The 49,518-nt window shown below is 70.6% G+C and carries 50 protein-coding genes and 3 pseudogenes; 29 read left to right on the forward strand and 24 right to left on the reverse strand.

Annotated features, from left to right (window positions below; translation table 11 throughout):
* Window positions 1–260: 260 nt before the first annotated feature.
* Window positions 261–395, reverse strand: a pseudogene (locus tag AB0G04_RS11765) (hypothetical protein); the annotation flags it as partial.
* 914 nt (window positions 396–1,309) lie between these two features.
* On the opposite strand from AB0G04_RS11765, the gene AB0G04_RS11770 reads away from it, so the two are divergent.
* The 3 genes from AB0G04_RS11770 (at window position 1,310) to AB0G04_RS11780 (ending at window position 2,366) form a co-directional block, all read left to right on the forward strand.
* The gene (locus tag AB0G04_RS11770) at window positions 1,310–1,639 is read left to right on the forward strand and encodes a hypothetical protein (RefSeq protein WP_360980602.1); all 330 of its coding nucleotides are present in this window, start codon (window positions 1,310–1,312) and stop codon (window positions 1,637–1,639) included.
* The gene (locus tag AB0G04_RS11775; RefSeq protein WP_360980605.1) at window positions 1,629–1,787 is read left to right on the forward strand and encodes a VOC family protein; all 159 of its coding nucleotides are present in this window, start codon (window positions 1,629–1,631) and stop codon (window positions 1,785–1,787) included. The genes AB0G04_RS11770 and AB0G04_RS11775 overlap by 11 nt, the downstream gene beginning before the upstream one ends.
* 447 nt (window positions 1,788–2,234) lie before the next feature.
* Complete coding sequence (locus AB0G04_RS11780; RefSeq protein ID WP_360980608.1) at window positions 2,235–2,366, forward strand: hypothetical protein; 132 nt, start codon at window positions 2,235–2,237, stop codon at window positions 2,364–2,366.
* Between the two features lie 556 nt (window positions 2,367–2,922).
* On the opposite strand, the gene AB0G04_RS11785 is transcribed toward AB0G04_RS11780, so the two are convergent.
* The gene (locus tag AB0G04_RS11785) at window positions 2,923–3,780 is read right to left on the reverse strand and encodes an alpha/beta hydrolase (protein WP_360980611.1); all 858 of its coding nucleotides are present in this window, start codon (window positions 3,778–3,780) and stop codon (window positions 2,923–2,925) included.
* 71 nt (window positions 3,781–3,851) lie between these two features.
* Between AB0G04_RS11785 and AB0G04_RS11790 the strand changes: the two genes are divergently transcribed.
* Entirely contained in the window at window positions 3,852–4,190 is a 339-nt protein-coding gene (locus AB0G04_RS11790; protein ID WP_360980614.1) for a helix-turn-helix domain-containing protein, read from the forward strand.
* On the opposite strand, the gene AB0G04_RS11795 is transcribed toward AB0G04_RS11790, so the two are convergent.
* Both AB0G04_RS11795 and AB0G04_RS11800 read right to left on the reverse strand, forming a co-directional pair.
* Complete coding sequence (locus tag AB0G04_RS11795; RefSeq protein ID WP_360980617.1) at window positions 4,173–4,616, reverse strand: PRC-barrel domain-containing protein; 444 nt, start codon at window positions 4,614–4,616, stop codon at window positions 4,173–4,175. The genes AB0G04_RS11790 and AB0G04_RS11795 overlap by 18 nt on opposite strands.
* Window positions 4,617–4,660: 44 nt before the next feature.
* Window positions 4,661–5,092, reverse strand: a complete 432-nt coding sequence (locus tag AB0G04_RS11800; protein ID WP_360980620.1) for a hypothetical protein — start codon at window positions 5,090–5,092, stop codon at window positions 4,661–4,663.
* Between the two features lie 152 nt (window positions 5,093–5,244).
* Between AB0G04_RS11800 and AB0G04_RS11805 the strand changes: the two genes are divergently transcribed.
* Window positions 5,245–5,739, forward strand: coding sequence for a CAP domain-containing protein (locus tag AB0G04_RS11805; RefSeq protein ID WP_360980623.1), 495 nt, complete (start codon window positions 5,245–5,247; stop codon window positions 5,737–5,739).
* Between the two features lie 38 nt (window positions 5,740–5,777).
* On the opposite strand, the gene pntB is transcribed toward AB0G04_RS11805, so the two are convergent.
* The gene (gene pntB / locus AB0G04_RS11810) at window positions 5,778–7,217 is read right to left on the reverse strand and encodes a Re/Si-specific NAD(P)(+) transhydrogenase subunit beta (RefSeq protein WP_360980627.1); all 1,440 of its coding nucleotides are present in this window, start codon (window positions 7,215–7,217) and stop codon (window positions 5,778–5,780) included.
* 2 nt (window positions 7,218–7,219) lie between these two features.
* Entirely contained in the window at window positions 7,220–8,740 is a 1,521-nt protein-coding gene (locus AB0G04_RS11815) for a Re/Si-specific NAD(P)(+) transhydrogenase subunit alpha (protein WP_360980630.1), read from the reverse strand.
* A gap of 235 nt (window positions 8,741–8,975) precedes the next feature.
* Between AB0G04_RS11815 and AB0G04_RS11820 the strand changes: the two genes are divergently transcribed.
* Entirely contained in the window at window positions 8,976–9,470 is a 495-nt protein-coding gene (locus AB0G04_RS11820) for a CAP domain-containing protein (RefSeq protein ID WP_360980633.1), read from the forward strand.
* Here AB0G04_RS11820 and AB0G04_RS11825 read toward each other — a convergent pair.
* Entirely contained in the window at window positions 9,446–10,258 is an 813-nt protein-coding gene (locus AB0G04_RS11825) for a hypothetical protein (RefSeq protein ID WP_360980636.1), read from the reverse strand. The genes AB0G04_RS11820 and AB0G04_RS11825 overlap by 25 nt on opposite strands.
* Before the next feature lie 187 nt (window positions 10,259–10,445).
* Here AB0G04_RS11825 and AB0G04_RS11830 point away from each other — a divergent pair, with 187 nt between their 5' ends.
* Window positions 10,446–12,011 (forward strand): polysaccharide lyase family 1 protein, encoded by a 1,566-nt coding sequence (locus AB0G04_RS11830; RefSeq protein ID WP_360980639.1) that lies wholly within the window; start codon window positions 10,446–10,448, stop codon window positions 12,009–12,011.
* A 108-nt stretch (window positions 12,012–12,119) separates the two neighbouring features.
* Here the strand turns inward: AB0G04_RS11830 and AB0G04_RS11835 are convergent, their stop codons facing one another.
* Entirely contained in the window at window positions 12,120–12,452 is a 333-nt protein-coding gene (locus AB0G04_RS11835; RefSeq protein WP_360980642.1) for an aldo/keto reductase, read from the reverse strand.
* A 493-nt stretch (window positions 12,453–12,945) separates the two neighbouring features.
* Here AB0G04_RS11835 and AB0G04_RS11840 point away from each other — a divergent pair, with 493 nt between their 5' ends.
* From AB0G04_RS11840 to AB0G04_RS11850, 3 genes and pseudogenes are all read left to right on the forward strand, one after another.
* The gene (locus AB0G04_RS11840) at window positions 12,946–13,659 is read left to right on the forward strand and encodes a GAF and ANTAR domain-containing protein (RefSeq protein WP_360980645.1); all 714 of its coding nucleotides are present in this window, start codon (window positions 12,946–12,948) and stop codon (window positions 13,657–13,659) included.
* 103 nt (window positions 13,660–13,762) lie between these two features.
* Window positions 13,763–14,359, forward strand: a pseudogene (locus AB0G04_RS11845) (GAF and ANTAR domain-containing protein); the annotation flags it as partial.
* A gap of 9 nt (window positions 14,360–14,368) precedes the next feature.
* Window positions 14,369–14,815 carry an ATP-binding protein gene (locus tag AB0G04_RS11850; protein ID WP_360980775.1) on the forward strand — a complete coding sequence of 149 codons (447 nt, stop codon included), beginning with the start codon at window positions 14,369–14,371 and terminating at the stop codon, window positions 14,813–14,815.
* On the opposite strand, the gene AB0G04_RS11855 is transcribed toward AB0G04_RS11850, so the two are convergent.
* Entirely contained in the window at window positions 14,788–15,147 is a 360-nt protein-coding gene (locus tag AB0G04_RS11855) for an STAS domain-containing protein (protein WP_360980648.1), read from the reverse strand. The two genes, AB0G04_RS11850 and AB0G04_RS11855, sit on opposite strands and share 28 nt — an antisense overlap.
* Window positions 15,148–15,423: 276 nt before the next feature.
* On the opposite strand from AB0G04_RS11855, the gene AB0G04_RS11860 reads away from it, so the two are divergent.
* Window positions 15,424–15,861 (forward strand): MarR family transcriptional regulator, encoded by a 438-nt coding sequence (locus tag AB0G04_RS11860; RefSeq protein WP_360980651.1) that lies wholly within the window; start codon window positions 15,424–15,426, stop codon window positions 15,859–15,861.
* The gene (locus AB0G04_RS11865) at window positions 15,848–16,342 is read left to right on the forward strand and encodes a hypothetical protein (RefSeq protein WP_360980654.1); all 495 of its coding nucleotides are present in this window, start codon (window positions 15,848–15,850) and stop codon (window positions 16,340–16,342) included. The genes AB0G04_RS11860 and AB0G04_RS11865 overlap by 14 nt, the downstream gene beginning before the upstream one ends.
* A gap of 138 nt (window positions 16,343–16,480) precedes the next feature.
* Here the strand turns inward: AB0G04_RS11865 and AB0G04_RS11870 are convergent, their stop codons facing one another.
* Window positions 16,481–16,843: a YciI family protein gene (locus AB0G04_RS11870; RefSeq protein WP_360980657.1), complete on the reverse strand. Its 363-nt coding sequence runs from the start codon at window positions 16,841–16,843 to the stop codon at window positions 16,481–16,483.
* 104 nt (window positions 16,844–16,947) lie between these two features.
* Between AB0G04_RS11870 and AB0G04_RS11875 the strand changes: the two genes are divergently transcribed.
* Both AB0G04_RS11875 and AB0G04_RS11880 read left to right on the forward strand, forming a co-directional pair.
* A complete protein-coding gene (locus AB0G04_RS11875) occupies window positions 16,948–17,934 on the forward strand; it encodes a DUF5937 family protein (RefSeq protein ID WP_360980660.1) in 987 nt (328 codons plus the stop codon).
* Between the two features lie 35 nt (window positions 17,935–17,969).
* Complete coding sequence (locus AB0G04_RS11880; RefSeq protein WP_360980663.1) at window positions 17,970–18,557, forward strand: GIY-YIG nuclease family protein; 588 nt, start codon at window positions 17,970–17,972, stop codon at window positions 18,555–18,557.
* 40 nt (window positions 18,558–18,597) lie between these two features.
* Here the strand turns inward: AB0G04_RS11880 and AB0G04_RS11885 are convergent, their stop codons facing one another.
* Window positions 18,598–18,858 (reverse strand): YciI family protein, encoded by a 261-nt coding sequence (locus AB0G04_RS11885; RefSeq protein WP_360980666.1) that lies wholly within the window; start codon window positions 18,856–18,858, stop codon window positions 18,598–18,600.
* Between the two features lie 49 nt (window positions 18,859–18,907).
* On the opposite strand from AB0G04_RS11885, the gene AB0G04_RS11890 reads away from it, so the two are divergent.
* A complete protein-coding gene (locus tag AB0G04_RS11890) occupies window positions 18,908–19,576 on the forward strand; it encodes a Crp/Fnr family transcriptional regulator (protein ID WP_360980669.1) in 669 nt (222 codons plus the stop codon).
* A 168-nt stretch (window positions 19,577–19,744) separates the two neighbouring features.
* Here AB0G04_RS11890 and AB0G04_RS11895 read toward each other — a convergent pair whose 3' ends face one another.
* Complete coding sequence (locus AB0G04_RS11895; RefSeq protein WP_360980672.1) at window positions 19,745–20,119, reverse strand: DUF1330 domain-containing protein; 375 nt, start codon at window positions 20,117–20,119, stop codon at window positions 19,745–19,747.
* Window positions 20,120–20,318: 199 nt separating this feature from the next.
* On the opposite strand from AB0G04_RS11895, the gene AB0G04_RS11900 reads away from it, so the two are divergent.
* From AB0G04_RS11900 to AB0G04_RS11910, 3 genes are all read left to right on the forward strand, one after another.
* Window positions 20,319–20,909: a DUF6328 family protein gene (locus AB0G04_RS11900; RefSeq protein WP_360980675.1), complete on the forward strand. Its 591-nt coding sequence runs from the start codon at window positions 20,319–20,321 to the stop codon at window positions 20,907–20,909.
* Between the two features lie 188 nt (window positions 20,910–21,097).
* On the forward strand, window positions 21,098–22,678 hold the full coding sequence (locus AB0G04_RS11905; protein ID WP_360980678.1) for a cellulase family glycosylhydrolase: 1,581 nt from the start codon (window positions 21,098–21,100) through the stop codon (window positions 22,676–22,678).
* 58 nt (window positions 22,679–22,736) lie between these two features.
* Window positions 22,737–23,693 carry a hypothetical protein gene (locus AB0G04_RS11910; protein ID WP_360980681.1) on the forward strand — a complete coding sequence of 319 codons (957 nt, stop codon included), beginning with the start codon at window positions 22,737–22,739 and terminating at the stop codon, window positions 23,691–23,693.
* Between the two features lie 127 nt (window positions 23,694–23,820).
* Here the strand turns inward: AB0G04_RS11910 and AB0G04_RS11915 are convergent, their stop codons facing one another.
* Both AB0G04_RS11915 and AB0G04_RS11920 read right to left on the reverse strand, forming a co-directional pair.
* Complete coding sequence (locus tag AB0G04_RS11915) at window positions 23,821–25,911, reverse strand: M14 family zinc carboxypeptidase (protein ID WP_360980684.1); 2,091 nt, start codon at window positions 25,909–25,911, stop codon at window positions 23,821–23,823.
* Between the two features lie 78 nt (window positions 25,912–25,989).
* Window positions 25,990–27,630, reverse strand: a complete 1,641-nt coding sequence (locus AB0G04_RS11920) for a diguanylate cyclase (protein ID WP_360980778.1) — start codon at window positions 27,628–27,630, stop codon at window positions 25,990–25,992.
* 260 nt (window positions 27,631–27,890) lie between these two features.
* Here AB0G04_RS11920 and AB0G04_RS11925 point away from each other — a divergent pair.
* Window positions 27,891–28,549, forward strand: a pseudogene (locus AB0G04_RS11925) (class I SAM-dependent methyltransferase).
* Window positions 28,550–28,668: 119 nt separating this feature from the next.
* On the opposite strand, the gene AB0G04_RS11930 reads toward AB0G04_RS11925, so the two are convergent.
* The 3 genes from AB0G04_RS11930 to AB0G04_RS11940 form a co-directional block, all read right to left on the reverse strand.
* The gene (locus AB0G04_RS11930) at window positions 28,669–29,424 is read right to left on the reverse strand and encodes a hypothetical protein (RefSeq protein ID WP_360980687.1); all 756 of its coding nucleotides are present in this window, start codon (window positions 29,422–29,424) and stop codon (window positions 28,669–28,671) included.
* 66 nt (window positions 29,425–29,490) lie between these two features.
* Window positions 29,491–29,808, reverse strand: coding sequence for an antibiotic biosynthesis monooxygenase (locus tag AB0G04_RS11935; protein WP_360980690.1), 318 nt, complete (start codon window positions 29,806–29,808; stop codon window positions 29,491–29,493).
* Between the two features lie 42 nt (window positions 29,809–29,850).
* A complete protein-coding gene (locus AB0G04_RS11940; RefSeq protein ID WP_360980693.1) occupies window positions 29,851–30,480 on the reverse strand; it encodes a hypothetical protein in 630 nt (209 codons plus the stop codon).
* A gap of 217 nt (window positions 30,481–30,697) precedes the next feature.
* Here AB0G04_RS11940 and AB0G04_RS11945 point away from each other — a divergent pair, with 217 nt between their 5' ends.
* Window positions 30,698–32,161, forward strand: coding sequence for a benzaldehyde dehydrogenase (locus AB0G04_RS11945; protein WP_360980696.1), 1,464 nt, complete (start codon window positions 30,698–30,700; stop codon window positions 32,159–32,161).
* Here the strand turns inward: AB0G04_RS11945 and AB0G04_RS11950 are convergent.
* Window positions 32,149–32,460: a putative quinol monooxygenase gene (locus tag AB0G04_RS11950; protein ID WP_360980699.1), complete on the reverse strand. Its 312-nt coding sequence runs from the start codon at window positions 32,458–32,460 to the stop codon at window positions 32,149–32,151. The genes AB0G04_RS11945 and AB0G04_RS11950 overlap by 13 nt on opposite strands.
* Window positions 32,461–32,556: 96 nt before the next feature.
* On the opposite strand from AB0G04_RS11950, the gene AB0G04_RS11955 reads away from it, so the two are divergent.
* Window positions 32,557–34,008, forward strand: coding sequence for a PLP-dependent aminotransferase family protein (locus AB0G04_RS11955; protein WP_360980702.1), 1,452 nt, complete (start codon window positions 32,557–32,559; stop codon window positions 34,006–34,008).
* 112 nt (window positions 34,009–34,120) lie between these two features.
* Entirely contained in the window at window positions 34,121–37,327 is a 3,207-nt protein-coding gene (locus AB0G04_RS11960) for a TIR domain-containing protein (RefSeq protein WP_360980705.1), read from the forward strand.
* A 10-nt stretch (window positions 37,328–37,337) separates the two neighbouring features.
* Here the strand turns inward: AB0G04_RS11960 and AB0G04_RS11965 are convergent, their stop codons facing one another.
* The 3 genes from AB0G04_RS11965 to AB0G04_RS11975 all read right to left on the reverse strand — a co-directional run bounded on the left by AB0G04_RS11965 (window position 37,338) and on the right by AB0G04_RS11975 (window position 39,995).
* Window positions 37,338–39,146 carry a BTAD domain-containing putative transcriptional regulator gene (locus AB0G04_RS11965; protein ID WP_360980708.1) on the reverse strand — a complete coding sequence of 603 codons (1,809 nt, stop codon included), beginning with the start codon at window positions 39,144–39,146 and terminating at the stop codon, window positions 37,338–37,340.
* Window positions 39,147–39,165: 19 nt separating this feature from the next.
* Window positions 39,166–39,318 carry a hypothetical protein gene (locus tag AB0G04_RS11970; RefSeq protein ID WP_360980711.1) on the reverse strand — a complete coding sequence of 51 codons (153 nt, stop codon included), beginning with the start codon at window positions 39,316–39,318 and terminating at the stop codon, window positions 39,166–39,168.
* 113 nt (window positions 39,319–39,431) lie between these two features.
* Complete coding sequence (locus tag AB0G04_RS11975) at window positions 39,432–39,995, reverse strand: methyltransferase domain-containing protein (RefSeq protein ID WP_360980714.1); 564 nt, start codon at window positions 39,993–39,995, stop codon at window positions 39,432–39,434.
* A 166-nt stretch (window positions 39,996–40,161) separates the two neighbouring features.
* Between AB0G04_RS11975 and AB0G04_RS11980 the strand changes: the two genes are divergently transcribed.
* Complete coding sequence (locus tag AB0G04_RS11980; RefSeq protein ID WP_360980717.1) at window positions 40,162–40,971, forward strand: CPBP family intramembrane glutamic endopeptidase; 810 nt, start codon at window positions 40,162–40,164, stop codon at window positions 40,969–40,971.
* Window positions 40,972–41,097: 126 nt separating this feature from the next.
* Here AB0G04_RS11980 and AB0G04_RS11985 read toward each other — a convergent pair whose 3' ends face one another.
* Window positions 41,098–42,099 carry an LLM class flavin-dependent oxidoreductase gene (locus AB0G04_RS11985; RefSeq protein WP_360980720.1) on the reverse strand — a complete coding sequence of 334 codons (1,002 nt, stop codon included), beginning with the start codon at window positions 42,097–42,099 and terminating at the stop codon, window positions 41,098–41,100.
* A gap of 20 nt (window positions 42,100–42,119) precedes the next feature.
* Window positions 42,120–42,404 carry a metalloregulator ArsR/SmtB family transcription factor gene (locus AB0G04_RS11990; RefSeq protein ID WP_360980723.1) on the reverse strand — a complete coding sequence of 95 codons (285 nt, stop codon included), beginning with the start codon at window positions 42,402–42,404 and terminating at the stop codon, window positions 42,120–42,122.
* Between the two features lie 156 nt (window positions 42,405–42,560).
* Between AB0G04_RS11990 and AB0G04_RS11995 the strand changes: the two genes are divergently transcribed.
* From AB0G04_RS11995 to AB0G04_RS12015, 5 genes are all read left to right on the forward strand, one after another.
* The gene (locus AB0G04_RS11995) at window positions 42,561–42,893 is read left to right on the forward strand and encodes an STAS domain-containing protein (protein ID WP_360980726.1); all 333 of its coding nucleotides are present in this window, start codon (window positions 42,561–42,563) and stop codon (window positions 42,891–42,893) included.
* 54 nt (window positions 42,894–42,947) lie between these two features.
* Entirely contained in the window at window positions 42,948–45,698 is a 2,751-nt protein-coding gene (locus tag AB0G04_RS12000; protein WP_360980729.1) for a poly(A) polymerase, read from the forward strand.
* Window positions 45,699–45,738: 40 nt separating this feature from the next.
* A complete protein-coding gene (locus AB0G04_RS12005) occupies window positions 45,739–45,945 on the forward strand; it encodes a hypothetical protein (protein ID WP_360980732.1) in 207 nt (68 codons plus the stop codon).
* A gap of 369 nt (window positions 45,946–46,314) precedes the next feature.
* Window positions 46,315–46,641: a hypothetical protein gene (locus AB0G04_RS12010; RefSeq protein WP_360980735.1), complete on the forward strand. Its 327-nt coding sequence runs from the start codon at window positions 46,315–46,317 to the stop codon at window positions 46,639–46,641.
* Between the two features lie 307 nt (window positions 46,642–46,948).
* Entirely contained in the window at window positions 46,949–47,704 is a 756-nt protein-coding gene (locus AB0G04_RS12015) for a hypothetical protein (protein ID WP_360980738.1), read from the forward strand.
* 369 nt (window positions 47,705–48,073) lie between these two features.
* Here the strand turns inward: AB0G04_RS12015 and AB0G04_RS12020 are convergent, their stop codons facing one another.
* Complete coding sequence (locus AB0G04_RS12020) at window positions 48,074–48,664, reverse strand: DUF4262 domain-containing protein (protein ID WP_360980741.1); 591 nt, start codon at window positions 48,662–48,664, stop codon at window positions 48,074–48,076.
* 203 nt (window positions 48,665–48,867) lie between these two features.
* Here AB0G04_RS12020 and AB0G04_RS12025 point away from each other — a divergent pair, with 203 nt between their 5' ends.
* Complete coding sequence (locus AB0G04_RS12025; protein WP_360980744.1) at window positions 48,868–49,386, forward strand: N-acetyltransferase family protein; 519 nt, start codon at window positions 48,868–48,870, stop codon at window positions 49,384–49,386.
* The last annotated feature ends 132 nt before the right edge of the window (window positions 49,387–49,518 follow it).

Below are 49,518 nucleotides of genomic sequence, written 5' to 3' on the forward strand. Positions count from 1 at the left end.
GGGCCGGTCGCTGGGGAGGCTGGCCGGTGACCAGGATCAGCCTCACGTCGTGACGGGCAGCGAGCTGCCGGTTGCGGGAGCCTGGCGGGCGTCCGGGGCCGGGCCGACTGGGTAGAGGCGCACGCGCCGGCGAGCTGCTGGTCGCGCGGCGAGGGTCTGTCGACCAGACGGAAGGTGTGCCCGATGTCGAAGCGGCGCAGGAACGCCCGCCAGCACCGCTGTCGGCGCAGCGGCTCGATGTCGATACGGCCGCGGTTCAGGGCGTCGTACATGGCAGCGTGGCCACGCCGGTGCTCCGGCGCCAGCGACAACCCGACCAGCGTCTTGACCGGCCCGTCGGTGCACAACTGGGCGTCCGTCAGCTCGAACAAGGCGTCGGCCCCCTGGTCAGGCATCGGTAGAGCTGCTCACGGAACCCTGCCGACACATCGATCGCCACCCTGTCCGCCACGACCGCCACAACGAGCGTCGATAGGTGCCGGATGCGCCGCATCCCCATCGGACGACGCTGCGTCACCGCCAGCCAGACCGGAGGTGGCTCTGCGAACGCACGGATCTGCCGAAGAGCGGACATCGTGGGGACACGTCACGGACGTCACTGGATCCGAGACGACGCGGTACGGCATCGGAGTCCTAGATTGGGCGCATGGCCTCCCTTTCCGTGGTTTCTCGGTGCTCACCCCTGCGGAGGATCAGGGACACGTCGTCGCGCGTTTGGCTAGCCGCGCATCTGTTGCTCTACTTCATGCTCGACCTCTCGACGCTTGCGGTCCTTCACGCAACTGAGGTGAGCAGCGAGCTTCCCCACGCCTCGAAGGTCCTCGTCGTCGCCCTTCATGTGATCATCGCCGTGTGTTGGGCAGCGCCCTTGCACGGCGCCGCGCTACTGCTGGCCGCAGGTACGTTAGTACTTCTGCGATCCTGGGCCGGTCTGCAGCGCCACTGGTTCCGGATGGCAGCCCTCGCCGTGTTCGCAATGCCGGCGTTGCTGCTGGCCCTCTTGCCGGCCGCTGGTGATCCAGCCACCTCTCTCGCAGTGATCCTGATGCACGTTCTCATGGGGCTGTCAGTGGTACAGCCTCGCTGGCCGAGCGCCGTTCCTTCCATGGACCAGCACCGCCGGCGACGTCGCCCGAGCACCCGGATCTGCCACTGTCCGCGCTCGGCCGAAACTCCCTCACGGCCGGTATCCGACGGCCTCGGGGCAGCGTCTTGTCGTGCCGAGACCAGTGCAGGTCAGATGCGGTCAACTTCCGGGTGATATCGGAGCGAACGCCAAGATTCCAGAGCCCAGGCAAGGTCGGGCTGGATGAAAGTCATGGAGAATCTCGGTCAGGATGTTCTCGGGAGACTCCTCGATTGGCGGTTCCCAAACAGCCAGCCAGATCGTCGTCGCGACACGCAACCCTCCTCGCATGCCGCAGTGGTCGATATCTTGGCCTGCATGGCCATCGACTGTCCCGATCCTGGCGTGCTCGCCAGGTTTTGCGGCGCGATGCCGGATCGGAAGATCGACGTCTCCGCCGACCGGGCTTCGGCCTGCTCTGAGGACGGCCAGTGCATCGCATTCCATCGGGTGGCTGACTACATGCCGCCGACGTGGCCGGCCCAAGCAGATGCACCTCGGCATGCTCGTTGACGACCTCGACGCCGCCGAAACAGTGATCGATCTCGGCGCAACCAGACATCCGGGCCAGCCCGGTACGTCCTACCGGGTCTTCCTGGATCCCGCAGGTCACTCCTTCTGTCTTTGTCTGGACTTATCCAGGCGGGAGCCCTCGACGTAGTTACCCGGAAGCCCGGTGGCGGGTCCGCTCGGCAGCCTCCATCGAGTTCCGCGACTTCGGAAAGCGACGCTTGCACCGCGCGATCGAAATCGTCCCACGCCGCGCACCCCTCCGCGGCGGTACAACGTACCCTCACCTCGCACCAGAAACGAGCGACGCGCTCAGGCTCCGTGCAGTCGAAGGTGAACTCCGGTCCGCTTGACTGATGTCCCCGGTCCACCGTGGAGACCGACTCTTTCGCCGTCTCCGCGGGTCTACCGCCGGACCGGGTGTGGCGCCTGCGACCGTCACGTCGTCCCCCCACACGTGGAGAAAACATTTATGCTGGGCGCTGCGTCTCGATACGATCGAGAGCGTCGCCGACCGGTGTGGCCGAGGCGCACCGCGAGGCATCAACGCGAGCAACCGAGGAGCCCCATAGTGCGTAGGCATGCTTCCAGAGTCGTGGTGACCGTCCTGCTGGGGCTGGGTTTCCTGGCCGGCCCGTTCGCCGCTCCGTCGGTCGCGGCGCCGTGCCCGCCCGGCACGGAGTGGGATCCGATTCAGGCCAAGTGCATCCTGATCGGTCCGCTCCGGTAATCCGACGCCGGGTCCCGGCGTCGCACGCCACCGGTTCATCCGGGAGGCTTGTTCCCGCGCTCGACCTCGTCGCCGAACGCATCGGTCGTCGTTCGGCGACGAGGTCGAGTGGTGTCCTCATCGCTCCGGCCTCGACCGGGGTCAACGCAGGACGCTGCCTTCGCCGCCGGCCGCGAGATAGATCTGCCGCTGCGAACCCGGCGAACTGCCGCGACGTGCCGGGCATGCCTTGGGCCAACAGACGCGATGGACGACACCGGTCCGGGCCAGGCCGTCGCCGTTGACGTTCAGCTACGCCGGGCGCAGGTACACGCATGGAATCCACCGCATCGAGAAGCAGCACTGCGGGCGTTGATCGCCCCCTGCTTACCTGCCGTGCTGCCGGAAGACCACGGCAGCCGAGACGGGCTGCAGGAAGCCGCCGCCGAGGGGCACATCTGCTCACACCGCCCAGCTGAAGAGCATTGGGCCGGGGCCGGAGCAACCGGCATCCGCTTCCAGCCGCGATCCGCGTCTTCGGATGTTTCTCTTGGAGTCGCGAGACAGGCACTGAGACTCAGCGCAGGTGCTCGTGCAGGAACGCCGCGGTCTCGTCGGCGGCCCGGGTGACGTGCGGTTCGACGTCGTACAGGTCGATGTGCTGCCCGGCGTCGAGCCAGATGATCCGCTTGGGCCCGGCCGCCTGATCGTGCAGCTCCCGGGCCAGCTCCGGTGAGCAGTAGTCGTCCTTGCGCCCGTGCACCACGAGCAGCGGCGTCGCACCGAGAAGCGGTGCCGCCTGAAGCGCGTCGAAGGTCATCAGCGCGTGCAGCGAACCGTAGGTGACCCGGTTCTCCCAGGTCGCGGCCCGCGAGCGCCCGGTGCCGTAGTAGGCGTACGGCTCATCGCCGCCCATCGCCGCGGGCGCCCCACCGGCCGCGACCGCCGGGAGTTCCTCGTCCCAGCGTTCGATGAACGAGACGAGCGCGCCGCGGTAGCCGTCCGGGTCCCCGGCGGCGAACCGCACCGTGCTGTTGTAGGCACCGGCGATCCCGGCGACCGCCCGGATCCGCGGGTCGGCGGCCGCGGCCCGCACGGCGTAGCCGCCGCCGAGACAGATCCCGACGGCGCCGATCCGCTTCGCGTCGGCCGCCGGATGCGCCGCCAGTACACTCACCGCGGCCCGCAGGTCGGCGAGTTTGCCCTGGCTGTCCTCGTGCGCCCGGCGCCCACCGCTGGCACCGAACCCGCGGTGGTCGAACGCCAGGGTGCTGATGCCGCGTTGCTGCAGGCGCTCCGCGTACCCGCCGGTGACCTGTTCCTTGACTCCGGTGAAGGGCCCGGTGAGCACGACCGCGGGTGCTCCGTCCCCGGCGATCCGGAGGTCGCCGGCCAGGGTGATCCCGTCCACGGCGAAGGTGATGTGTGTCAGCATGCCGCCGACGCTAGGCTGAACCCCCGCTGACCGGACAGAAGGCACTTCCAGGTGCCCTTCGGGAGGACACCGTGGCACTGATCGTTCCGGACGTGCTGGAGGAGAGCTGCGCCACCCGGCAGGCACTCGAACGGCTCGCGTCGAAGTGGCGGGTTCTGATCATCTACGCGTTGCTGGCCGGGCCGCAGCGGCACGCCGAGCTGCGCCGCCGGGTCGCCGGGATCAGCCAGAAGGTCCTCACCGGGACGCTGCGCGACATGGAGAGCGACGGACTCGTACAACGGCGGGTCCTCAAGGAGGACCCGCCGCAGCATGTCGAGTACTCGCTCACGGCCCTGGGGAAGACCCTGCAGGAGCCGCTCGCCGCGATCTGTGACTGGGCGCTCGCCCGGTCAGCGGACCGGCGGTAGTCCGGGTCCGCCGGTCAGTCCGGTCAGGCCCGGGTACATCGATCCCGCCGCGTACGGCGGATTCTGCCCGTAGTGGCCGTAGATCTGCTCGTAGTAGGCCCGTTCGCCGATCAGGTCCGGGTCGTACGCCGGTCCGCCGGCGACATGGCCCTTCGACGAGCCGACGTGCACCTCGTCCTCGGTGATCCGCACGATCGCCTCCACCGGGACGAACGAGGACTGTGCCCCGAACCCGAGGATGCCGCCGTGCTCGACCCGCAGGAACCGCACATGGTTGGTCTCGGTCTCGACCATCAGATCCGCGACGGTACCGATCTTCTCGCCGCCGCTGTCGACGACCGACCGGCCGCGGATGTCCTCGGCCGGGTTCGCGACCAGCTGTTTGGTGTCATTCAACGCCGCGAGCGTGCCGAAAGATTCTGCCATCAACGCCACCTCCTCCTTATCCGCTTACCCGGCCGTGGAGGCTTTCACTCCGCCGTGGCGCGCAACGCCTCCTCGTAGGCGGTCCGGTCGAAGACGAAATCGCGCACCTCGCGGTAGTCCCAGTTCTCGCGGTGCCCGTGGCGGAAGCCGGACCAGGTGACGGTCCAGTCATCAACGGTGACGGTGGCGGTGAGAGGCCAGCAGCCCCACTCGCCGCAGACGCAGCCGAGCAGTACGGTGTCGCCGTCGCCGAACCAGCTGAGCGCCGGTTCGCCGAGGTAGTGCCGACGGGGCCAGGCGACCTCGGACGGGAACAGACCGGCATATCCGCCGGCCGGCGAAGAGCCGGCGAACCGCTGCTCGACCTTGCGCACCCGGTCGATCAGGCTCATTCCACCGATGTACGGGACGATCACCGACCGCAGGCCGGCGTCGCCGATCTCCTGCCGGTCCGTCCTGAACTCGATCCGTTCCACGCTCGCCAGGGTAGGTGCCGGCAGGTCCCGACGGTGAGCAACCGGATGGCGACCGTGACGCACCGTGCCGGTGATCACCGCGCCCGGAGAGCGGCCGAATCAACCGGTGAGCCCACGAGAACGCGGGTCACGTACTCCGAAAGGGTCTGCTCTTGCGCCAGCTTCTTCGCCGCCTCGCCGTCGCCGCCCTCCTCGCTCCCGCGGCCGCCGCCGGCGCCGCCACGATGATCGCGTCCCCGGCCGGAGCAGCCCCGGCGAAGGCAACCGAGCAGACCCTGCAGGCGGAGATCAACCGCCTGGTGAACGTCGAGCGGGTCAAGGGCGGCTGTGCGGCCCTGAAGGTGAACGCCGCGCTCACCACCGCCGCCCGCGGTCACAGCGCCTGGATGGCGCAGACCGGCAAGTTCTCGCACACCGGCCGGAGCGGCTCGACGTTCGTGGCCCGCAGCAAGGCCGCCGGTTACGCCAAGCCGTCGGCGGAGAACATCGCCTGGGGCTACCAGAGCGCGTCGGCCGTGGTCGGCGGCTGGATGAAGAGCCCCGGCCACCGCGCCAACATCCTCAGCTGCAAGTCCAGGACGGTCGGCGTCGGCGTCGTCCACGCCGCGAGCGGCACCCCGTACTACACCCAGAATTTCGGCTTCTGACGTCGAAGGCCCCGGCTCCGGCCGGGGCCTTCGGTGTGTCAGCGGGCGGGCTGCAGAGCGGACACCGCCCGCAGGATGTCCTCGACGCGGTCCTTGGCGTCGCCGAAGAGCATCGCGGTGTTCTCCCGGAAGAACAACGGATTCTGTACGCCCGCGTAGCCGGACGCCATCGACCGCTTGAAGACGATCACATGGTCGGCCTCCCACACCTTCAGCACCGGCATCCCGGCGATCGGGCTGGACGGGTCGTCCATCGCGGCCGGGTTGACCGTGTCGTTCGCGCCGATCACCAGAACCACCGAGGTGCCGGCGAAGTCGTCGTTCACCTCGTCCATCTCGAGGACGATGTCGTACGGGACACGCGCCTCGGCGAGCAGCACGTTCATGTGCCCGGGCAGCCGGCCGGCGACCGGATGGATGCCGAACCGCACGTTCACCCCGCGCTCGCGCAGCGTGCGGGTGAGCTCGGCCACGCCGTACTGCGCCTGGGCGACGGCCATCCCGTACCCGGGCGTGATGATGACCGTGCCGGCCGCGGTGAGCAGCTCGGCCGCGCCCTCGGCGTTGATCTCGCGGTGCTCGCCGTACTCCTTGTCGTCGGCCGGGCCCGCCTCGATGCCGAACCCACCGGCGATGACCGAGATGAACGACCGGTTCATGGCCTTGCACATGATGTACGACAGGTAGGCGCCGGACGAGCCGACGAGGGCCCCGGTGACGATGAGCAGGTCGTTCTCCAGCAGGAACCCGGCCGCCGCGGCGGCCCAGCCGGAGTAGCTGTTGAGCATCGACACGACCACCGGCATGTCGCCGCCGCCGATCGACGCGACCAGGTGCCAGCCGAGCGCCAGGGCGACGACCGTGACCACGATCAGCAGCCACAGTTGCGGGGCGATCACGAACCAGGCGGTGAGTCCCGCGAACACGACGAGCGCGCCCACGTTGAGGAAATTCTTGCCGGGCAGCATGAGCGGGCTGGATTTGATCTTCGCGGAGAGCTTGAGGTACGCCACGATCGAGCCGGTGAACGTGACCGCGCCGATGAAGACGCCGATGAACACCTCGGCGCTGTGGATGCCGAGCATGTCCAGGCTGTTCAGAGCCGCTGCCTCGGGGCCGCCGGGGTCCGCCTCGACGTGCAGGTAACCGTTCCAGCCGACCAGGACGGCGGCCAGTCCGACGAAGCTGTGCAGCAGGGCGATCAGCTCCGGCATGCCGGTCATCTCGACCTTCGCGGCCCGTTGCAACCCGATCGCGGCGCCGATCACGACGGCCACCACTAGCAGTGCCAGGTTCACCGCGCCGATCTCGCCGTCGACGGCCAGCCCGATGGTCGCCAGCAGGGCCAGTGCCATACCGGCGATGCCGAACGTGTTGCCGGACCTCGCGGTCTCGTGCCTGGACAGCCCGGCCAGCGCCAGGATGAAGAGCAGGGCCGCCACGATGTACGCGGCGCTCGCCGCCGTTGCGATGGTCATGCTCAGCTCCTCGAGAACATGGCGAGCATGCGGCGGGTCACCGCGAAGCCACCGAAGACGTTGATGCTGGCCAGCAGGATCGCGGCGACGCTGAGCCCGGTGACGACCGGGCCGCCGTGGCCGAGCTGGAGCAGGGCGCCGACGACGATGATCCCGGAGATCGCGTTGGTGACCGACATGAGCGGTGTGTGCAGGGCGTGGTGCACGTGCCCGATCACGTAGTAGCCGATCACGATGGCCAGCGCGAAGACCGTGAGGTGCCCGCGCAGCGCGGCCGGCGCCGCCGCGGTGAGCAGGAACAGCGCGGCGGCCGCGACACCGGTCACCACCAGCGGGTTCATCGGCTTGCGGGCCGGCTTGACGGCAGCGTCCACCGGTGCGGCGGCCACGGCTGCCGGCGCCGCCGACACCGAGACGGGCGGCGGGGGCCAGGTCAGCTCGCCGTCGCGGACCACGGTCATCGACCGCTGGACCACGTCGTCGAAGTCGAGGACCAGCTCGCCGTCCTTGCCCGGGGTCAGCAGCTTCATGAGGTTCACCAGGTTGGTGCCGTAGAGTTGGCTGGCCTGGGCGGGCAGGCGGCCCGGCAGGTCGGTGTAGCCGATCAGGGTCACCCCGTTGGCGGTGACGACCACCTCGCCGGCGACCGTGCCCTCGACGTTGCCGCCGTTGGCCGCGGCCATGTCGACGATCACGCTGCCCGCCTTCATGGTCGCGACCATCTCGGCGGTGATCAGCCGCGGTGCGGGGCGGCCCGGGATCAGCGCCGTGGTGATCACGATGTCGACGTCGCGGGCCTGGTCGGCGTAGAGCCGGGCGGCCCGCTCGTTGTAGTCGTCGGACATCTCCTTGGCGTAGCCGGTGGACGAGACCTCCACGTCGGCGGCCTTGACCTCGAGGTACTCGCCACCGAGGGAGCGGACCTGGTCGGCAACCTCGGGGCGGGGGTCGGTGGCCCGTACGATCGCACCGAGGCTTCCGGCGGCGCCGATCGCGGCGAGCCCGGCGACACCGGCTCCCGCGACGAGGACCTTGGCGGGCGGGACCTTGCCGGCGGCGGTGACCTGACCGGTGAAGAACCGGCCGAAGGCGTGCGCGGCCTCGACCACGGCGCGGTACCCGGCGATGTTGGCCATCGAGGACAGCACGTCCAGTGACTGGGCCCGGGAGATACGCGGGACCGCGTCCATCGACAGTGCCGTGATCGGCCGGCGGGCCAGGTCATCGACCAGATCGGGGTCGAGTCGCGGGTTGAGCATGCCGACGAGGGTGGTCCCCTCGGCGAGTTTGTCGAGCTGCTGGGCGGGTGGCGGGTTGATCGTGAACACGACGTCGGCGGCCAGCGGGTCACCGATCGAGGCTCCCGCGTCGGCGTAGGCCTCGTCGGAGAACGATGCCGCGGCACCGGCGCCGGGCTCCACCACTACCTGATATCCCAGTTTGGCCAACTGCTCCACGGTGGCGGGAGTGGCCGCCACCCGTCGCTCACCCGGATCCGGGTCCCTCAGTACACCGATGATCACCGTCGACTCCTCGGTAGATGTTGACCATGGAAACGGCAGGCCGAGGCCGCCGGTTCAATACGCCGGGTGATTGTTACTCACCAGTACGCCGATATCCAGAGGCGTCTCACCACCGTCTCACGGCAACCTCACGGCCACCATCGCGCACCGTATCGGTGATCGTGACTGACGGGAACGGTCCGAAGGTAACGATGAGCCCGCGGAACTGCGGGGCCGCACTTCGGAAGGACCGCTCTTGCGCCAGATTCTTCGCCGCCTCGCCGTTGCCGCCCTCCTCGCTCCCGCGGCCGCCGCAGCCGCCGCCACGATGATCGCGTCCCCGGCCGGAGCAGCCCCGGCGAAGGTCTCCGAGCAGGTCCTGCAGGACGAGGTCAACCGCCTCACCAACGTGGAGCGGGTCAAGGGCGGATGCGCGGCGCTGACCGTGGACGCGCGGCTCACCGCGGCCGCCCGCGGCCACAGCGCCTGGATGGCGCGGACCGGCACGTTCTCGCACACCGGCAGCGGCGGCTCCGACTTCGTCAGCCGGGTCAAGACCGCCGGCCACGCCGCGCCGGCCAGCGAGAACATCGCCTGGAGTTACCGGACGGCGGCCCAGGTGACCGACGCCTGGATGAAGAGCCCGGGCCACCGCGCCAACATCCTGAACTGCGCCGCCAAGAGCGTCGGCACCGGCGTCGCGTACGCCGCGAACGGAAAGCCGTACTACACCCAGAACTTCGGCTCCTGAGCCGATGACCGCGATGCCCCAGCCGATCCCCCTGCGGCTGGGGCATCGCCATGCGCCCGGACCAGGGCAGCCATCAGCAGGAGTCCACCGGCCAGGGTGAGCGGCCGGGTCAGCTCCCCCATGTACGGCTCCCAGACCGGGTCGTTGCCCGGTGCCGCGGTGGTGAGGGTGACGACCGCGGTCGCCGGCAGCGTCAGCGACATCCCGGTCCACCACAGTGCTCCGGACCTGGCCGGAACGAACCAGCCGGCCAGCAACCCGGTCAGCCAGCCGGCCACGCTCAGCGGCAGGGCAGGGGCCGGGCGGTCGCGTTCGAACTGGACGGCCAGTCCGCCGAACCGGCCGCCGGACAGCTGCGAGCCACATGCCTCGCGGTCCTCCGGCAGGCAGGCCACCGCCCCGTACGCCGTGAGAAGAAGCCCGTCGCGCCGGGCCACGAAGCCGCCGTCGCCGTACGGGCTGCCGGTCGTGGACCAGCCGGTGCGCTCGAATCCGTCCCGCGCCCGGCCGCTCAGCGCCTCGAACCCGTCCGCGCCGACGTTCACCGTGACCACGGCGAACCCGGGCAGGTACTCGCCGCCGAGGAACCAACCGGCCCCGTACGGATAGCCGAAGACCGCGTCGGACCGCTCGACGAACTCCGCCGGCACATCCGGTACCGCGGCCGCGACCAGCGCACGGGCCTCCTGATCGGTGAGCAGTGCGACCGGCGAGCGCCAGCCCAGCCAGGCCCCCGCCGCGGCACCGAGCGCCGCCACCGTGAGCGCCGAAAGGATTCTGCGGATCATGGGCAGGGATCCTAACCGCGGCCCGGACAACGCTTGCCTCATTCGCCACCGTCGCTCTATTCTCCATCAACAGGCAGGAGGAAAGCGCTTTCCTGCATCTAGTGGCGGTCATCCCCTTTATCGGCCGCCGCGCCATCCCCTATGCGCGCGCATCCCGACTGCGCGACAAGAAAACAGGTGAAGCGAGATGAGACGATCAGTCGCAGTGCGACTCTCCGCTGTGGCCGGAGTCGCCGGCGTGGCCGGGGCGATCGCCCTGGGCCTCCCCCAGCTCGAGGCGTCGGCGGCCACCGGTGGCGTCACCGGCTACGCCACGCAGAACGGCGGCACCACCGGCGGTGCGGGCGGCGCCACGGTCAAGGCCAGCACCGGCACCCAGATCCACGCCGCACTGTGCGGCCGGGCCGCCAGCAACACGCCGATCACCATCCAGGTCGAGGGCACGATCAATCACGGCAACACCGCCAAGGTCTCCGGCAGCAGCTGCAACACCGCGGCCGGCGTGATCGAGCTCAAGGACATCAGCAACGTCACCATCGTCGGTGTCGGCAGCGGCGCCACGTTCGACCAGCTGGGCATCCACATCCGGAACTCCAGCAACATCATCATCCAGAACGTGACCGTCAAGAACGTCAAGAAGAGCGGCAGCCCGACCTCCAACGGCGGCGACGCCATCGGCATGGAGAGCACGGTCCGCAACGTCTGGGTCGACCACGTGACCCTCGAGGCGTCCGGCGGCGAATCGGAGGGCTTCGACGGCCTGTTCGACATGAAGGACGACGTCGAGTACGTGACGCTGTCCTACGCCATCCTGCGCAACTCGGGCCGCGGCGGCCTGATCGGCTCCAGCGAGAGCGACACCGGGAACAACTTCATCACGTTCCACCACAACAAGTACGAGAACATCGACTCGCGTACGCCGCTGCTGCGTGGTGGCACCGCGCACATCTACAACAACCACTACTTCTCGCTGAACGAGTCCGGCATCAACTCGCGGGCCGGCGCCAAGGCGAAGGTGGACAACAACTACTTCCAGAACTCCAAGGACGTGCTCGGCACCTTCTACACCGACCAGCTCGGGTCCTGGCAGGTGTCCGGCAACATCTTCGACAACGTGACCTGGTCCGCCCCCGGCACCGACAACCGGCCGGCCGGCCCGAACGTCACCTCGAACACGACGGTGAGCATCCCCTACTCGTTCACCCTCGACGGCGCGTCGTGCGTGCCGTCCATCGTGGCCGCGACCGCCGGCGCCAACAAGGGCCTGGCCGTCTCCAACGGCAACTGCTCGGTCACCACCAGCCCGTCGACGCCGACCTCGCCGTCGGGCAGCCCGTCGACCAGCCCCTCGACCAGCCCGTCGCCGTCGACCAGCCCGACCGGTCAGCCGTCCGGCACCAACCTGAGCATCGGCGCCGGCGCTGACGGCTCCAGCAAGGCCAGCGGCACCAGCTTCGGCAACGTCCGCGACGGCAACCTGAGCACCATCTGGTCCCCGAGCGGCGCCACCGGCGACATCTCGATCAAGTGGGGCTCGGCGACCACGGTCTCGAAGATCAACATCCGCGAGGCCTCCGGTTCCTCGATCGGCAACTACCAGGTCCTCAACGGCGCGACCGGCGCGGTCCTGAAGTCCGGCACGGGCGGTGGCGTGATCACCTTCCCGGCCACCTCCACCACCAAGATCACCTTCAAGATCACCAGCTCCTCGGGTACGCCCAAGATCGCCGAGTTCGAGACCTACGCCTCCTGATCTCGACGCTCGCACCACAGTCGCCCGGGCCGGTTCTCCGGCCCGGGCGCCTCCGCGCCGTACCGCTCCCGGCTCCCAGGGCGAGGCCCGTGCCCGGAAGCCGGCGACCTACCCGAGACCCCAGCTCTCCTCCGCGGCGATCATCTGCGCGGTCTTGGCCGGGTGCCGGTCCACCAGGTCCAGCTGGGCCATGGACAGTCCCGCCTCGTCGGCGAGCGGACGCAGCTGCTGAACGCTTTCGAGAAGCTGCTCGCCGGGCACCCGGCGGATGAACCGCGGCGCCCGGCCGCCGCTGGACGCCCGCGAACCCTCCGGCGGTGGCCGGCCGGGCAGATACTTGCCGGTCAGCACCCCTTGAGCGAGCGGCTGGAACACGATCCGGCCGATACCCTCACCGCGGCAGAGCGGCAGGATCTCCGGTTCGATGACCCGCCGGAGCATGTTCTACTGCGGCCGGCTGGCGACGATACGGCTGCGCAGTCCCATGTCCGCGGCCAGATCGAGAGCGGCCCCGGATCTGCGGCGCTTGCAGCCCCATGCGGTCCCGGCGCTGCAGAGTCACCTCGACCGGAGTCCGGGCGTGGTGAACGGCGCCGGCCATCAGTTCGGATATGATCATCCGGGCGGAAAACCGCCGCACCGCCCGGCGGTGAGGCCGCGAAGAACACCGGCATGACTACCGCGCCGTCCGGTCCGCTCCACCGTTCGAGGACAACCTGCCCGCAGCCCCGGCATGGGGCGTACTCGGTGAGGTCGGGAGCGTACGGTAAGAATGCGTAGTCGCTGTGCCGATCGTTCGGGCCGGTGTGATGCCGATGCTGTCGATGCCGGACCCGAATCCGTCGGGCGCGCGGACCAGGGCCGGAGGTCGCCGTCATGCAGGGCACACACCGAAACCACAGCCTCGGGTGCACCGTCGATGACGGTCCGCGCCATGCCTGACGCGGGACACCGCGCCCGGGTGGCGCTCCTGGTCACCACACACGGCCCCGACGTCGGCCGGCTCTGCGACGCCTGCGTGGCGGAGCTGCCCGGCGTGAGCGGCGCGGGCCTGGCGGTGATGTCGTCGCTGCCGGCACAGCAGGTTCGCTACACCAGCGATCCGGTCAGTGCCCGGGTCGAGGAACTGCAGATGCTGCTCGGCGAAGGCCCCTGTGTCGAGGCGTTCGCCCAGGGCCAGCCGGTGATCGCCACGGATCTGGGCGACACGTTCTGGTTGCGCCGGTGGCCCGCGTTCACCCCGGCCGCGGTCGACGCCGGCGCACAGGCGGTGTTCGCGCTGCCGCTGCAGGTAGGCGCTGTCCGGCTCGGCGTGATCGACCTGTACCGGACCAGTCCCGGACCGCTGATGGGAAACGACCTGGCCGAGGCCCTCGCGTTCGCCGACGCGGCCACCGAACTGCTGCTGGCCGAGCATCTGCCCGGCGGGCAACTGCCCAGCAGCGGGCAGCTGTTCGCGCATCGCGCGGGGGTGCATCAGGCCACCGGCATGGTCAGTGCACAACTGAGCGCACCGATGACTGAAGCATTCCTGCGGTTGCGGGCCCACGCCTATGCCGCCGAACGCAGTCTCGACGAGGTCGCCGCTGACGTCGTGGCCCGCCGGCTGCGGTTCACCGGGACGAACAGCGACGAGGCAGATTTATGACGACGACCGTGACCGGGAGGCGGCCGTGACAACGCCCCATGATCAAACCTTGACCGAAGCGTTCGTCGAGCTCACCGACACCCTGGTGGACGACTTCGATGTGATGGAGTTCCTGCACCTGCTGACCCGCCGCTGCGTCGACCTGCTCGGCGTCCGGGCGGCCGGCATCATGGTCGCCGACCAGCGCGGCGCCCTGCGTGTCATGGCATCCTCCTCCGAGGAGGCTCACCTGCTGGAACTCTTCGAGGTGGAAACCGATGAAGGTCCCTGCGTCGACTGTTTCCACACCGGCCGAGCCGTCGCGGACGTGGATCTGGCCGTCCCGGAGCCACGCTGGCAGCGGTTCGCCGCCCGCGCCCACGAGGCCGGGTTCCGGGCGGTTCACACCGTTCCGGTACGACTGCGGGACGAGGTCATCGGTGTACTCAACCTTTTCGCTGCGGTCCCCGGTCCGCTCGACAGCGCCACCGCGACCGCGGCCCGGGGCCTGGCCAACGTCACCACCATCGGGCTGCTGCAACACCGGGCCGTCGAATACCGGCAGCTCCTCGCCGAACAGCTCCAGCACTCCATGAACACCCGCGTGGTCATCGAGCAGGCCAAAGGCGTCCTCGCCGAACAACTCGGTCTGAACATGGCCGACGCCTTCGACGAACTCCGCCGGTACGCCACCCGTACCGGCCGCCGCCTCAGCGATGTCGCCGCCGCCGTGGCGGCCCGCGACTACGGCCCGCTGCCTGCCGATCGGGGCGGGCAGCCCCGGATCCTGCTGATCCGCCGCTTCGACTGGGACGACCTCGCCCCGCTACGTTCTGCCGTCGGCGCCGCGGCGGCCCGGCACGGCGTGCCCGAGGTGCACCGCGGGCCCCTCGTCCTCGCCGTGCACGAAGCCGCGGCCAACGCCGTGCGGCACGGTGGTGGCAGCGGACAGTTGCTGCTCTGGCTCCAGGCCGGCAACCTGTACGCCGAGATCAGCGACCACGGTCCGGGCATCCCGGAGGGGCCTCGTCTCCTCGCCGCCACGCCCGGAAACGGCATCCACGAGCGCCGCGGACTCTGGATGATCAACCAGATCAGCGCGGACCTGAACATCGACACCGGCGCCACCGGCACCCGCCTGCTGCTGCGTTACCCGATCGACTCGCCCGGCGGATAGCCGAACGACTCGCCCAGACCGGTCAGATCCAACAGCCACACCACCACCTCGGAGGGCGCCGAGATCACCACGCGACAGCCGATCCGTGAGCCCTCCGCTTGCGCGGCAAGCAGCGCGCGCAGACCGGCGACATCACAGAAGTCCACCACGGCCATGTCCAGCATCAGGATTCCCGGGCCGGTCCCGCGCACTCCCAGTCTCAGCTGAGCGCCGACCTCGTCCGCGACCGTCCCGTCGAGGTCGCCGGACAGGACCGCGGTCACCCGGTCCCGCACCCGGTCCCGCACCCGCTCGCCGACCACCACACGCCCCGTCGCGCTCCCGGAAGACACCCACCACCACCGCCGTCCTGGTCGGGCCGGCAGCAATCCGCGGAACCGTCGCCGCAGCCCGGAACATCGGCCGGCCGGAGGCGACCGGGCGTCTCGCGGTAGACGCCTACCCGAAACGGTTACCCGCCGCCCCGCCCCCTCCGGCCTGACCTGACCGGATGCCCTCTGGTGGTGCGCGTCCAGTTCGCCGCACGGTCATGGACGCCCATCGCCCGTACGCCGTCGACGCCCTTCAGATGGTTGCATCGTCGAACCATTTGGTTGTACGGTCGAACCATGGAATCCGGTGAGGTCGACGCGGCGCAGGAAGCCCTCATGCGGTTCGTCCGGAACTTCGGGCTGCACCAGCCCGACCGCACCCCGTGCGGGCAGCCGCTGCCCGTCTCCGAAGCGCACGCCATGGTGGAGATCGCCCGTGAGGGACGGCTGCGTCAGGTCGATCTCGCTCGCCGGCTCCGCCTGGAGAAGAGCACCGTCAGCCGCCTGGTCACCAACCTCGTCAGCCGCGGCTGGATCCAGCGGGAAGCCAGCGGCGACGACGGCCGCGGAGTCCTGCTCGTGATCACCGAAGCCGGGGCCACCGCGGCCACCCGGCAGGCCGACGCGCGCCGCAATCGGCTCACCGCCGTCCTCGACCGCATTCCCGACGACCAGCGCGGCGACATCGTGCGCGCGCTGCAGACCCTCGCGGAGGCCTCTGTTGAACCCCCGTAACCGCCGCCCGCACCTGCTGCTGGCGGCCGCCACGAGCGCGATCGCCCTGCTCACCGGCTGCACCGGCGACAGGCCGGCCGATCGGCAGGCCGAGATCGCCGCACGAGGCTCCTCGGTCATGCCGTTCGACCTGGAACGCACCACCCATCGGTTCGCCAAGGCCGACACCGGCGGAACCCAGACCGTTGTCGCCGACGATCCCCGGAGCACCGATCAGATCGCGCTCATCAGGCAGCACCTGACGGCGGAGGTGGAACGCTTCCGGGCCGGCGACTTCGCCGATCCCGCCCGCATCCACGGCACCGAGATGCCCGGCCTGGCGGAACTGAGGGCCCACGGCGGGCGCATCGCCATCACCTACGAGAACACCCCCGACGGCGCACGCGTCACCTACACCACTGACGACGACAAGCTCCGGGACGCGCTGCATCACTGGTTCGACGCCCAGGTCAGCGACCACGGCGAACACGCGACGGGCTGAGGGACCGGCTACATCGATCGGCACGGACCCGCCTTCGTCGATGGCGAACAGCGGAGCTCATATGCCGGGGGCCGGCCTCCCCCACTGTGGCGGGAGCCGGCCCTCGGCATGTCGCACCCGGGTGCATTCACCCGGCGCTCACTGCAGGGCGCGCACCTCGATGCGCGACCGGGCGGCGGCCGAGCACCGCTCCGCCCACACCAGGGCTGATTCCTCGTCCGGAGCGTCGATGATCCAGAATCCGCCGACGTACGCGGGTGCCTCCACGAAGGGGCCGGGGATCCGCTTCGTCTCGCCGTGGGTGGCGTCGACGGTGGTCGCGGTCGACGGCGGGTGCAGCCCTCCGGCGTGCACGAAGGCACCGGCCTCCTGCAGTGCCGAGTTCAAGCTGCCGACGGCGGCGATCATGGACTCCATCTCGGCCGGGTCCATCGCCTGCATGGACTCCATCGTCGGGGACTCGGCCGTGTCGTGCGGAACGGTCAGGAAGTACTGCGCCATGGGAAGGGTTCCTGTTCTGTAGCGGTAATGGTTGGGCGACCGGGCCCGGGGCGGTTCGGTCCTCACCCTCCATCGTGGAGCGCCGTCCCGACTACGCTTTCGATGTGGATCGAAAGGTAGTGGAGTTCCGGCTGGGGACGACCGACATCTCGGCGATCCGGTTCGGGATCTCCCCGGGGTACGAATTGGTCCACGCGGTCCGCGCCGTGCTGCGTCCACAGGTGGTGCCGCTGCACTGGGGCTGGTTCCGCAGCTTGCGGGACGAGGCGGGCAGCGAGGGATTCCGCCTGATGGCGGTGATCGCAGGCGTCGACGGGTACATGCCGGACTTCCTCACCACCGACCCGTCCGGCGACATGACTCCCGAGGAGGAGCTGGAGCGGTTGCGTCGTGTGCCGGACGACCGGCTGCGGTCCGATCTGGAGAAGATGGTGCTCCGGTCGAGCGGTGCCCGGCAGCAGGAGATCCGTGAGCTGATCGCGGACCCCACGCGTGCCCGGACGGCGATCGTCGCGGCCTGGCAGCAGGTGTGGGACGCGTTGCTGGCGCCGGTGTGGCCGCAGATGTTGCGGCTGCTGCGCGCCGACATCGCGGTACGGGCCCGGCGCAGCAGCGACGCCGGACTCGCCGAGATGGTCGCCACCCTGCACTCGACCGTCACCTGGCACAACGATGTGGTCCGGGTCCAGCTTCCGCACTACGAGGCATCCGTCGACTGCGGTGGTACGGGACTGCTGCTGGCGCCCTCGGTGATGGCGACCCGTCGCTGCGCCGTTCTCGACGAACCTCCCACCCATCCGACGATCTTCTATCCGGCGCACGGGATCTCCGAGACGTGGCATCGTCCCACCTCGGACGTGCTCGAAGCACTGAGCGCACTGCTGGGCTCGGCCCGCGCCCGTCTCGTGCTGGAACTGCAGCAGCCGTTGTCGACGTCGGAGTGCGCCAGGCTGACCGGGCTGGCCGCCTCGACCGCCTCCCACCACCTGACCGTGCTGCGTAACGCCGGCCTGGTGGACAGCCGGCGCGCCGGAGGCCGTGTCCTGCACACCCGTACGCCCCTGAGCGAAGCGCTCGCCGGCGGGCACTGACGCCACCCGCCGGCCGGGCGCCTAGCATGGCCTCGATGACTGATCCCGGATCACGACCCGCCGACCTTCCCGCAGCCCGGGCACGGGCGGAGGAGGCCCTGCGCCTGCTGTCCGCCGAGCCGGTCGGGCTCGATGTCGCCGTCAAGAGGCTGGGCCGGGCAAGCGGTGTCTATGCGTGGTGGGCTGCTCCGTCGGTCCTTCCCGGCCTGCCCGGCATGCCGAATCCGCATGTCCCGTCGCTACGGATGCTGTATCTGGGCCGGGCGACGACCCTGCGTGGCCGGATCCTGCGCAACCATCTGAGACGTTCCGGCAGTTCGACGCTGCGCCGTACGCTGGCCGGTCTCCTCGTGTCCGAGGGCTACCGCACGACGTGGACGGATCGGGTCGTGCTGATCCCCGAGGACGAGGCGCGGCTGACCGCATGGATGTACGCGAACCTGCGGCTGACCTGGGCCCAGGACGCGGAGCCGGCCTCGGTCGAGGCGACTCTTGTCCGGCGCCTGCACCCTCCGCTGAACGTGAGCGGCGTCGACCCCGAACACGTTCAGGCAGCCGTGGTCGACGCCAAGAAGGCGTACAACGACTCGAGTCGTCCGGCCGGGACCTCGCCCGCGCCGTGACCGGATGTCCGGACCGCGGGCCTGCTCCTGTTGGTCGCCGTCATCGCAGGAACGGGTGCCACTCCCGGATGTGAACGACGGTGACCCCGGTCGTCGAGAAGTAGGGATCGGCGGTGAGGATCGCGTCGACCGCCCCGCGGTCCTGCGCGTCCACGATGATCACCGCCCCGGAGTCGTCGGCGAAGGGCCCGGCCATGCGGACCACGCCGCGGCTGTGCAGGCCGGACAGTACCTCGCGGTGGGCGGGGCGTGCCGCCAGTCGTTCCGGGGCCGGGGTGAAACCGAGTTCGATCATCCACATGCCGGCAGGATAGGAACGATCGGCCGCCCGGCGCTGTATCAGTTGATACATGGGTTCTCTGGCGTCCGTCCCGGCACTGCGAGCTCTGGCGCCCGGAGCGCTGGTGGCGTTGGCGGCCCGGGCGCGGCCGGCCCGCTTCACCGCGGGCACCGTGCTGCGGCCGGCCGGTGAGGTGGCTCGCTCAGTGGTGTTCCTGCTGTCCGGTACGGTCGTCGCCACCCATGTCGGGCCGGCGGGGACCGAGATCTGGCCCGAGCAGTGGACCGGTCCGGCCGTCGTGGACAAGGCCGCGGTGCTGGACGGCGGCCCGCCCGCAACGGGGTTGACGGCATTCACCGCGATCTCCGTGCGGTTGCTTGATCGCGCCGGCTTCCTGGATCTGCTGGAACGCGAACCGTCGGTACGTACCCACGTGCTCGCCCAGCTCGCCCGGGACGCCATGGCCGGCCGCCGGAGACTGATCCACGCCGTCACTCTGCCCGCCGTCGCGCAAGTGGCCCTCTGGCTGGCCCGGCCGGGCGCGGATCCGGACGTGGTATGGCGCGGGACCCAGGAGCAACTGGCTCACCTGCTCGGTCTCAGCCGGGTCACCGTGAACCGGGCCCTGGCACGTCTGGTCCGGGCCGGAGCGATCGAGCTGACCGTACGCGGAGTCGTCGTCACCGACCGGTCACGTCTGGTCGTGTTCGCGGGCGACGCGGAGACTCCCGGCCGGTGAGTGGCCGGGAGTCTCCGCCCGCGGATGCCGGCGGTGCGTGGCCAGCCGGGGTATGACGCCCGGCGGGCGGACGAGGCGAAGCCGGGGACGACCTGGTCGGGCCGGGTCGTGTCCTCCGCCGGCCGTCACGGCCGGGCAGATCGACGTCGAGCATGCGCACCGGGGTTGTCAGGCTCCGCGCCGCCACGGGCTCGTGGGTTGCAGCACCGCCTCAGCCAGTGCCCGCGAACGCAGCGAGCTGATCTGCCGGTATTCCGGATCGGCCACCATGCGGGCGAACGTATGCCGGGATGGATAACGCACCAGCAGGACCGCGTCCCATTGCTGGCCGGGTTCGGCGATCAGAGCTTGCGCGCCGTCGCCGGCGTAGACGACCTCGACGCCGAAGCGCGGCGCCACCCGTTCTCCGAACGCCTTCGTGTACTGACCGTAGAGCCGTCGGCCGCCGTCGGCGAACCGCAGCAGGTTCAGCATCACCACCGGCTGGTCCGGGTCTTCGGCGAGGAATGCCGTCATGAAGTCATCGTCGGGATCCACAGCCATCGCCGCCTCCTGTTCCACGGGCCGCGCTGGGCCCCGGGCCCATTCGGATGCGCCGGCCCCCTCGCGAACATACTGCATTTCTAGTGCAAATACATCGGGCCGCGCGAGGGGCGACGACGCACACCCCGCCTCAACCTGCAGTTTCAGCCCGGGATCGCCGGGAATCCGTCGCCGACGGGAGCCGCGAAGGACGGGCTGAATGGTTCACGAGACGGAGAAGCAACGCTGGGAGCGCAACTTCGAGGATCTCCTGCGCGAGTTGCGGGTGGCGCAGACCGGGGTGCAGATCCTGTTCACGTTCCTGCTGGCGCTGCCGTTCACCAGCCGGTTCGACGCAATGACCGGCCCGCAGCGCATCGTCCACCTCGTGGCCCTGCTGGCCACCGCCTGCGGGACCGCAGCCGTCATCGCGCCGGTCGCGATGCACCGGGCGCTGTTCCGGCGCGGCCGTAAACCCGCGCTGGTGCGTTTCACCCATCGCGCCTCCATCATCGCCCTGGGCTGCATGCTGACGGCGATGGTCGCGTCGGTGCTGCTGGTCGCCGGCTTCGTCCTGTCGCCGCCGGCGGCCTCGATCCTGACAGTCGTCACCACGGGCTGGCCCCTCTTCCTCTGGGCGCTGTTACCGCTCAGCCGGCGCGGCACCGCACCGGACAGGGAGCTGTCCGCCCATGAGGTCGCGGTGCGGATCAACCAGTCCTGCAAGGAGCCGATCCCGCTGTCGCGACGGCGCCACTCCGGCCTCCGGCCAAGGAACCGGAAGGTCTCGCGGGGACTCAGGCGCGTGTGAGCGTGACCGGCGAACCCGGCCCATTCCGTCAAGCGGCGCCGGCGGATAACGAGCCGCCCGATCCTTGACGACGGGGATGGATGCCCCGCGCCGCCGGTCCGGCATAGTATGCGTCAATCCCCTCCCTCACCGGAGCCGCACCCATCCCCCATGTGGGAGCGCTCCCGACCCTCGAAGGATCCATCCCCATGTCTCGAACGCGAAAAGTGCTGACCTCGGCCGCGGTGGCCGCGGTCGCCGTCGCCGGTTCGGTCGCCGTCGCCCTGCAGGCGAGCGCCGCGGCCGGCTGCCAGGTCGACTACAAGGTGACCAGCCAGTGGCAGGGCGGTTTCGGCGCCGACGTCAAGATCACGAACCTCGGTGATCCGATCAACCAGTGGAACCTGGCCTTCTCCTTCAGCCCCGGCCAGAGCATCAACCAGCTGTGGAACGGCTCCTTCACCCAGTCCGGCGCCGCGGTGACGGTGCGCAACGCCTCGTACAACGCATCCATCGCCACCAACGGCTCGGCGTCGTTCGGCTTCAACGGCGCGTTCACCTCAGCCAATCCCGTACCCGCCGCCTTCACCCTCAACGGCACGGCGTGCACCGGGGGCGTGACCACTCCGAGCAGCTGGCCGGTCACGTCGCCGTCCACCTCGCCCTCGTCCTCCCCCTCGACCTCGCCGTCCACCGGACCCGTCACCGGCAGCGCGGCACAGCTGGTCGCCGACATGGGCAAGGGCTGGAATCTGGGCAATCAGCTGGAAGCCAACATCAACGGGGTGCCCAGCGAGACGGCCTGGGGCAACCCGGTCGTGACCGGCGCTCTCATCGACCGGGTGAAAGCGGCCGGGTTCAAGACGATCCGCATCCCCGTCTCCTACCTGGGCAAGATCGGGGCTGCACCGAACTACACCGTCGACCCCGCCTGGCTGAACCGGATCCAGGAGGTCGTCGACCTGGCCCACGACCGGGGGCTGTACGTGCTGATCAACATGCACGGTGACGGCTACAAGAGCGTCGGCGGGGCCTGGCTCATCTGCGACTCCTCCTCGCAGACGACGATCAAGGAGAAGTACCAGAAGGTCTGGCAGCAGGTGGCGTCGAAGTTCCAGAGCTACAGCGGGCGCCTGATCTTCGAGTCCATGAACGAGAACTTCGACGGGCAGTACGGCAACCCGACCCAGCCGTGCTACTCCAACATCAACGCGTACAACCAGATCTTCGTCGACACCGTCCGCCGGACCGGCGGCACCAACACGTCGCGGTGGCTGCTGGTGCCGGGCTGGAACACCAACATCGATCACACCGTGGGCAGCGGCTTCGTGCTGCCGACCGATCAGTACCGGTCGGCCGGCATCCCGGCCACCGAGCAGCGCATCATGATCTCGGTGCACTACTACGACCCGTGGGACTTCGCCGGTACGGAGGACGGCACCATCACGCAGTGGGGCCCGGCCGCCACCAACCCGTCGAAGAAGTCCACCTGGGGCCAGCAGGACTTCATGGACGCCCAGCTCAAAAAGGTGCACGACGCCTTCGTCGTGAAGGGGTACCCGGTCTTCGTCGGTGAGTACGGCTCGATCGACAAGACCTCGTACGACTCCACGAACAACAGGTACCGGGCGGACTATGCGCGCACGCTGGTGGCCACCGCGAAGAAGTACGGTGCGGCAACCGCCTACTGGGACAACGGCCACAACGGCCAGCACGGGTTCGCCCTGTTCGACCGCAACACCGCGACCGTGACCCAGCAGGGCATCATCGACGCCATCATGGCCGGCTGATCGCTGATCGGCGGGTGTCCATGCGACCGGTGGACACCCGCCGACTAGGGTCGATCCCATGATCACCCCGCCGTGGCCGGATCCGGTACTCCAGCATGCCGCCGAGAGTCTCGCGGCCGGTCATCCCGAACCCGCGTACGCCTGCCTCGGGGACGGCGTGACAGACCCGGACCGTCGTGAGTTCTACGCCGATGTGCTCGGCAAGATCGGTGAACGACATGTCCGGATGCTGGAGGCGAACGCGAACGCCGCGCCCGGCGACCCGGCCCGATGGCTGCTGGCGGGCGCCGCCCTGTGCTTCGCGGCCTGGTCGGCGCGCGGCACGAACACCATGGCGTACACGTCGGACGAGCAGGTCCGGGGCCTTTTCGAACTGTCCCGGACGGCACGTGCCCGGCTGCACCGCGCGGCCGAACTGGCTCCGGCCGACCCGGTGCCCTGGACCATCCTCCAAAGCATCGCCAAGGCCGCTCCGGCCGGCCGCACCGAACCGGCCGAGGTGTGGGACCGCTTGGACGCCCTCGCCCCGGAATCGTTCGCCGGCAACTATCAGCGGCTGACCGTGCTGTGCCGCAAGTGGTACGGCAGCACCGACGAGATGCTGCGGTTCGCACAGCAGCGCAGCGGCCGCCAGCCGGACGGGCATCCGCTGTGGTCGCTGGTCCCCAAGGCCTGGATCGAGGTCTGGTGCGACAGCTGGATGTTCGGCAACATGCTCAAGCGTGCCTACTGCCTGATCCGCAAGCCCGCCCTCCGATCCCGGGCCGCGCGGGCCCAGGTGGACGCCGCGTCCGAACGCATCCTCGCAACCGACGCCTACGCCGGCCACCCGTGGTACCAGGCCGCTCATCAGATGTTCGGGGCGTACTACGTCAACGCCGGACAGACCGGCCGCGCCCGGCCACATCTGGAACGCGGCGGCACGCGGGCGGCCAGGTGGGCGTGGGACCTCTTCGGGACCGACGACGACGAGCAGGCCGAGCTGATGAAGGCGCGGCAGGCAGCGGGCATCTGACCGCGGCCGCGACGACGAGGCAATGGCGCCGCTGATCTCCGGGGTGTGGGAGGCCTTCGGCCCGATCTGTGAACGGCGAGCCGCCGGGTGGCCCCGCCCGGTACGGACGGGGCCACCCGGCGGGCTGTCAGGGCTGTACGGACTGGTCGCGGGCGATGCGGACCAGTTCGACCAGGCCGCCCGCGTACTCCTGGGCCTCGGCGTGTGCCTCGTCGAACGGAGGCTGGAAGCCGACGCCCTCCCACTGCTGGGTGGCCTCGTTCCAGCGGTCGTTGCCCACCTCGAAGTTCCACGCCGTGATGCCGAGGTCGTAGTAGAGGTGGTCGGCGGAGTTACCGGCCGCGGAGTACAGCACGTCGGCGACCGGGCCGGTGTAGGCCGGCCACGTCACCGTGCCGCGTTCGGCGGAGATGGCGCCGACGATGCGTTTCGCGCTGTCCAGGAAGAACTTGGACTCGTCGATCGACGGCCGGGGCAGCGTCACGCGTCCCGGGATCTTGTAGGCGCCCGGCGACCACATGAAGTATCCGCCGTAGCTGTGCACGTTCAGCGAGAACTTGATGTTGCTGTACCGGGTGGCCAGCGCGACCACGTTGCGGCTCTCCGCCTCGGAGAGTTCACCGGTTCCGGCGAACGTGCCGGACAGGCAGTTCGGGCTGCCACCGACGTACCCGTCGAAGTAGGAGCCGACCGCGTAGTTGCGGTTGACGTCGACACCCCAGGAGTCGCGGTACCGCGGATCCCGGGACGCTCCGGTGCAGTGGTTGACCAGGTTCTTGCGCTGGAAGTTGAAGTCGTTGAACGAGTAGTTCGCCCCGTCCGGGTTCACCATCGGGATGACGAAGACGTCCACCGAGTCGACCAGGGCCCGGCTGGCCGGGTCGGTCGCGTAGTTCGCCAGCAGCCGCTCCGCGAACTCGAGGGTGACCAGCGGCGTCGCCCACTCCCGGGCGTGCTCCTGCGAATAGGCGAGCACGCCGGGTTTCGAACCGTCACGGACCTTGCCGATCCGCAGCGCCTGGACGGTCTGCGGGCCGCGCGGCACCTCGGTGCCCTTCAGGCCGTCGTCCAGCCGCGCCGGCCCGGCGACCGGCATCGGCAGCCCGGCCGAGCCGTCCTCCACGAACGCGCGGAACCGCTGCGGGAAGCGGGCCGTGATGAACGCGGCGACCTCGTCGGTCGTGCTGATCACCTTGCCGCCGGCATCCGTGGCGAGGGTGACGGTCAGGACCCGGTCGCGGTACGTGGCCGCGAGCGCCCGGTTGGGCCGGCCGGGATCGGTCGTGCGCACCTGGACACCGTTCATGCCCTGATCGCCGAAACGGACCGAGTCCACCACGATCGCGGCGACCGCTGGATCACCGAGGTACGCGCTCGCCGTACGCCGATAGCCCTGGGTCTTGTTCGGCAGGTCGATCACGTCGACCAGTGCCGGGTACTGCCGGTCGAGCCGCCGGATCCGGGCCCTGATGTCGGTGGGCGTCATGTAGGCGTCGATGAAGTCCTTCTGGTATCCGCTGGGCAGTGCCGGCGGGGTGGCACCGGGCCAGGCCTGCGGCGTAATCGCGCGGGACCGGCCGCCCAGGCTGGAGGTCGCGCTGACCGTCACCGGCTGTGCGGGAAGCGGCTGGGGCAGTGCGTAGTGGTACTGGTACTCCGCCGCGTCCTCGAAGCGGACCAGCGGGTACGACCCGGTGTCACCGCTCGCGGTCCGCCAGGTCACCGTGATCTCCACGTCAGGGTCGTCGGAGGCGGTCGTGGCGACCTGGGTCTGCAGGAAGGTGCGCCCGTTGCTGGTCCACCAGTAGGCCTGCAGGAACTGCAGGGTGTCAGCGGCGGCCGGGGCGGCGCTCCGGCTCCGGGCGAGCCGGCGGGCGCCGTCGGACTCCCGCTGGATCAGTTGGACGGCGGTGGCGCCCTCGCCGGTGAGGGTGGCGAGCTCACGGTCGTCGACGACGACGTCGAGCAGGATCGCGCCGGGGATGACCCGTGGACGCGCGGCGACGTCGGCGCCCCTGGCGAGCAGGCGGTCGACGGCGGCCTCGTCGGGCAGCTGGAATCGGATCAGGGCCCGCTCGCCGGCGGTGAGGGTGATCGGCGCGGGGGTGGGCGCCTCGGCCTTGACGGTGACGGGTCCGGCGGCGGCCGGCTGGGTCGTGAGCAGTGCGGCGGTCAGGACGGTGGCGGCGGTGGCCAGCCAGCGATGTCCGGACGACATGGAACCTCCTGCGTCTGTGAAGGATGTCGCCCCTCACCGCAATCCAAAGATTCCAATATGTCAATGCCCTGCGGTCGATCAGTCGGCGTGCACCCGGTTGCGGCCGCTGCGTTTCGCGTCGTAGAGACGCTGGTCGGCGCGGCTCATCGCCTCCGTCAGCGAGGCCGGTCCGGCCACCTCGGCGAGGCCGACACTGATGGTGACGGTCAGACCCGGTTCGATCGAGTCCCAGGGGTACGCCGCCACGCCGGCCCGCAGCAGCTCGCACCGCGCCCGCGCATCCTCGATCCCGCACCCGTGCAAGGCGATCAGGAACTCCTCCCCGCCGAACCGGGCCACCAGGTCGGTCTCACCGGCCTGGTCCAGGAAGATGCCGGCGATCCGCCGCAGCACCTCGTCACCGACGAGATGCCCGTACCGGTCGTTGACCCGCTTGAAGAAGTCGACGTCGGCAACCGCCACAGTGACCCGGCCACCGGCCGCCACCAGCTTCGGCAGCCGGTCGTCGACCGAACGCCGGTTCGGCAGGCCGGTCAGCGCGTCCTCGGTCGCCTGACGCTGCCACACCACGTTGTCGGCGGCCAGTTCGGCACTGCGCGCCCGGTGCAGTTCCGCCTCCAGGCGCGCGTTCTCCGCCTCCAGCCGGACGTTGTCCAGCTCGAAGTGGTGCGCCGCCATCCGGGCCCGGGCCGCGGCGACCTGGTTGTGCAGCTCGCGTTCCAGATCGTGGAAGTCCCGGTAGAACGCCAGCGCCGCGACGAAGTCACCGATCCTCTCGTGTGCCTCGGACAGCTCCCGCGAGATCTCCATGGCCATCGGCTTCTCGCCCGCCTCGTGCGCCCGGTCCAGCGCCAGCCGCAGACCCGCGATGGCCTCGGTGTGCTCGCCGCGCATCAACCGCACCCGGGCCTGATGCTGCAGGGCCGCGGATTCCAGGGTGCGGTAACCGGCCCGGACCGCGATCAGCCGGGCCTCCTCGATCAGCCGGGCCGCGGTGTCGAGGTCGCCGGCCAGTGCCAGCAGCATCCCGTAGTTGTCGAGGCTGATCGCCTCCCGGAACGGGTGCCGGGCCTCCCGGGCCAGCCGCAGCGCGTCGGCCACGTAGCCGAGCGCGCCGGTCAGCACCCGTTCGGCGGCCTCCGTCTCGCCCCGGCCGCGGAGCCTGGTCACCTCGTACACCGCGTTGTCGCTGACGTTGTTGAGGATGCAGAACCTGGCCTCGGCATTCATGCCCTCGGCCATGTCCAGGGCCAGCATGAGGCTTTCCGTGCTCAGCTCGCGGTCGCCCATGCTGCCGCGGACCACCCCGGTCCGGTTGTGCACCCAGTAGAGCAACTCCCGGTTGCCCAGGTCCTGTGCGATGTCACGGGCGGTGGCCAGCACACCGAGCGCCTCGTCGTGCACGCCGAGTTCGATGAGCGGCATGGCCTGCAACGTGAGCACCTCGCAGAGACCGACCCGGTCGCCGAGTCCTTCCAGGATCACCGCCGCCTTACGGCAGGCCGCGATCGCCTCCTCCTGCCGGCCGACCCGCATGAGCTGGGTGCCCAGGCAGCGCAGCGCCGCCGCCTCACCGGTGCCGTCCCCGATCGAGGCGGCCCGGTCCGCGGCGGCCCGCGCCATCTCGCATCCGGCCCGGTAGTCCCCGGCCAGGCGCAGCTCCTCGGCCCGCTGCAGCAGGACATGAACCGGCAAGGTGTCGCTGTCGGCTGCGTTCACCGTGCTCAAGCCGTCCTCCTCAACACCGGGACCCCCGCCGCCACGATCAGGCATGACGCCCCATCGACCGGCCCGGCACGATCATAAGAAGTCGGCACCCGCCGCGCTGTCGCGTGTCGGCACGAGACTCCTTCGCCGGCTCATGGCCCGCAGCACGTCCTCCTCATGGTCCAGCATCCGGCGTACCAGGCGGGCGGCCTCCTCGTCGGCGTCACCAGCTCCACGGCGCGCCCCAGACCCGTCATCTGCGGGAGGAGGGTCTGGCCACCTGGCGCACGGCGATCGGCCGTTACGTCGACCCCCAGCCGGGGATGCGTCTGCTGGACCTGGGATGCGGCACCGGCAGCTGGACACGGGCGTTTCGCAGGTGGTGGCCGGAAGCCGACGTCGTGGCGGTGGAGCCCTCGGCGGCGATGCGCGACCGCGCCGTGATCCAGCCGGTCCTGGCGGGCGCCGCCGACGACATCCCCGCTGCGGACGCGAGCATCGACGCGATGTGGATCTCCACTGTCATGCATCACATCGCCGACCTGCAGGCGGCGGCCAGGGAGATACGGCGGGTACTGAAGCCGGGCGCCCCGGTACTGATCCGATCTGCCTTCGCCGGCCGGCACGAGGCCATCAGCCTGTTCCGCTGGTTCCCGGAAGCCGTCGAGGTGCTCGATCGCTATCCGAGCATCGCCGGTGTCGAGGCTGCCTTCGCCACCGCCGGTTTCACCACCGCGGGCTGCGAATCCGTTTCCAGGTCTCGGCCGCCTCGCTGGCCGAGGCCGCTGCCGGGCTCCGGCGCGAGGCACACACTCCGCTGCAGCTGATCAGCGACGAGGCGTACGCGGCAGGCGTCGCCAGGTTGAACGAGGCCGCCCGTACGCAGTCCGGTGCGGTCGTGGACGCCCTCGATCTGCTGGTGCTGCGGTGAGCCGTACCCGGCCGGCAGCCACGGGAGGACATCGCCGTGCCGCGGCGCTCAGCCGGTTCCTGTGCCGCGGCGAAGGCGGCTGAACACGGATGGCCCTGGGCTGGCTCGCCAGCCGGCGTTCACCCGTGTTCAGAGATCGTCGAGCGGAGCCGGCGGCGGTACGTGGCGTTGGCGATGCCGTGCACCAGGCGGACGAGATCGGCGGTGCCCTCCGGGTCGTCGGCGCGGCGGACCACCGTGAGGATCGGGTGGACCTCGTCGAGCTCGACGCCACCGCACAGCAGCACGAAGTGCAGGACCAGGCCGCCCAGGCGGGCGTTGCCGTCGTCGTACGGGTGGAAGAAGGCGACGTCGAGGTACGCCCGGGCCGCGCGAGCCGTCACCGGGATCGTGAGGTCGGCGCTTTCGGACAGACACGACTCGTACCGCTCCCGGGTGTCGGCGTGCAGCCCGTACCGGTCCCGGCCGTTCTTGGCGAAGGCCGGGCCGCGCCGGAAACCGGCGGTGGAGATGCCCCGCAGCATCCCGTTCCACCGGGCCGTCAGGTCCGGGGTGAGGCCGGTGCCGGCCTCCGCCGCACGCCGCGCGTCGGCGTACGCGGTCAGAAGCAGGCTCTGACGTCGCGGGTCCTCACCGATCGCGGCACGGGCGGCGAACCCGTCCCGGACGGCACGGATCGGGGCGTGCGGATGCGGTACGACATCGCGCCACGGGACCTGCTCGCGGACCCGCTGCCAGGTGGTGAGCTGATCAGGCAGCGAGCGGACCGGTCCGGGCACGGCCGCCGGGTCGAAGCCGGGGCGGGCGGCGGCAGGGCCGGCATCACGCCGGGTGAGCGAACTGAAGCCGGATAGCCGGACGCGGTCAGCGGTCAATGCGGTCAGTCCTTCCGTGGGACAGCCGGCGAGCCCCGAAGACCTCAGTCGCCTCGTCGCCCGGAATCAGTCTGCTTGCCGGCTGCCGGGCAACCGGCTGCCATGCACGCTCATGCGCTCGACGGTCGAGGCGCCCCGCAGGAATCCCGCCGCTCCGATCCGCATGACCGTTTCGCGGTAGTCCGGCGACGCCTCGAGCGCATCAACGGCCGCCTCGTCCTGCCAGAGGGTCACCACCGAGCAGTCGGTTCCCGCCCGTCCGAACAGCAGGCCGAGGAAGCCCGGCTGGCCACTGAACATCGGAAGCGACTCCTCGGCGGCAAATCGTTCGTACTCGGCGGCCCGCTCCTCGTCCACCTGAGTGCGCCAGATACGCATGATCATGCGCCCATGATGCCCGGGTCGTCTCCGGTGCGCGCCGTCCGCCTACCAGCGGCCGCCGTGCCCGGCGATGTGCCGGGCCGCCACCCGGCCCAGGATCCGGCCACCGGCCCACATCCCCCGGGCGGGGAGCCCGCCCGGCGTGCCGGGGTGCCCGTCCACGAACGGCCACCACGATGCGAAGACGGTGCCGGCGCCGGTCTCGACCGTACGACGGAACTCGCCGGCCAGAACCGCGCCGAGCTCCGCGTGCGCGAGCAGATCCCGGCGTACGAAGAACGGGTCGGTGACGAAGCCCTGCGCGGTGACGCCGTCGCGGAGCTGGTCCGGTGTGGGGAAGACGTCCTCGACACCGATGCCGGCGTACAGCGGCCGGGTCCGGTCGGCGACCGCCACGAGCAGCCCGGTGAGGTGACGGGCGAACGTCGTCATCTGCCGGCGGGTGTGCCCCGGGTCGCCCAGCGGTCCCGCCGACATCAGGATCTCGACCGGCCGGGTGTCACCGGCATCCCAGCGAGGGTCCGGCTGGACCCGCATCCGCCCGTGACGGCCGATGAAGAAGCCGTCGCCGTCGGGCCTAGCGCCCCGCTCGAGGAGCACGTCACCGATGGTTTCGGCGGTGCGGTCGTCGCCGGGGCCGGGCCAGACCGCCACGGTCAGAAACGGTGCGTCCATCCGTGCCATACCGAGCCCGTCCCGTCCGTGTGACGCCGCTGACCACGATAGCCGTGACCGTCCCGGACCGGCCGGTCGGCCGCCCGGCGCGCGGCCGGCGGCGCCGGGATCGATCTTGGTGATGCGGGTGCACCGGTGGAATCATCTGATCATCTACCGGCCTCGATCCAGTTCGCGGGCGAAGCGCTGATCGAGGACACGAGTGAGGAGGCACGCTGTGGGACTGCTCGACGGCGTCGACTGGCAAGGGAAGATCTTCAAGGACGGTGCATGGACCGCCGGCCGCGGCGGCGACTACCCGGTCGTCGAACCGGCCACCGGCGCGGAGCTCGGCCGGATGGGCCTGGCGACCGCTGAGGACGTCGCCGAGGCGGGCGCCCACGCCGCCGAGGCGCAGAAGCGGTGGGCGGCACTGCCCCACACCGCGCGGGCCGCGGTGCTGCGCAAGGCCGGCGACCTGTGGCAGCGGCACGCCACGGAGATCAGCGACTGGAACGTGCGCGAGGTCGGCGCGGTTCCCGGGATGGCCGGGTTCGCGCTGCACGTCGCCGCGGAGGAATGCTTCGAGGCGGCCTCGCTGCCCAGCCGGCCGTACGGCGAACTGCTGCCGTCCGAGCAGCCCCGGCTGTCGATGGCACGGCGCATACCGGCCGGGGTGGTCGCCGTCATCTCGCCGTTCAACGTGCCGATCATCCTCGGCATCCGGTCGGTGGCTCCCGCCCTGGCCCTCGGTAACGCCGTGATCCTCAAACCGGACCCGCGGACCGCGGTCACCGGTGGCACCCTGATGGCACGCGTCTTCGAGGAGGCCGGGCTGCCCCCGGGCGTGCTGCAGATGCTGCCCGGCGGACCGGACGTCGGCGAGGCGCTGGTCACCGATCCGCACATCCGGGTCATCTCGTTCACCGGGTCCACCCCCGTCGGACGGCGCATCGGCGAACTCGCCGGACGGCACCTCAAGCGGGCACACCTGGAACTCGGCGGCAACTCCGCGCTGCTGGTCCTCGACGACGCCGACGTCGGCGCGGCGGTCAACCTGGCCGCCTGGGGTTCGTTCTTCAACCAGGGCCAGATCTGCATGACCACCGGACGGCACCTGGTCGCCGACCGCCTCTACGACGAGTTCGTGGAACGCCTCGCCGCCAAGGCCGGCAAGCTGCCGGTCGGCAATCCCGCCACCGAGCAGGTCGCGCTCGGCCCGATCATCGACGCCGGGCAACGCGACAAGATCCACGGGCTGGTCACCGCCAGCGCCGGCCAGGGCGCCACGGTCGCGGCCGGCGGCACCTATCAGGATCTCTTCTACCGGCCGACGGTGCTGGCCGACGTACCGATCGCCGCACCCGCCTTCGCCGAGGAGATCTTCGGGCCGGTCGCGCCGGTCACCCGGGTGTCGTCCGTGGAGGACGCCGTCGAACTGGCCGCCGCCGGCGAGTACGGCCTCTCCCTGGGCATCGTCACCCGCGACGTGATGCGGGGCCTGGCCGTCGCCGAGCAGATCCCGACCGGGATCGTGCACATCAACGACCAGACCGTCAACGACGAGGCGAACGCCCCGTTCGGCGGGCTACGGGCCTCCGGCACGGGCTCCCGCTTCGGCGGACCGGCGGCGAACATCGAGGCCTTCACCGAGACCCGCTGGATCACCATGCGCGGCGAGCCGGCGACCTACCCCTTCTGAGCCGGCGCGAGCAGGCGCAGCAGGTGGACGCGGATGTCGCCGTCCAGCAGGTCGTCCGCCTGCGCCAGGAAGCCGCGCAGGTGTGGGCGCTCCAGGTTGGCGGCGTGCTCCTCGGGGCCGCGCCACACCTCGTAGAAGTGGAACGATGCCGCATCGTCCACCGCGACGTGCAGGTCGTAGGCGATACAGCCCGGCTCTCGCAGGGTCGGCTCGATGAGCGCGGTCAGGGCGTCCCGCAGCGCCATTTCCCGTCCCGGTTTGGCGCGGAGGTGGGCGATGACGGTCAGGTTCTCTGGCATCGATGTGGATCTTCCCCGTTCGGTGCCCGGTCATGCACGCCGGGCTGTCGGACACCGACGCTAGGCACAACTGGTATTGGCGTACAGTCCACTCGCGTGCCTTCTGACCGGACCAATCAGGCCACTGCCCTGCTCATCGAGCTGCCCGGCGACGGACGGCCGATGCACGCCCGGCTCACCGGCGCGATCCGGGCCGCCATCGCACAGGGCCGCCTCGGTCCCGGGCACCTGCTGCCGTCCAGCCGTGCCCTGGCCACCGAACTCGGCTGTTCCCGATGGGTGGTCAACGAGGCGTACGTCCAGCTCACCGCCGAGGGACGCCTCGAGACCCGGCAGGGGTCCGGCACCCGGGTCGCCGCGTACCCCGCCGTCCGTACCGCATCGCCGCCCGCCGCGTCCGCTGACCCCGAACCGCCGGCGTCCCATGTCGACCTGCGGCCCGGCGCGCCTGATGTCAACGGTTTCCCCGCCGCGGCCTGGCTGCGTTCCCTGCACCATGTCCTGACCGATCCGGCCTGGTCACCGCCGGTCTTCCCGCCTGCGGCCGGAGCACCGCGGCTCCAGCAGACCGTCGCCGCCTACCTGCGCCGAGCCCGGGGCCTCCCGGTCGACGGCGACGACGTGATCATCACCTGCGGCACCTCCCACGGCATGGCCGCCGTGGCCCAGGTCCTGGCCCCGGCCGCGCCCGGCGTCGCGGTCGAGGATCCCGGCTGGTTCCGCCTCCGCGAGGTGGCGGCCGCCGCCGGACTGCGCACCGAACCGGTCACCGTCGACGAGCACGGCATCGACGTCCGGGCGATCAGCCGTGCCGGTGTCACCGCCGTGATCTGCGCCCCCGCCCACCAGTTCCCCACCGGCGCCCTGCTGTCCCCGGAACGCCGCCGCGCCCTGCTGGCCTGGGCGTCGCGTAACGCGGCCACCATCGTCGAGGACGACTACGACGCCGAGTTCCGTTACGACGGCCGCCCCGTCGGAGCGCTGGCCGGCCTCAGCCGTGACCACGTGGTCTACCTGGGATCCGTCAGCAAGACGCTGCACCCCGGGCTCCGGCTCGGCTGGCTGGTGCCGCCACCGGCGCTGCGCGGCGCGCTGCTGGCCGCCGTGGAGACGTCCGGCGCCGGCCCCGGCATCCCGGAACAGTTGGCCTTCGCCCACTTCGTCGAGAGCGGCGCCTACGACCGCCACCTGCGCCAGATGCGCAAGACGTACCGCCAGCGCAGAGACACACTGCTCCACGCCTTGCACGAACACCACCTTGCGGTACGGCCGGACGCCGCACCGGGCATAGCCGCCGGCCTGCACCTGACCCTGCCGCTGCCATCGCGGTCCGACGAACACGCCGTGGTGAGCCGGCTCGCCGGCCTGGGCGTCACCGCCATCCCGCTGTCGCGCTACACGATCCGGCCGCGGCCGCCGGCGCTCGTCCTCGGCTTCGGCCGCCTGCCACCGTCCCGGGCCGGCTGGGTCGCCGGCCGGATAGCCATGGCCCTCCAGTCCCGCAACGGCACTCAGCAGGCCGAACGTATCGATGATCGGCTCGTTTAGCGGTGCGACGGCGATCGAGGCCGATCAGGTGACGATCCTGCTCTTCTCCCGCGGCGCGCCGGCATGGAGAATCGGTCGCCGCCGATGAGTGCCGACTGCAGGGAACCGGGCCATGCCTTTCGATGGGTTCATCTCGTACAGCCATGCCGCCGACGGACGGCTCGCGCCCGCCGTTCAGCGTGGCCTCCATCGGCTCGCACGGCCGTGGCACCGGCGCCGCGCGTTGTGGATCTTCCGGGACCAGACCGGGCTGGCGGTGACGCCCGGGCTGTGGTCGTCGATCCAGACCGCGATGGACGGCTCGCAGTACTTCGTACTGCTGGCCTCGCCGGAGGCGGCAAATTCACCCTGGGTGAACAAGGAGATCGAACACTGGGTGGCCACCAAGTCGCCGCGGCGGATCCTGCCGGTGCTCACCGACGGTGAATGGGACTGGGACGACGCGTCCGGTGACTTCACCGCCGGTTCCACGGCGGTACCGGACGCGCTGCGCGGCGTGTTCGCCGAGGAGCCGCTGTATCTTGACCTGCGGTGGGCCCGCAACGACCTGCACCTGAGCCTGCGGCACGCCCGGTTCCGTGACTCGATCGCGCAGCTGGCGGCACCGATGCACGGGGTCAGCAAGGACGAGCTGGAGAGCGAGGACGTACGCCAGCATCGGCGCGCCCGCCGGCTGTGGTCGGCGGCCACCGCCACGCTGGTGGTCCTCACGCTGGTGGCCTCGATGACCGGCATGATGGCGGTCCGCAACGCGGGACTGGCCAACGCCTCGGCCGTCGAGGCCCGCAGACAGCAGCAGATCGCGTCCGAGCAGCGCGGCAGCGCCGAACGCGCCACCGAGGAGTCACTGCGGCAGCAGGAGAACGCCCGGCAGCACGAGGAACGGGCGCTGGCCGCCGCAGCCGAGACCCGCCGCCAGGAGCAGCTCGCCGGCGAGCAGCGGGAACTCGCCGACGACGCGGCAGCCGACGCCGCCGAACAGGAGGAGATCGCCCGCCGGCACGAACAGCAGGCACAACAGCAGGAGGAGCTCGCCGACCGGTCCGAGGCCCGGGCTCGGCGGCAGGAGACCCTGGCACGCGAGCAGGAACGCCTGGCCCGGGAAGCCGCCGCGGAGGCCGGCCGCCAGCGCGACGAGGCGGACCGGCAGCGCGAGGAGGCCCGCCGCCAGCGCGAGGAGGCAGCCCACCAGCGGCGGATCGCGGTCAACCGGCGACTTGTCGAACGGGCCCGCGCGATGATCGACGACGATCCGCGGAAGGCTCTCATGCTCGCCGTCGCCGCCCAGCGGCTGTACGACGACGCGCGAACCCGCGACCAGATCAGCCACCTCGTCATGTCCACCCACTACGCCGGTTCCCTCACCGACGTAGCGGACGTCGTCACGTTCGCGAACGGCATGCTGGCCACCGCCGACGCCGGTGGCGCGGTGTCGGTGTGGGACGTCTCCCGCCCGGCGCAGCCCCGCCGGGTCACCCGCGTGCCGACCGCCGGATCGGCTGTCAAGACGCTGGCCACCGACCGGGACGGGCACACCCTTGCCGTGGCCGACGGGAAGTCCCCGGCGGTGCTGTGGGACGTGCGCGACCCGGCCCGCCCGGCCCGGATCGTCGAACTCACCGACCCGGCCGGGATCGTCCGGGTGTCGTTCAGCCCGGACGGGCGCACCGTGGCCACCACCGGCCTCGACGACAACACCACGCTGTGGGACGTGACCCGCGGCCGGGCTCCGGTGGCGCTGACCACCATGGCCGGGGTCCGTCAGGTGGCGTTCGGCCCGGACGGGCGGACCGCGGTCAGCGGCGGCACGACGGCCATCGTGTGGGACCTGACCGATCCGGCTCAGCCCGCCCAGGTCTCCGCCATCCCGCCCGCCAAGGCCGGCGGGGCGCTCGTGTTCCACCCGAAGCTCCAGGTGATCGCGGTCGAGGAGGACGGCCTCGTGGTCCCCTGGGATCTGCGGATCCCCGCGCAGCCGAAACGCGGTTTCTCCACGGAGGCGGCCACCGGCGACGCCACGCTCACCCGGATGGCGTTCAGCGCCGACGGGACCGTGCTGGGCCTCAGCGACTCCAGCGGAACGACGCGCCTGTACAGCCTCGCGATCGGCGGGATCTCCGGCCAGGCGACACTGTCCAGCCAGCTCGGCGACCTGAGCGGTCGCGACGGCCCCATCCGGTCGATGGCCCTCAGCCGGGACGGCAAGATGATGATCACGGCGGGTGAGCGCCGCACCGCGACACTGTGGAACGTCCGGGGCGCCTTCGCGCGGGAAGTGGTCGCGGTGATGAGCCGGCCCTCCCCCGCTGACCTGGTCGGGGTGGCCTTCCGCCCCGACGGCCGCACCCTGATCGGCGCCGACGCCCCCGACCCGGGCTCCGCCGTGGCCTGGGACCTGACCGACCCCGCCCATCCCGTCCAAGGGCCGGCCGCAGCGCTGAACAGCGGGCGGATCCAGCTGATGGAACTCAGCAAGGACGGGCGCACCCTCGCCGTCGGTGGCATGGACGAGAAGGTGACGGTGCTCGACATGACCCGCCCGTCCGCGCCGGCAGTGCTCGCCACGATCACGGACGACGCCGACAAGGTGGGCGCGCTGAGGTTCAGCCCCGACGGCCGCACTCTCGCGGTGGGACGCCTCTACGGCAAGACCATGCTGTACGACATGGCCGATCGCGCCCGGCCGGCCCGTGTCGGCGAACTCGTCGATCGCAAGTACATGTCCCGGGTCGAGTTCAGCCCCGACGGACGGGTGCTGGCCGTGGCCTCGGGATACAACGTGACGCTGTGGGACGTCTCCGACCGGTCCGCCCCGGCCCGTCACGCGGAGCTGGCCATGGGCACCTCCGCATGGGCGGCGGCGTTCAGCCCGGACGGCAGGACCCTGGCGACCGGGGCCGGCTGGACCGGCGAGTCGATCCTCTGGGACATCGCCGACATCGCCCAGCCGCATCGGCTCGCCACCCTGCCGGGCTCCGACGACATGGTGACCTGGATCGGGTTCAGCCCCGACGGCCGCACCCTGGCCACCGGCGGGATCAGCGAGGCCCGGCTGTGGGAGGTCACCGATCGCACGACACCGGTCCTGTTCAGCACCCTGGCGCATCCCCAGCTGCGCACTCGCGACCTGGCGTTCAGCCCGGACGGCCGCACCCTCGCGGCGGCCGGCTACCGGCATGTCACCCTGTGGGACTATTCGGTCCCGAAAGCCCTGAGCGCCGCTCCCGGCAGACACGCGTGCACCATCACCGGCCGCGGACTGACCCGTCAGGAGTGGGCGGGCTACATTCCCGAACTGCCCTTCCAGCCGACCTGCTGACGAACCGGTCCTACGCCGGCGTGGACACCGCCGCGGTGAGCATCCGGGCCAGCGCGGGGTTGTCGATACCGGCCCCGAGCAGCCGGGCCCCGGCGAGCGCCCCGCGGTCGCCGAGACGGAACCGGTGCAGCTGCGCGCGGACGGTCAGTTCCCGCATGTCGCACCGGGCGGCCAGCTCGGCGAGCGTGCCGACCAGCGGCCGCGCCCGGCCGGGGTCGCCCAGCTGGATCGCGGTCGCGGCGGCCGCGTCGAGGACGTAGCCGCGGACCCACTGGTAGCGGTCGGAGACCCGGACACTGCGTGCCGCCGCCTCACCGAACCAGTGCGCCGACTCCGCCCGCCGGCCGCGGGTGGCGCTGAGCCGCCCGAGGCCGCGCGCGGCGACCGCCTCCCAGCAGGGATCGCCGATCTGGCAGGCCATCCCCCATGACTGTTCCAGCTCGTCACCGGCCCCGCCGAGGTCGCCGTCGAGCAGGCGGAGCTCACCGCTGAACGCCTGGTTCCACGGCAGCAACGCCAGCCACCGGTCCGCCCGGATCAGTTCGGTGGATCGTTCCAGCTCGTGCCGGGCCTGACTGTGCTCACCGCGCAGCACGTGCGCCCGGGCCAGGATGGCCAGTGTCCAGGCATGCTGACGGCGGGCCGCGGCCCGTTCGGCCCGCTCCGCCGACTCCCGCAGGCAGGCCAGCGCCGTCGGATAGTCACCGCGGTCGGAAGCGTTCATCCCCCGCACGCCGAGCACCGCGGCGAGTTCCTTGTCGTCCCCGGCCAGCGCCTGCGCCTTGGCGAGCCAGCCGTCGGCCGTCTCCCGCCGCCCCGCCTGCACCTCGACGAAACCCAGTTCGCGGTGAGCGGATGCCGCGGTCGCCCGGTCACCGGCCCGGCTGGCGTGCGCGATCGCCTCGTGCAGCACCACCCCGCCCTCCTCGTCACGGCCGCGCACCGCGTGCACCAGCGCCGCGCCGAGCGCCAGCAGGGCCCGGCCGCGCAGGGCGTCGTCGTGGCAGCTCTCCGCCTCGACCACCGCCCGGCGCAGACACTGCACGCCCGCGTCCACCGCGCCGGCGGCGATCGCGGCCTGCCCCGCCTCCAGCTGGTTGATCGCCGCGGCGCGGCCGCCCACCGGGCTCACCATCGACGAGCCGGTACCGACGTCGGCCGCCTCGCTCAGACTCGGTGACGCCTCTATCCCCAGTTCGCGGCGCAGCAGATCCCGGCAGACCGCGATCTGGCGCTGAGCCGCCGTCGCGTCCCCGGACACCGCGAGGCTGCGTACCAGAAGCTCATGGTTGGTCTCCTCCAGCGGGTTGCGGCTCACCGCCCGCTGCGCGTAGCCGACCGCCGCATCGGCACGTCCCTGGGCGAGCAGGCCGGCGGCGGTCTCCCGCAGCCGTGCCTCCACCGTAGCGGACATCCGGTGGCGGGCGACCAGCAGCCACGACTCGTACTCCAGGCAGGACGCCAGGTCGACGCCCTCGAGCAGCTCCCCGTCAGCGAGCGGGTCGCCCGCGGCGGCGGCCCCGCTGAGGGCCAGTACGTCGACGACCACCTCCGGCCCGGTCGTGACGGACACCGGATCACCGGTGACCGTGACCGCGCCGTCAAGTGCGCGGCGCAGCTCGGCCAGGGCCCAGCGCAGCGCCCCCAGCGGATCGCCGGCGTCGGCGAAGAGCAGTTCGGCGAGGTGCTTACGGCTGGGCGGCCGCTCCGCCAGCAGCAGGTAGCCGAGCAGCGCCCACGTCTTGCGGCCACGCGGCAGCCGGACCGGCCGGCCGTCGCCTTCGACGGCGGGCCGGCCGAGCAGCCGCACGGTGATCATGACGTCGCCTCCCGCTGACTCAGCCGCGCCGGACACCGACCGCCTGCAGGTACTCCCCCGGAGCCACCACAGTGCCATCGGTGGCCGTGTTGAAGCGACGCGCCACGTCGGCGATGTCGGCGGCGAACTTCTCGGCATCCGCACCCGACAGCGTGCCCGCGAACCGCGTCATCGGGCCATAGTAGGTACGGAACCACTCCGACAGGTGCTCCGGCGAGCGGTACCGGAACACGTACTCCTGCTTGGTCAGCGAGATCCACTCGACCCGGTCGCCGAACAGCTCGTTCAGCCGCTCCGGCGTGCCCCACAGCGTCGGCGGGACGAGCCCCGCGCGGGCGGCCTGTTCCAGCCGCTCACGGTCTTGAACAGGTTGCCGATCATGCCGGTCGGCGTCCAGCTGGCGTGACCGATCGTCCCGCCCGGAACGGTCACCCGGACGAGCTCGCCGGCCGCCCGCTGCTGGTTCGGCGCGAACATCACACCGACCGTGCTGAGCGTGGCATGGAACGAGGCGTCCGGAACCGGCAGATCCTCCGCGTCCCCCTCGATGAACGTGACGTCGAGGCGCTCGGCGGCGGCCCGGGCACGCCCGCGCTCCAGCAGGTTGACGGCGTAGTCGACGCCGGTGGCCTCAGCGAACCGAAGGGCCGCGGCCAGCGCGACGTTCCCCTGCCCACACGCGACATCGAGAACCTTCTGCCCGGCACGTACGTCGGCGGCCTCGACCAGCCGCTCCGCCATGATCTGCAGCGTGTTGCCCACCCGGGTGTAGTCGCCGGTCTCCCATGCGGCCCGCTGGTTCTTCTTGATCGCTCGAAGTCGATCTCGGTAGTCGTCACTCGATCTCACCTTTCTCCGGCACCGCCCAGTGCGGCGCAGGAGAAGCAGACCGCGCGACCGTGTGACTCAGCGTGTGAGCCCGGCCCCGGCCACGTCACCCGCATCACATGCCGGACCCGTGCGGTGTCAGTGCCGTGTCAGGGCCGTGTCTGCCGGTCCGCTGATGCTCTACGACATGACCGACGCGCTGACTCGCCCCATCACCTCGAAGGCCGCCCGCCCCAACCGCATCGCCGAGAAGCTTCTCGCCGACCGGCACTCGGTGCCGCTGTCGATCGCACTGCACCTCGTGCCCGGTGTCCTGATCGTCGCCGCCTACCTGCTGCTGGCCGAGCCGCTCACCAAGGCGATCGGCTACCCGATCTTCCTGGCCTGGGCGATCGCCCTGGTGGTGGTTCTCGTCCCGCTCCTGTTCGGCATGTTGTGGCTCGGCCGCGGGCGCAACGGCCGGCTCTCGCTGCGCGGTGTGGTGGGCTACCGGGAGAAGGCGTACTCGCGGGGGAAGATCACCGCGATCGTCGCCGGCCTCATCGTGTGGATGACGGTGGTGTCGCTGGCGCTGACACCGTTGGACAACTTCGTCTACGAGAACTTCTTCACCTGGGTGCCCTTCGAGGGCGCGGGCGGAAGCGCCACCACCTACCTCGACGGGTACGCCCACTCGCTGCTGGTCACCACGATGCTGATCTGCCTGCCGCTGACCGGATTCGCCCTGCCGCTGATCGAGGAGCTCTATTTCCGGGGCTTCCTGCTGCCGCGCATCGCCCACCTGCGCCTGGGTGCGCCGGTGCTCAACACCGTCCTGTTCTCGGTCTACCACTTCTGGGCGCCGTGGACCGTGGTGTCGAAGCTGGTCTTCCTGTTCCCGGCGGTCTGGCTGGTCTGGCGCAAGCGTGACATCCGCATCTCGATCGGCATGCATGCCGGTACGGCCCTGCTGATGGCTTCCCTCGGCACCCTGGCCCTGATGCTCAACCTCGTGTAGAAGGGCGCCGGCGAACATCGGGATCCTGCGCGAACGCGACCGGGCCGACAGGCACCCGGTCGCGTTCGGCTTCGTTCAGAAGGCGCCGGCCAGCGACGGCGGCGCCTGTTCCGCCGTGCCGACCACCTACCGTGAGGCGACGGCCGCCATCGCCGCGCCGGTTAGTTCGACCGAGCGCACCCGGTCCTGCACCGACTGGGCGTGGTGCGCCGTGATCAGCTCGTCGGCGTGGGACTCGGCGGCGAAGCCCTCCAGGTAGTCGCGTACCTCCTCGGGGGTGCCGACCGCCGTGTAGCGGGTCATCGAGGCGAGGTTCTGTCCGCCCGATGAGGCCAGGAACGCGTCGATCTCGGCGTCGGTGTAGTTGCGCCCGACCCCGCCACGGGAGATGAACGCCCGGGTCCGCGCCCGGTACGCCGACGTCATCTGCGCGACCGCCTCGTCATGGCTTTCGGCCGCGACGACGTTGACCCCGGCGATCACGTACGGCTCGGCGAGCTGCTCCGACGGGGTGAACGTCTCCCGGTAGACGCGTACGGCCTGGTGCAGGGCGTCGGGGGCGAAGTGTGACGCGAACGCGTACGGCAGCCCGGACCGCGCGGCGAGCTGTGCCCCGAACAGCGACGATCCGAGGATGTAGAGCGGGACCGGCTGCCCGGCGCGGGGTACCGCCTGCACGCCCGGGATCACGGACTTGCCGGCCAGGTAGCCCTGCAGTTCGACGACGTCCTGCGGGAAGGTGTCGGCGGAGAGGTGGTCGCGGCGCAGCGCCCGCATGGTGACCTGGTCGCTGCCCGGGGCACGGCCGAGCCCGAGGTCGATGCGCCCCGGAAAGAGTGTCTCCAGGGTGCCGAACTGCTCGGCGATCACCAGCGGTGAGTGGTTCGGCAGCATGATGCCGCCGGCGCCGAGCCGGATCGACTCGGTGTGCGCGGCCACATACCCGATCACCACGCTTGTCGCCGACGACGCGATCACCGGCATGTTGTGGTGTTCGGCGTACCAGACCCGCTGGTAGCCGGATCGTTCGGCGGCCTGGGCGAGGGCCACGCTGGCTTCGAAACTGTCGCGTGCGGTCTGGCCGGCGGAGATGGGTGCCAGGTCGAGCAGGGAGAGTGCGGTGGGCATGGGCGTCTCGCCTTCCGGTGTCACAGGTGGTGCAGGCGTTCGGTGAAGGCGCGGATACGGTCCTCGTCGCGGCGGTAGTAGATCCACTGTCCGCGCCGGGTCGCCCGCAGGAATCCGGCCCGCTGGAGGATCGCCAGGTGCGCGGAGACCGTGGAGGCGGAGCATCCGGCCCGGCGCTGGATCAGTCCCGCGCAGACGCCGGCGTCCTCACCCAGGGTCTCGGGGAAGTACGTGGCCGGGTCCTTCAGCCACTCCAGGATCGCCAGGCGTGTCTCGTTCGACAGTGCCTTGCACTCCTCCAGCATCTCGGCGCACCATCCTTCGGCATTTCGCTCAATAACGAAATTACGCCTCTCACCGGGGATACGGCCACCGGTCATGACGCGGCTCACGTGCCTCCAGCCGGCCCGGGCAGGAGGCCCCGGCGGGCGGATCTTGCCGATCACCGATACGGTCGAGGCATGTCCGGCAACGCTTTGATCATGTACGAGACCAGCACCGACGGCGTCACCCTGCGTGCCGCACTAGCGGGGGAACTGGACCTCGACGACGCCGACCAGGTTCGTGACAATCTCGCGGCGGCCGCGCAGGCGTCCACGTACCAGTTCCTGCAGATCGATGTCTCCAACGTGACGCTGATCGACTCGTACGCGCTCGGCGCCCTGGTCAGTGTCCGCAACGCCGCGGCGGGGGCCGGTGTCGTCGTGACGCTTGTCAACCCGTCACCGCCGGTACTGAAGGCGATTCAGGTGACCGGACTGTCCGAGGTGTTCGGCCTGCCCCCGCTGAGTTGAGGCCGCCCGGTCAAGGGGGTGCGGGCCGCACGACTGATCGTTACCGTGTGAACGATGCGCACCAGCGAGGAGATCTATCACCGGGTGCGCTGGGATCCCCGGCTCGACCCGGCCCGCTTCGTGATCGGTGTCAACGTCCGCGGCGGGGAGGACGACGCCGAGCCCAAGCGGGTGCCGCTGGCCGCGTTCGTGCCTGGCGGTGACATCCCCTGGCATCGGGTGCTGTTCTTCGAGGCCGACGGTGAACGGGTGTGGGACCGTACGACCGGGGTGGACCGTATCGACTCGTCGCCGGCCGGCCGGGTCCGGGTGCCGCGCCTGCTGGATGCCCCGTTCTTCACCGCCCGCACCCCGCACGCCTGGCACGAGGTGGACGGCTGGGTCCCGGCCGTCACCGGCGCGGCGAAACCGGTCGGCACGCTGCGGGTGCTCACGTGGAACACGCTGTGGGACCGCTACGACGCCGATCGGATCGACACGGCACGACGCCGGCCGCTGCTGGTCGCGGAACTGGAACGCGCCGGCGCCGACGTGATCGCGCTGCAGGAGGTCGAGCGTGACCTGCTGGAACGGCTCCTCGCGACCGACTGGGTGCGCGAGCACTACACGCTGTGCACCGATCCGGGCGGCAAGGACGTCGACGACAGCGGCGTGCTGCTGCTGAGCCGGGTCCCGGTCCTGGAGGCGGGCCGGCACGTGCTGGGCCCGTACAAGCAGGTCACCGCGATCACCGTGCCCGGACCGCTGGTGGTGGCCGCCGTCCACCTGACCAGTGATCACGCCGCGGACGGTCCGGGCCGGCGCGACACCGAACTGGCGGACCTCGCCACCGGCCTGGGCGCGCTGGACGTGCCGGTCCTCGTGGTGGGTGACGTCAACGACGGCGGTGACACACCCGCTCACCGGCTGGGCCTGCGCGACGCGTGGATCGAGGTGCACGGCGCCGGCGATCGGAGGGCAACCTTCGATCCGGTACGCAACCCGCTCGCCGCGGTCGGTTCGCTGACCGGCCGGGCGTCGCGGCTGGACCGGGTGCTGCTGCGCGGCGGCGAGCTGACCGCCGTGGACGCGGCACTCACCGGTGACGTACCGCAGGACGGCCTTTTCGCCTCGGATCATTTCGCGGTGGTCGTCGACGTGGCTGTCGGTGCGGCCCCGGCCGAGACGGTCGATGCCCGCCCGACGGCCCGGACCGCGGTGGCCTGGTTGCCGCCGCAGCGGCTGTGGCCGCCGGTCCAGGAGGTGCGCCGGGTCCTGGATCCGCAGGTCGACCGGTGGCCGCCGCACGTCAACGTGCTTTTCGGCTTCCTTCCGGAAGCCGACTTCGACGAGGCCGCACCTCATCTGGCGGCGGCGGCCGCCGAGGTCTCCCCCTTCGAGGCAACCCTTGACGGCGTACGAAGGTTCGCGCACCGCGACGACGCGACGATCTGGCTCGACCCGGCCGCCCGGAACCCGGCACCGTGGGCGGGACTGCACCGGGCTTTGCAGCGCCGGTTCCCGCAGTGCCGTGGCCGCGCCGAGGGCTACACACCGCACCTGACGCTGGGCCGGGCCACCGGGCCGGAGACGGCCACCGCGCGGCTGGCGCCGGCGACGGCACGGGTGGACCGGCTGGTGCTGCTGTCGCGGCGCGGCGACGAACCGATGCATCCGCGGGCGGAACTGATGCTGGGCACCGGTGAGCTGCGGTGGCTGCCCGGCCCGGAGGCGCCCGCACCGGTCCGGCGGGATCCCGGCGGGGTGCTCGGCGAACTGCGGTCGGCCCTGTCCGACGGCGTCGTACATCTGGCCGGTTCGCGGCGGCTCGGTTGTGATCTGCCCGGCGCCGACCTGGACCTGGTGGCCGTGCTTCCCGGCCGGCCCGACATGGGTGCCCTGCGGCGGCGGGTCGCCGAGGCAGCCGGAGCACGCTGGTCGGTGCGACCGGTGACCGGTGCCCGGGTGCCGGGCCTGCGCCTGCACGACGGCGGCCTCTCCGTCGATGTGGTCGTCGTCGGCTCGGGCGGTCTGCCGGTGGCCGAGGCGGTGGCCCGGCGGGCGGAACTCGACGAGGCGTCGGCCGTGGCGTTGAGTGCCGTGTCGGACGCGGAGGCCGTGCTGGCGGCGACGGCGACGGTTCCCGGTTTCACCGTTCTGGCCCGCTCGGTGAAAGCGTGGGCGAGAGCGCGCGGGCTGGACTCGGCACCGTTCGGCGGGCTGCCCGGCCTGGCCTCGGTGGTGCTGGCCGCCCGGACCGCCCTGGACGCCGGCGACCTGCCGCCGGCCGAGCTGCTGCGGCACTTCTTCGGTACGTGGGCGGCGTGGGACTGGGCGCGGCCGGTGGCCCTCGCCGGCGCTGTCACGGGGCTGACGGAGGCGTACCCGATGATGGTTTTGACCCCGTCCTCGCCTGTCCGGATCTGTACCGGGCAGGTCGGCGCCGGTTTCCGCGACCTGGTCACGCAGGAGCTCTACCAGTCGTGGGAGGGGCAGCCGGCGACCGCCCCGCACCGGCGGCACCGTGCGTGGGCGGTGGTGACCGTGGAGCCGGTGGCCGGCGAGTCGTTCGAGGAGACGATCGGCCGGTTCCGGGGCCGGGTGCGGGCCCTGCTGGCTGCCCTCGAGGAGGCCGGGGTCACCGACGCGCACGCGTGGCCGCGCCCGTTCACCACCGGGCCGGCGGTCCGGGAGTACGCCATCGGACTGGGCCGCCGCCCACCCGATGCCGCGGCTCTGGCCTCGATCCTTTCCGGCTGGCTCACCGCACTGCCCGGTGTCCGGGTCGGCCGGGTCGACGGCGCGGCCGTGCCGACACTTCATTGACCGGCATCTGTTGGTGCAGCGTTCAGCCGGGTGCCGCCCGATGGTCGCGCTGGGCGGGCACCTCACCGGCATGTTCGTTCTCACCGTCGGCGCGCTGACGCTGCTGGGTGGCACCACCTGGCTGGCACTGCAGGAGTCGGTCGCCGCCGATCGCGCCCGCCATCATCGCCTGACCGCCACGGCGATCATCCTGTGCCTGATCCTAGGAGCCGTCATCGTTGCGGCGGCTGTGCTCATGGGGACGTGAACCGCTCCGGTCCCGGCCGTCGTCGCCACAACCTGGCCCGCGGCTGGGACACCCCTGCCCAGCGGTTCACTCACTCGCCCGGCGAAGCCGCATGACCACCGCTTACTGACCCAGGCGAAGTGCTCGCGATCACCCGCCCGGTGCCGGAATGGCCGTCGACCGGCTTGCTTCTCAGTCGACCGCCGTAGCAGGGATTCCGCCGGCGCCTCGAACTCCGCAAGCTTCATGCGCGGATCGTAGGCATCACGTTGCCGACCACCGACATGCTCATCTGCCGCTGGGCACGTGTGTTCGTCCGGCCGCAGATCGGGCACGCCGCGTGATCCTGCTCCTGGTGGCGACACTCGACGACCTCGCTACCCTCCTGGGGTGAACGACGCCGCAGAGCGAGTTGCGCGGATCCGGTTCTTGACGGAGGCGGCGCGGGCGATGCTCGCCGCGGGCGCTGACGACATAGCCAGGGAATTGCTTCGGCGCACCGATTCGCCGATCTCGGCGATCAAGGCCATTTCCGACAGCACAGGTCTGGGCTTGGCTGATGCCAAGTGGATTGTGCGCCGCAACTTGACACCCGAGACGCGCAAGGCCGCGGAGAACCTGTGGGGCGATCTGTTCGACGCGCTCGAGCACATCCACGAGAGACTCAGCGGGCCGGAACCAGGTCGCCCGGATTCGGGACAGGTGTTGCCGGGTTGATCGCCGCCCGCCCCGAAGTCGAGCCACCATGATCGACATAGTTTGACCGTCCAGCCGCATTCCGAGCGCGACGGCCGACATGGCCGTCCGGCCCGTCCCCCAGCCTTCTCGTACTCAGCCCCGGCCGCATCTCGCTCCCGGTGGAATGCATCTCGCTCCCGGTTGGAATGGAATCTTTGTGCCGATGCGCGGGCGTCTCAGGTTCAGGTCGGCAGGCGCTGCTCCAACTGGCCGCCGGGAGTCGCCGTCCACACCTCGGCTGGGTGTCGCGTGGACATCCGAACCAGCGCCGGGCACACTCCCGCGGGTGAGTACGACGGATGCCGACCTGGCCTTGCGATACCTGGCTGACGATGGCATCACGCCGATCGGAGCCGACCGGTGGAAGTGGGACGGCACGCCCCCGGAAGACATGTCGGCCGAGGACGTGGCCTTCCACACCGCGTTCGAGATCACCACCGACGAGAGCCTCGATGCCGTCCGACGCGTACACACGTCGCTCGGTCTGCTCGACTTGACCCGCGCCTTTGATGTGCTTACTCATTTGAACGCCTACGTCTGCGACAACGCCGACCCGGCGGTCACCAACGCCTTCTGGGCCGGCTTGCGCGACCGGATGGCGGTTCCGGAGCCGATCGCGCACCTGCGGCTGCACCTGCGGACGTACTGGTTCGTGGGGCACACCGCCAGGGCCGCCTTCGACGCGTTGCTCGGTGATGACGTGCGCCATCTTGCAGCGGCTCGCCGGCTGCAGGAACTGGCCATCGGTCCGCTGCTCCTACGGGCCCGCCACGTTCTGGAGGACTCGGGTTCGGTCCGCTGGGATGACAAGCGCGACGTCTATCAGGCCGCCGCTGCTGTCGCCGCACTTCGTCCGGCGGTCTTCCGTGGCCTGCTCGGCAGCTATCACGGCGTCTACGGCAGTCTGGATCCGGACGACGCTCTGGTCCTGCTGGACAGCCTGCACCTGCCCGCCGACACCGAACACCTGCCCCGGCTGCGCGCGGTTCTGCGCAACGGCGTCGCGAACCACTACAAGAACCCCGCCGCCTGGCAGGCGTGAAGCGAGGCGCTGCGCCGCAGAAAGGCAGCCGAGCCTCTCCAATGCCCCGGGCATGCGCTATCGGAGCATCCCCGCCATCGTGGACCTGCCGCCGGCTGCCGCTCGCTTCCAACCGGTCGCACCACTGCTACCGCAGAGATGGGTAGAACCACGACGCCGAACCCGGTGACGCCCTGACATGCCGGCCGTTCGCGCGTGCCGGCTGCACGCACGCGGAATCTGGGGACACCGACCTGAACAAGCCAGGGTTCGCACGACTGACGAGCGGATGGCTGGCCCTCGAATTCTCCGCCGGTCGGGGTGCATTTCCCCAGGCGTACGGGAATCGCCCTGCGAACGCCGGCTGCGAGCTCCCGGGTAGCCGACCTGTCACCCGGGTGAGACGGGTCGTCCGAGTACCGGCATATCGCCCACGCGCGTGCCGGGCTGCCAGGGCCAGCGGTGGTACCGGTCCGGCCATACGATCTGCAAGGCATCCACCGTGGCACCTGTGGCGGCGTAGAACTGCGCGGCAACGGGCAGGTGACGCTCCGGCTCGATCACCTTGACGAACTGAATCTCGTGGCCCTCGATGACATCGTCGGCATATTGGCCGGGAGCGAATGCCCGTCGGCCCCCGATGATCTCCCCGGCAACGGTGTGCAGCGCGGGCCGGGAGATGTCAGGCGGCAAGCCGAACACAATCAGCTCAGGATGCCCGTGGCCAGTCAGGCCGACCGTATACCAGCACGTTTCCAAGGGAATCGGTTGCGGCACGAACTGCAGATGTACACCGGAACGCTCGACAGCCTCGCCGATCTGGCCGAGCCCGCTCTCCTGGTGTCCGGCCGTCACAGGTTCACCTTCCCCGGTTGCTGCCACTTCAGCACCAGCGTTGACATAGGTGCTTTCGTACCTCGGTTCGGTACCCCGGCGTTGAGCCTCCACACCTGGCTGTTCAGCTCGGGTGTCGTCATCCACGTGCGCAGACCCGCGCAAGCCGCAATGCGGCTACATCTCGTCTGGCAGACCGGCATCCTGAACTGGCGATTCGAGGGCGTTACGGAGCGCTGGCGGATTCGGCCGCTAGCGCAGCACTCTTGCACCTTGCTGTTGCGCCGAAGGGCTGAACGGTCGGGCGTAGCCGTCCGCGGCGAGGCACGACGGTCGTGCAGAATGCTCTAGTGATCATCGATGTGCGCGCCGGGAAAGAGGACGATCTGCCGGCTTTGCTGGGGATCTACAATCATCACGTCCGAACCGGCTATGCCACTTTCGATGAAGTGGAGGCCAGCCTCGACGGCCGCCAGGCCTGGTGGGCGACGTTTGCGCCGGTCGGCCCGTATCGGCTTATCGTGGCTGCCGGAGATGAACGGGTAGTCGGGTATGCCACCAGCAGCCCGTACAGGGCGCATCCTGCGTTCCGGCACACTGTGGAAACCAGCGTCTACCTCGCTCCCGACGCGATCGGCAAAGGGGTCGGCGGGCGGCTCTATGACACGCTGTTGGCCGAGCTGGTCGACACCGAGGCTGACCATGTCGTGGCTGCTGTGGCGCTGCCCAATGACGCGTCCGTGGCACTTCATCTCTCACGGCAGTTCACCGTTGTGGGCTCCTTCACCGACTACGCGATCAAGCGCGGTAGGCGCATCAGTTCCACCTGGTTTGAGCGCCCGGTGCGCTTACAGGAAGAATGCACATAGCTTTCGTCCTGCCCGGCTCTTGCCCGGTTCACTCTCATGGCACCCCTCTGTGTCAAGAAGCGGTGAGGAGCGGTGTTCTAGGCTGGGGTTCGGCGGGTCCGGGAAGTGACTTCTCCGAAGTGTCGATCATGG

Source organism: Actinoplanes sp. NPDC023801, assembly GCF_040639655.1.
In the GTDB taxonomy this organism is placed as follows: Bacteria; Actinomycetota; Actinomycetes; order Mycobacteriales; family Micromonosporaceae; genus Actinoplanes.

Bases quoted from the DNA above. Each gene is read 5' to 3' on its own strand.
- AB0G04_RS11990 (WP_360980723.1), bottom strand. From the start codon at position 42,404: ATGCTGGAGGAGTGCAAGGCACTGTCGAACGAGACACGCCTGGCGATC.
- AB0G04_RS11795 (WP_360980617.1), bottom strand. From the start codon at position 4,616: ATGGCAGAATCTTTCGGCACGCTCGCGGCGTTGAATGACACCAAACAG.
- AB0G04_RS12000 (WP_360980729.1), top strand. From the start codon at position 42,948: ATGCGCACCAGCGAGGAGATCTATCACCGGGTGCGCTGGGATCCCCGG.
- pntB (WP_360980627.1), bottom strand. From the start codon at position 7,217: ATGACCATCGCAACGGCGGCGAGCGCCGCGTACATCGTGGCGGCCCTG.
- AB0G04_RS11910 (WP_360980681.1), top strand. From the start codon at position 22,737: ATGATCACCCCGCCGTGGCCGGATCCGGTACTCCAGCATGCCGCCGAG.
- AB0G04_RS11915 (WP_360980684.1), bottom strand. From the start codon at position 25,911: ATGTCGTCCGGACATCGCTGGCTGGCCACCGCCGCCACCGTCCTGACC.
- AB0G04_RS12005 (WP_360980732.1), top strand. From the start codon at position 45,739: ATGGTCGCGCTGGGCGGGCACCTCACCGGCATGTTCGTTCTCACCGTC.
- AB0G04_RS11775 (WP_360980605.1), top strand. From the start codon at position 1,629: ATGCTCGTTGACGACCTCGACGCCGCCGAAACAGTGATCGATCTCGGC.
- AB0G04_RS11940 (WP_360980693.1), bottom strand. From the start codon at position 30,480: ATGGACGCACCGTTTCTGACCGTGGCGGTCTGGCCCGGCCCCGGCGAC.
- AB0G04_RS11960 (WP_360980705.1), top strand. From the start codon at position 34,121: ATGCCTTTCGATGGGTTCATCTCGTACAGCCATGCCGCCGACGGACGG.
- AB0G04_RS11785 (WP_360980611.1), bottom strand. From the start codon at position 3,780: ATGCTGACACACATCACCTTCGCCGTGGACGGGATCACCCTGGCCGGC.
- AB0G04_RS11830 (WP_360980639.1), top strand. From the start codon at position 10,446: ATGAGACGATCAGTCGCAGTGCGACTCTCCGCTGTGGCCGGAGTCGCC.
- AB0G04_RS11885 (WP_360980666.1), bottom strand. From the start codon at position 18,858: ATGTGGATGATCGAACTCGGTTTCACCCCGGCCCCGGAACGACTGGCG.
- AB0G04_RS11835 (WP_360980642.1), bottom strand. From the start codon at position 12,452: ATGCTCCGGCGGGTCATCGAACCGGAGATCCTGCCGCTCTGCCGCGGT.
- AB0G04_RS11965 (WP_360980708.1), bottom strand. From the start codon at position 39,146: ATGATCACCGTGCGGCTGCTCGGCCGGCCCGCCGTCGAAGGCGACGGC.
- AB0G04_RS11905 (WP_360980678.1), top strand. From the start codon at position 21,098: ATGTCTCGAACGCGAAAAGTGCTGACCTCGGCCGCGGTGGCCGCGGTC.
- AB0G04_RS11840 (WP_360980645.1), top strand. From the start codon at position 12,946: ATGCCTGACGCGGGACACCGCGCCCGGGTGGCGCTCCTGGTCACCACA.
- AB0G04_RS11860 (WP_360980651.1), top strand. From the start codon at position 15,424: ATGGAATCCGGTGAGGTCGACGCGGCGCAGGAAGCCCTCATGCGGTTC.
- AB0G04_RS11950 (WP_360980699.1), bottom strand. From the start codon at position 32,460: ATGCCAGAGAACCTGACCGTCATCGCCCACCTCCGCGCCAAACCGGGA.
- AB0G04_RS11900 (WP_360980675.1), top strand. From the start codon at position 20,319: ATGGTTCACGAGACGGAGAAGCAACGCTGGGAGCGCAACTTCGAGGAT.
- AB0G04_RS11880 (WP_360980663.1), top strand. From the start codon at position 17,970: ATGACTGATCCCGGATCACGACCCGCCGACCTTCCCGCAGCCCGGGCA.
- AB0G04_RS11825 (WP_360980636.1), bottom strand. From the start codon at position 10,258: ATGATCCGCAGAATCCTTTCGGCGCTCACGGTGGCGGCGCTCGGTGCC.
- AB0G04_RS11870 (WP_360980657.1), bottom strand. From the start codon at position 16,843: ATGGCGCAGTACTTCCTGACCGTTCCGCACGACACGGCCGAGTCCCCG.
- AB0G04_RS11995 (WP_360980726.1), top strand. From the start codon at position 42,561: ATGTCCGGCAACGCTTTGATCATGTACGAGACCAGCACCGACGGCGTC.
- AB0G04_RS11985 (WP_360980720.1), bottom strand. From the start codon at position 42,099: ATGCCCACCGCACTCTCCCTGCTCGACCTGGCACCCATCTCCGCCGGC.
- AB0G04_RS11935 (WP_360980690.1), bottom strand. From the start codon at position 29,808: ATGATCATGCGTATCTGGCGCACTCAGGTGGACGAGGAGCGGGCCGCC.
- AB0G04_RS11895 (WP_360980672.1), bottom strand. From the start codon at position 20,119: ATGGCTGTGGATCCCGACGATGACTTCATGACGGCATTCCTCGCCGAA.
- AB0G04_RS11770 (WP_360980602.1), top strand. From the start codon at position 1,310: ATGAAAGTCATGGAGAATCTCGGTCAGGATGTTCTCGGGAGACTCCTC.
- AB0G04_RS11980 (WP_360980717.1), top strand. From the start codon at position 40,162: ATGACCGACGCGCTGACTCGCCCCATCACCTCGAAGGCCGCCCGCCCC.
- AB0G04_RS11970 (WP_360980711.1), bottom strand. From the start codon at position 39,318: ATGACGCGGTTCGCGGGCACGCTGTCGGGTGCGGATGCCGAGAAGTTC.
- AB0G04_RS11890 (WP_360980669.1), top strand. From the start codon at position 18,908: ATGGGTTCTCTGGCGTCCGTCCCGGCACTGCGAGCTCTGGCGCCCGGA.